This is a genomic window from Rathayibacter sp. PhB1 (genome assembly GCF_004362935.1).
Lineage (GTDB): Bacteria > Actinomycetota > Actinomycetes > Actinomycetales > Microbacteriaceae > Rathayibacter > Rathayibacter festucae.
Map to the genome: position 1 here is coordinate 1 of NZ_SNYD01000009.1, position 56926 is coordinate 56926.

The window sequence follows — 56926 nt, forward strand, 5'->3', positions numbered from 1 at the left end:
GCGAGGCGGTCCGTCGAGTAGAAGGTCAGACACCCTCCCGCACCACACCACCATTCTCAATGTCGAGTAGCCCCGCAGGGGCGTATCGAGACCCGCCGTCGTCAGCAGGGCGGGTCTGCAGACTCGCGTTCTGACGGTGGTGGATCTCGATACGCCCGCTCCGCGGGCTACTCGATCAGCATGGTTCTCCCATGCCTACTAGGTGATTTTTCTGAGGAGACCTGCACGCTGTTCGACGGGATCTCGAGACGCCCGCTGCTCGGGCTACTCGATCAGCGTGCAGCGGTCGAGGGCCAGCTGGGCGAGGGTCTCGGCGTGCAGGCCGAGCAGCGCGTCGTCGAAGACGGCGGACTCGGAGTGCATCGACGGCGCTCCCTCCGCCGGGACGCCGGGCGGGCGGGTGCCGAGGAAGAGGAGCGTGCCGGGGATCTCGTCGAGGACGTAGGCGAAGTCCTCCGACGCCATCGACGGCGCGGGGAGGCGGAGCACGCGGTCGGCGCCGTGGCGGGCGGTGAGCGCGGCGATCACGCGCTCGGTCTCCTCCGGGTCGTTGTGGGTGACGGGGTAGGAGTCGATGAACTCGGTCTCGACGCCGCAGCCGTGCGCCGCGGCGACGCCGGCGGCCAGCTCGGCGAGCGAGGAGCGGACGAGGGCGAAGGTGTCGCGGGAGAGCGTGCGGATGTTGAGCATCAGCTCGACCCGCGCCGCGAGGACGTTGGGCGCGGTCGAGTCACTGACGATGCTCACGACCGAGACGACGGCGGGGTCGGTCGCCGGCACGCGGCGGGCGACGAAGGTCTGCAGGGCCTGCACCAGCGCGGCGGCCGCGGGGATCGGGTCGACGGCGAGGTGCGGGAACGCGGCGTGCCCGCCGGTGCCGGTCACGGTGATCCGCATGCCGCTGGCGCTCGCCATCATCGGGCCGGAGCGGGTGACGAAGAGGCCGGAGTCGGTGGAGCAGTCGACGTGCATCGCGAAGGCGGCGACCGGGCGCTCGCCGGCGGCGTCGAGCACGCCCTCCTCGATCATCAGGCGGCCGCCGGCGAAGCCCTCCTCGCCGGGCTGGAGCATCAGCACGACGGTGCCGGCGAGCTCGTCGCGCCGGGCGGCGAGCAGGCGGGCCGCGCCGATCAGCCCGGCCATGTGCAGGTCGTGGCCGCAGGCGTGCATCGCTCCGTTGGTCGCGGCGAAGGGCAGGCCGGTCGCCTCGACGACGGGGAGCGCGTCCATGTCGGCGCGCAGCAGGACGACCGGTCCGGGGCGGCCGCCGCGGAGGACGGCGGTGATCGAGCCGAGGCCGCGGCCGGTCGTGATCTCGAGGTCGAGCGGCGCCAGCTCCTCGAGCAGCAGCGCCTGGGTGCGCGGGAGGGCGAGGCCGAGCTCGGGGTCGGCGTGCAGGCGACGGCGCAGGCGCACCAGATCGTCGTGGAGGCCGGGGATCACTGCGGGGTCTCCGGCCGCATCGAGGCGTGCACGCGGCGCATCCGCTCGGCGAGCGCGGGGTTCGAGTACGGCCCCGGCGCGTCGAGCGCCGTCGTGACCCGGTCGACGACCTCGACCGGCTTGTCCTGGCTCATCTTCTCCTTGGCCTCGAGCCGGGTGACCCGGAGCCGGAAGCCGACCGTGCCGTGCACGATCCGCTCGGCGTAGACCGCGTTCTCGGCGCTGATCCGCAGGCGGAACGGCTCGGGCAGCTCGTCCTCGAAGTGGTCGACGAGCCGCTCGAGCACGGCGAGGTTCTCCTCGTCGCCGAGCAGCTCGGGCACGCCCCAGACGTGCACGGCGGCGAAGTTCCAGGTCGGCACCGCCCGCGTGACGCCGTACCAGCTGGGCGAGACGTAGCCGTGCGGGCCCTGGAAGACCACGGCCAGCTCGGACTCGCCGAGCCGGTGGGCGCGCTCGTCGGGCCGGCCGACGTGGCTGACCAGGACGAGCTCGTCGGGATCGGCGCCGGGGAGCGGCTCCTCCAGCAGGAACGGGTAGTGCGAGACGACGACGCCGTCCTCGGTCGCGCTGACCATCGTCGCCCAGGGCGTCGCGCGGATCAGCGCGCGGATCTCGGCGGGGTCGGTCATCGCGTACTCGGTGCTCTCACGCATCGGCGGTCCTCTCGGCGCGGGCGGCGGTCCGAGCCAGGATCGCAGCGAATTCGGGCCAGAGCTCCACCGGGATGTCGTGACCCATCTCCTCGTAGAGGTGCAGCTCGGCCTGGGGCAGGATCCGCGCGGTCTCGAGCGCGGCGCTCCAGTGCAGGCTCTGGTCGCCGCGGCCGTGGATCACAGCGACCGGCACGGTGACCTTCGCCATCGCCTCCCGCCGCTCGAGCGGTCCGCGCAGCAGCGCGTTCCACTGCCGGATCAGCCCGGTCGGCGTGTAGGCGCGGTCGTAGTAGCGGGCGCCGAGGGCGGCGCTCGCCGCCTCGTCGAAGGGGAAGCCGGGCGACTGGTAGTGCCGCTGGCCGCCGACGAACATCGCGATGTAGGCGTCGCGGTCGAGCGACTCCGGGACCTCGCTGATCGGCTCGCCGGTGTGCTCGCCGACCAGGAACTCCGGCGCCGAGCTGAGCGAGGTCGACATCAGGCCGAGCGAGGCGACCCGCTCCGGGTGCAGGATCGCGACGAGCTGCGCGATGTAGCCGCCCATCGACATGCCGGTGAGGTGCGCGCGCGCGATCCCGAGCTCGTCGAGCACGGCGACGACGTCGAGCGCCATGTCGGCGAGGTCGTAGCCGGCCGTGGTGTCCTCGGGGCCGCCGGTCGCCTGGCTGAGGCCGACGTCGCGGTTGTCGGTGCGGACGACGAAGAAGCCGTGCTCGGCGAGCAGCTCGCAGAAGCGGTCGTCCCAGCCGATCAGCTGGGCGCCGCCGCCGTGCAGCAGGACGAGCGGGCGGCCGGAGGGGTCGCCCGTCGTCTCGTAGTGCACGGCGACGCCGGCCGGGGTGGTGATCAGGGGCATGGCGGGAGGGTCCTGTCGGGGAGGAGGGAGTGGCTGCGGAGAACGAGCGGCCTGCGCGGCTTGTGGAGGAGAGACGGCCTGTGGAGGAGACCGGTCCTGCACGGCCCTGTGGAGGAGAGTCCGTCAGAGCGCGGACCAGGTCGGCCGGCCGCTGAGGAGGGTCGCGGCGACGGGTGTCGTGCGCAGCTCCGCGTCGTCGGCGGTCGCCGGGTTGTGGTCGAGCAGCACGAGGTCGGCCGCGGCTCCCACGGCGACGGTCGCCCCGCGGGTGCTCGCCGCGAGCGCGACGTCGAACGGCAGCCGCTCGGCCGGGTGCCAGGCCTCGCGGCCGTCACGGCGGCGGCTCACCGCCGCGGCCAGCGAGATCCACGGGTCGAGCGGGGCGACGGGCGCGTCGGAGCCGAGGGCGAGGGTCGCTCCGGCCGCGTGCAGCGAGGCGAAGGCGAAGGAGCGGTCCGTGCGGCCGGCCCAGTGCCGGTCGGCGACGTCGCGGTCGTCCATCGCGTGCTCCGGCTGCACGCTCGCGACGAGCCCGAGGCGGCCGAAGCGGGCGAAGTCCTCGGCCGCGACGAGCTGGGCGTGCTCGATCGTGCCCGCGAGGCCGAGCCGCTCGAAGACGTCGAGCACCTCGGCGTTCGCGCGGTCGCCGATCGCGTGCACGGCCGGGAGGATGCCGGCGTCGCGGGCGCGGACCAGCAGGCCCTCCACCTCCTCGGGCGCGACGCTCAGCACGCCGCAGGGGTGCGGGTGGTCGGCGGCGATCCCGGGGTAGGGGTCGAAGCAGTAGGCGGTGCGGGTGTTCAGCGAGCCGTCGACGACGATCTTGAGGCGGCCCATCCGGGCGAGGCCGGCCGGATCGAGTGCGTCGCCGGTGCGCAGCCCGCGGGCGATCGCGTCGTCGAGCCGGTCGGGCCAGACCGAGGTCTCGACGCGCAGGGACGTGACGCCCTCCGCGATGCGGGCCGGCCAGGCGCGGGAGTTGTCGGCGTTCTCGAACTCGACGATGCCGACGACTCCGCGGGCCGCGGCGGCCTCGGCGGTCTCGCGGTAGGCGGCGACGGCGGGCAGGCCGACCGTGTCGATCAGGTCGAGCGTGCCGATCCACTCCGTCTCGCGCAGCACCCCGTCCTCCGGGATCGACAGGCCGAAGCGCCGACCGGCCGCGCTGTTGAGCCAGCCGCAGTGCAGGTCGCCGCTGATCAGGACGACCGGGCGGTCGGGCGCGATCGCGTCGAGTGCCGCGCGGGTGGGAGCGTCCGTCCAGAGGCCGTCGCGGAAGCCGTAGCCGATCAGCACGGCGTCCTCGCGGACCGGCAGCGCCGCGCGCATGATCGCCACGGCCTCGGCGGCGCTCGCCGCGGGCGCGAGGTCGACCCGCTGCCTCCGCACCACCCACTGGGTGAAGTGCACGTGCGCGTCCCAGAAGCCGGGCGCGAGGAAGCGGCCGTCGGCGTCGAGGGCCTCGGTGCTGCTCGGCAGCGTGCCGACCGGGGCGATCTCGGCGATCGCGCCGTCGCGCAGCAGCAGGTCGGCGGGGGCGTCCTGCCCCGCGAAGCGAGCGGAGCGGATCAGGAGCTCGGTCATGCGTCCTCCAGGTCGAGAGGCCGGCCCATCACGGGCACGGCCCGGAGCAGCTGCCTCGTGTACGGGTCGGCGGGATCGGACAGCACGGTGTCGGTCGTGCCGTGCTCGACGAGGCGCCCGCCGCGCATCACCGAGACCTCGTCGCTGACGTAGCGGACGACGGCGAGGTTGTGCGAGATGAAGAGCATCGTGAGGTCGAGTCTCTGCTGCAGCTCCCGGAGGAGGTTGAGCACCACGCCCTGCACCGAGACGTCGAGCGCCGAGGTGATCTCGTCGGCGATCAGCACCTGCGGCTCGGCGGCCAGCGCCCGAGCGATGGTGATCCGCTGGCGCTGCCCGCCGGAGAAGGCGGTCGGGCGGTCGTCGGCGCGCGCCGGGTCGATGTGCACCAGATCGAGCAGCTCGCGGACGCGGTCGTCGCGGGCGGCGGCGGAGTGGCGCCGGCCGGTCGCGAGGAGGCCCTCGGCGATCGAGGCGCCGACGCTCATCCGCGGGTCGAGTGCCGACAGCGGATCCTGGAACACCATCTGCACCCGGCGGCGCGCGGCCCGGGCCGACGGCTCGCGGCTGGTGATGTCGACGCCGTCGAGCAGGATCCGGCCGGAGTGCAGCGGGGTGAGGCCGACCGCGACCCGGGCGACCGTCGACTTGCCGGAGCCGGATTCGCCGACCAGTCCGTGGGTCGTGCCGGGCCGGACCGTCAGGTCCACGGCGTCGACGGCCGTGGTCGCGGAGCGGCCGTGGCCGAAGCGCACGGTCACCGCCTCGTAGCGCAGCTCGCTCATGCGGTCAGTGCCTCCTGGTCGTGGGCGGGCCGGTCGTGGGCGGGCTCGTCGTGGGCGGTCCGGTCCGCGGAAGGCGGCTCCTCGTCGATCGCCGCGATCACCGGGAGCAGCGCGCTCCGGTCGGTCGCCATGTCCGGCACGCAGGCGATCAGCCCGCGCGTGTAGGGGTGCCGCGCCTCGTCGAGGCGATCGGCCGCGATCTCCTCGACCACCCGGCCGTCGCGCATCACCACGATCCGGTCGCAGAAGCCGCTGACCAGCGCGATGTCGTGCGAGATGAAGAGGATCGCCGCTCCGGTCGCGGTCTGCGCCTCGCGCAGTGCCTGCATCACCTGCCGCTGCACCGTGACGTCGAGCGCGGTGGTCGGCTCGTCCGCGATCAGCAGCCGCGGCGTGCCCATCAGGCCCATCGCGATCATCGCCCGCTGCCGCATGCCGCCGGAGAACTCGTGCGGCAGCCGGCCGACGCGCTTCTCGGCGTCCGGGATGCGCACCAGGTTGAGCTTGTCGATCGCGCGGCGCAGCGATTCGGCGCGCGGGGTGCGGGCGTGCACCTCGCTCGCCTCGCGCAGCTGGCGGCCGATGGTGAGCGCCGGGTTGAGCGAGGTCAGCGGGTCCTGGAAGATCATCGCCTGCTCGAGACCGAGGCGGCGGCGCTCGGCGGCGTTGGGCACCGCGGTCATGTCGATGCCGCGGAAGACGAGCTGCTCGCTGGTGACCAGCGCGTCGGGGCCGAGCAGCCCGGCGACGGCGCTCGCCGTGACCGACTTGCCCGAGCCGCTCTCGCCGACGATGCCGACCGTCTCGCCGGGCAGGATCGTCAGGTCGACGCCGTGCACGCGCTCGGTCATCGCCCCGTCGCGGCCGGGGAACGCCACGCGCAGCCCGGACACCTCGACGACGGGCATGCCGTCGGTGACCGGCGCGACGACCTCGTCCGAGCGCCGGCGCTTCACGGCCTTGGCCGGGCGGCGGCGCGAGGACGACTCGCTGAAGACCTCGCCGAGCAGCGCGAAGACGACGCCGACCAGCACCACGGCGATGCCGGGGCCGATCGCGGCCATCGGGTCGACGTAGATCCGCTTGGCGCCCTCGTTGAGCAGCCGGCCCCAGTCGTACTCGGGCGCCTGGACGCCGAGGCCCAGGAAGGACAGCGCGGCGAAGGAGAGCAGCGTGACGGAGGCGTGCGCGGCCGAGTTGACCAGCAGCGGCGGCAGGATGTTCGGCACCACGTGCCGGACGGTCGTGCGCAGCGGGCGGCTGCCGAGCATCCCGGCGGCGCGCACGTAGTCGCTGGACGACACCGAGGCCGCGAGCGTGCTGGTGAGCCGCGCGAAGACCGGGATGCCGGCGAAGCCGACGGCGAGCATCGCGCCGACCGCGGTCGTGCCCCAGATCACCGAGAAGAACAGCGCGAGCAGCAGCCAGGGGAAGGACAGCAGGATGTCGATGAGGCCGGCGATCAGCCGCTGCAGCAGGCGGGGCAGCAGCACCGCGACGACGCCGAGCAGCACGCCGCCGACGACCGAGATGCCGGTCGCGCCGAGGGTGAGCAGCACCGAGACCCGGGTGGCGACGACGACGCGGGCGAGGAGGTCGCGGCCGAGGTCGTCGGTGCCGAAGGGGTGCGCGAGGCTCGCGCCCTGCTGGCGGTCGGCGATCGAGCGCTCGGTGGCGAGGTCGCCGAAGAGGATCGGGCCGAGGACGGTCGCGAGGATCACCAGGACGAGGCCGACGGCGGCGGCGACGCCCTGCGGGGTGCGCAGCGACTCCGGGAGCCGGTGGGCCAGGGACGGGCGGGCGGAACGGGATGCAGTGCTCATGGCTCAGGCCTCCGCGATGGCCGACCGCGGGTCGAGCGCGGCGAGCAGCAGGTCGATGACGAGGTTGGCGGCGAGGACCAGGACGGCGTACATCAGCACGATGCCCTGGATCAGCGGGTAGTCCTTGGTGGTGATCGACGAGACGATCGTCGATCCGATGCCCGGGATGACGAAGACCGTCTCGATCAGCACCGTGCCGGCGACGAGGCCGGTGAGCACGACTCCGCCCGCGGTCAGCGTCGCCGTGACGATGTTGGGCAGCGCGTGCCGGAGGTAGAGCAGGTGCCCCGGCAGCCGCTTGCTGCGCGCGGTGGTGAGGTACGGCGCCTCGAGCACCCGCACCATCTCGACGTGCACGATGCGCGCGAGGTAGGCGAGCGGGCCGATGGCGAGCGCGAGCACCGGCAGCACCGCGTACTCCGGGCCGCCCCAGCCCGCGGACGGCGCGAGCGGCACGACGATGCTGAACAGCCAGATCAGCACGACCGCCAGCAGGAAGTTCGGGATCGCGATCACGACGCCGAGCAGGCCCGAGACGCCGAGGTCGAGCGTGCGGTGCTTGCCGGCGCGGGCCGAGACGGCCGTCGCGACGCCGATCGGGAACGCGCCGAGCGCGGCGACCGCGAAGGCGACGACCGAGAGCATCAGCGTGGCGGGCAGCCGCTCGGCCAGCGTGCTGCCGACCGGGCGCTGCGTGCTGATCGAGGTGCCGAGGTCGCCGCGCAGCAGCCCGCCGAGGTAGTTCGCGAACTGCTGGCCGATCGGCAGGTCGAGGCCGAGGGTGCTCCGCAGCACCGCCACGGTCTCGGCCGGCGCCGTCGGGCCGAGGGCCGCGCGCACCGGGTCGCCGGGCACGAAGTGGACCATGAAGAAGGAGGCGATCAGGACGATCACCAGCGAGACCGCCGCGCGGGCGAACCGCTTGAGCAGGAAGGCGAGGCGCGGGGATCCGACCACGCCGAGCAGACGATCCCCCCGGCGCGGACCGGCCGCGGGCGCGCTCGGCGGGGAGGCCGGTGACAGCGGGGCCGTGGGTCGCACCGAGGGGATCGTCATGGTCAGCCCTGCATCCGGATCGTGGTGGGAGCGACGGTGCCGGGACGCTCGAGGGTCGCGCCCTTGACGTACATCGGCGACTCCGTCTCGGCGAGCGGGAAGACGTCGACCCGCTCGATCAGCTCGGCCTCGGCCTGCTTCCAGACGCCGCAGGCCTCGTCGGCGCTGCCGGCGCTGAGCGCCTGCGTCGCGAGGGCGTTGTACTCCGGGTTCGAGACGCCCATGAAGTTGTAGCCGCCGTTCTCGCTCGTCTCACCGAGGAAGAACAGGCTCAGCACCACGGGGCTCGAAGGGGCGAGCTGGATGAAGCCGGTGTCCCAGTCGTAGCTCTGGTAGAGGTCGGTCGACCAGCCGGCCGAGTCCTCGGCGACCAGGTCGGTCGTGATGCCGAGCTCGTTCCACTCCTGCTGGACCTCCTCGGCGGCGGCGCCGTGCGAGGGCGTTCCGGCGTCGTAGAGGAAGCGGATGGTCAGCGGCTCGCCGTCCTTCGCGCGCAGTCCATCGGAGCCGAGCGGGTAGCCGGCCTCGTCGAGCAGCTCGCCGGCGGCCTCCACGTCGGTGTCGGGCAGCGTCCACTCCGGGCCGCCGGCGACGCAGGTCAGCGGGATCTGGTTGACCAGCGAGACCGAGTCGACGGCGTTGCCGTCGGTGACCAGCTCGCCCACGGCGTCGCGGTCGAGCGAGAGGGTCAGCGCCTGGCGGACGCGGACGTCGGCGGTGGGGCGGTCGGCGCGCTCGTTGAAGAGCATCTCGCCGATCGGGTTGAGCACGCCCTCGGTGTCCAGGCCCGCCGCGTCGAGGCGCTGGCGGTCGGCGCCGATGACGGAGGCGGCGTTGAGCTCGCCCGAGATCAGCAGGTTCGCGGCGGTCGCCTCGTCGGTGATCACCCGCGCCTCGATCTCGTCGGGCAGGCCCTCGGTGTCGCTGGTGACGTCGTCCGGGCCCCAGGTGTAGCCGTCGCGCTTCGTGTAGGTGTAGTCGGAGCCGGGGCTCGAGGCGGTCAGCGCGTAGAGCGCGGTGCCGTTGGTGGTGTCGGTCAGGGTCGACGGGTCGTCGAGGCCGGCCTGGCAGACCATCTCGATGCTGCCGGTGCCCTGGAGCAGGAACGGGTTGTTCGCCGTCGAGGTGACCGTGACGACGTTCCCGTCCGCGGTCGCCGTCATGTCGGCGGTGACGTTCGAGCCGAACCAGAACGTGCCGTTGTCGGCGTTCGCCTGGTAGGCGAAGTTCGCCGCGGCCGTCTCGGCGGTGAAGGGGGTGCCGTCGGCGCAGGTGATGCCGTCCTTCAGCGTGTACGAGATCGAGGTGGGCGTGCTCTCCCAGCTCTCGGCGAGGAAGGGCACGACCTCGCCCTCGGGGGTCGTGTAGGCCAGCGAGTCGTAGCCGAAGGTGACCATCGCGCGCTGCACGAGCGAGACGCCGGTGAACGGGTTGAGGCTGCCCGGGTCGTCGTTGATCGCGAGGGAGAAGGTGCCGCCCGAGACGGGGTCGGCGCCGGCCGCGGAGCCGCCGGCGGGGGCCGAGCAGGCGCTCAGGGCGAGCAGCGCCACCAGCGAGCCCGCGGCGACGGCCGGGACTCGGAGCGCTGTGGTGCGGGGAGAACGGGTCATGATGCGTCCTTCGGGGAATGCAGGGCGAGTGGTGCAGGACTCCCGATCAGGGCCAGCGGGCCCGCGGCCTTCACGGAGACTTTGAGCGACGCGCTGGCCGAGTACGACAGCGGCGTCTCGAGCACGTCGACGATCTCGACGAGCCGCGGATCGGCGCCGGCCTGGATCGCGCGCTCGATCGCGATCCGGCCGGCGGCCTCGATCGCGGCTGCGCGGTCGACGTGGTCGCACAGCTGGTCGGCGCGGCCGCCGGCCAGGGCGATCGCGGCGCCGACGGCGTTGGCCACGTTGCCGCGGTCGGGGCGGAGCACCTCGCTCGCGCCGTGCACGTGGTCCGGGACCAGGAAGCCGCCGCCGCCGACGACCACGAGCGGCAGGCCGACGCGGCCGAGCGACATCCGCTCGACGGCCGACTCGATCCGGTCCTGCGCGACGGCGAGGGCGTTGCCGAGGGTGGAGCGGGTGGCGCGGTCGAGCGCGGGGAGGCTCCGGCCGGGGATCATCCCGGGCAGCTGCATCGCGGCGGCGTCGGTGAGGGTGGCGGTCGCGCCGCCGAAGAGCAGGCCCTCGCGGGCGATCCGGTAGCCGACCGAGTCGGTGGTCGGCACGCCGGTGGCCGTGTCGACGATCGTGCCGCCGCCGATCCCGACGCTGAGGATGTCGGGCATCCGGAAGTTGGTGCGGACGCCGCCGATCTCGCGCGGCAGGGTCGACTCGCGGGGGAAGCGGTCGACGAGCACGCCGAGGTCGCTGGTGGTGCCGCCGATGTCGATGATGATCGCGTCGTCGGCGCCGGAGAGGAACGCGGCGCCGCGGATCGAGTTGGCGGGCCCGGAGCCGATGGTGAGCACCGGGTAGCGGGCCGCGTACTCGACGGCCATCAGCGTGCCGTCGTTCTGGGCGAAGAAGGTGGCGGCGTCGAGGCGCTCCTCGTCGACGACGGTGAGCAGGCCCTGGGTGACGTCGCGGGCGATGCCGTGCAGCGCGGCGTTGAGCACGGTCGCGTTCTCGCGCTCGAGCAGGCCGAGGGCGCCGATCTCGTGGCTGAGCGAGACGGGCAGGTCGACGCCGACGTGGTCGGCGACCAGCGCGGCGACCTCGAGCTCCTGCTCCGGGAAGGAGGGGCTGAAGATCCCGCAGACGGCGACCGCGTCGAAGCGGCCCTCGAGCGAGTCGAGGAAGCGGCGGACGCCGTCGACGTCGAGCGGCGAGATCGGGTAGCCGTCGATCAGGTGGCCGCCGCCGGCGAGCAGGCTGCCGGCGAGCACGGTGTCGCGGAGGTCGGCGGGCCAGCCGGAGAGCGAGGGGAACTCGGTCGAGGCGGGGGCGCCGAGGCGGATCACCGCGACGCGGCCGAGGTCGCGGCGGCGGACGATCGCGTTGGTGGCGTGGGTGGTGCCGAGCATGACGCGGGAGACGCGGTCGCGGTCGGCGCCCAGCTCGCCGAGCACCGCGGAGAGCGCGGCGCGGATGCCGCCGGTGACGTCCTCGGTGGTGGCCTGCTTGGTCCAGGCGGTCACGGCGCCGTCGGCGTCGAGCACGACGGCGTCGGTGTTGGTGCCGCCGACGTCGATGCCGACGGAGAGGTCGCGGAGTGCGGCGCTCATCGGGCCACCTCCGCCACGGCGCCGTCGAACGGCACGTAGTCGAAGTCGAAGTCGAAGGCGGCGGGGCCCGCCAGCTCGATCCCGCGCGGGGTCCGCCAGAGCGGATCGCAGGCCCAGGCGAGCACGCTGACCCGCTGACCGAAGCGGAGCATCTCGGTCGAGATCGCCTCGCCGGTCTCGGAGTCGAGGATCGAGACGAGGTCGGGGACGCTGACGACCACGCCGCCGTCCTCGATCACCACGAGGTTCTCGTTCTGGATCTCGACCCGCACCATCCGGCTGCGGTCGGCGCCGACGCCGTCGATCGTGACGGAGCCGCGGGTGAAGCCGCCCTCGGTGCTGCGGTCGATGTCGATCACCTTGCCGCCGATCAGCACGGCCGCGCCGAGCTCCTCGGCGATGTCGGTCACCGGGTCGGCGGAGGCGAGCAGGCGGCGGCCGACCTGGATCGCGCGGCTGACGGTGCCCTCGATCACGGCGCCCGGGGCGGTCTCGTGGGTGAGCAGGTAGTGCGCGCCGAGGGCGATGCCGCCGGCCGCGACCGTGAAGGCGCGGGCGTGGCGCTCCAGCCAGGCGATGTCGACGGTGCGGAGGACGGTGACGTTGCCGACCACGTCGCTCATCACCGCGAACTCGCTCGGCAGCCCGGCGACGTTCATCGAGATCATCGTGGCCTTCGGGAACGCGCGGCCCATGCCGTCCGCGTCGAGCACCGCGAGCCCGAGCTCCGCGGCCCAGCCGACCGGCGCGACGCCGTTACTGCCGCCGATCTCGGCCGCCATCACGGTGGTGACCGGGCGGCCGATCAGGCGCTCGACCTCGCGCAGCAGCGTGTGCGCCTGGCTGCTCGAGCCGAGCATCTCGATGCCGACCGAGGGGGCGCCCATCCCGGACATGATGATGACTGCGTCGTCCGGACCGAGGTCCGCGACGCCGACGACGCGCACCGGGCCGTTCGCCTCGATCGCGTTCTCGACCGAGAGCTGGGCGCCGTGCACCGAGCCGCCTCCGCCGGTGCCGAAGACCGCGCAGCCGGCGGCCAGGGGAGCGACGTCGTCGCGGGTGATCAGGCGGACGGGGCTCGGTCCGGCCGGGGGCGTGAAGCTCATGCTCCGAGGCTAGCCAGGGGTGCAAGCGGGCGGAATGTGCCGTCACCATGAGGAAACGGCGATGATTGTGCTCATGGCACAGACGTCCCTCCTCCACGTCCTCGAGCACGGCGAGCAGTTCGGCATGGTCTGCCGCGCGGGCGACCCGGCGGGCGTCTCGCTCGGCGGAGTGGAAATGCTCGCGCTGGAGGACGTGGGGCAGGCGCTGCCCGGGCACCTGGTGATCGTGCTGCACGGCGCGGAGCAGCCGCGGGCGTACCAGATCGACATCGTCATCCGGCGGGCGATCGCGGCCGAGGTCGCCGCGCTGCTCTTCGTCGGCGAGCTGGCGCTGGCCGAGACCTCGCGCTCGCTGGCCGACCGCGGGGCGCTGCCGGTGCTGACCGCGAGCGCGCCGCCGTCCGAGCTGGCCGTCTCGATCGACCGGCTGCTGCGCGGCGGGGCGGCCGAGGCGCTCGGCCGGGCCGAGCTGGCGATCGCCGCCGCCCGGGCCGCCTGCGACGGCGACCCGCTCGATGCGCGCTCGGCCGTGCTCGACGCGGCGACGGCGGCGCTCGGGATCGAGCTGCGGATGATCGAGGACCCGGCCGTCACCTGGAGCGACCCCGACGCGGTCTGCATCGGCGAGGTCGCGGTCGGGCGGCTGGTCGCCGAGCAGCCGGAGACCGCGGCGGTGATCGCGCTGCCCGTGATCGCCGCCCTGCTGTCGCGGGCGCTGCAGCGCGAGTCGCAGGTGCGCTTCGGCCCGGCGCGCTCCCGGGCCGACCTCGTGGTCGAGCTGCTGCTGGCGGAGTCCTCGCGCATCGACGCCCTCGCGGTGGACGCCGCGCGGGCCGGGCTGCCGGTCGCCTCCGCGCACGCCGCCGCCTGGATCACCCCGCGCCACCGCGAGGACGCCGAGCGCCGGCTCCCCGCCGCGCTGGTCGCGGCGATCGAGCTGAACGCCTTCCAGCTGACCGACGGCCGCGACGAGGTCTGGCACCTGGCGGTCTTCCACGACGACCTGGTGGTGGTGGCCTCGGAGGAGTCGGGGGCGCCGGACCACCAGCGGCGGGTGCGGGACGTGGCGGAGCGGCTGATCGCGTACGGCGGCGCGGTCGCGGGGGAGGGCTGGACGTTCACGGTCGGGCTCGGCACGCCGCAGTCGGGCGCCTCGGGGCTCCGGCAGTCGGCGACGGAGGCGCGGATCACCGCCGGCTCGGCTGTCGCGGCCGGTCGTCTCGGGGCCGTGGAGGTCACCGACGTGACCGGCCTGCGCCGGGTGCTGCTCGACTTCTACGCGTCGCCGCTCAGCCGCGCCCTGCTCGACGATGTGCTCGCGCCGCTGGACGCCCTCGGCGCCGAGCGCTCCGCCATCTCGGTCCGCACGCTGCTGGCGTACCTCAGCAACCGCAACTCCCTCGCCCGGGCCGGCGAGGTGCTGCTGCTGCACCCGAACGCCGTGAACTACCGCGTGCGCCGCATCGAGCAGGCGCTGGCCCTGGACCTCGAGGACCCGGACACCCGCTTCGCCCTGGAGCTGGCCTGCCGCCTGCGCGTGATGGCGACGACGCGCTGACGCGTCGGTGAGGGAAAGGACGCGGCTGCGCCGCGTCATGCTGGTCGAGCAGCCCCGCAGGGGCGTATCGAGACCCGCCGTCGTCGGCAGGGCAGTCTGCAGACTCGACTTCTGACGCTGATGGATCTCGATACGCCCGCTCCGCGGGCTACTCGATCAGCATGGGCTTCGCCCACTGACGAGGTGATCGCTCCGATGAGCGGCGGCGCCCCGTTCATGCTGGTCGAGTAGCCCCGGAGGGGCGTATCGAGACCCGCCGTCCTCAGCACGGCCGGTCTGCAGACTCCAGCGGAGCTCTCAGCGCGCCTTCCCGGCCGCGAACCCTGACGCCGACGCGTGCTGCGCCGCGTCGACTGGACGCGGAGCGGGGGCTCCGAGAGCGCCGGAGCCCGGTACGGGTCCATTCGTGCGGATCCGGGGCCCTGTCAACACCTCGAAGTCTGAAGGGTTGTTCAGATAGCGTCGTCGACGAGCGGATCCGGAGTCGGCCGTCGTCGCATCCCCCCGCGGCCCCACGAGAGGGCGCCCGCCCGCGGACGCCGACCCAGGGCCGTGGCGACGAGGGCACCGTTCGCCCGCCGCAGGAGAGCCCCCACTCCCTCGCGACCGGTCGGACGCACGTCGCCGGGCCCCGCCGCTCCCCGCCCCCGACTGCGCGCCGAAGGATCTCGATGACGACTCTGCTGGACCCCCGACCCCCCGAAGACCGACGCATCGCCGGCGAACGGCCGTGACCGTGACCGGCCTCGACGACACCCGCACCCCGCCACTCGAGAACGCGCGCGAGCTGGTCCTCCACGCCTGCCGCGTCGGGGACGCCGAACTGCAGTCCCACATCGACGACCTCTGGGCCGCCAAGGCCGACCCCGAGCGGACGCGCGGACTGCTCACCCGGTACCGGCGCGAGGTCGAGGACGCCCGCACCCTCCTCACCGCAGCCGCCGACCCGCAGTGGTGGCGGTCCGCGACCGCCGAGCGGATCGAGGAGAGCTGCCGGGCCGCGAGGATCTGGGCCGAGGGCGACCCGGTCTGCGCCGACCTCGAGCGGGCGTTCGCCGCGCAGCTCCGGAGCGTCCTCGGCATCGACCTCGCGCAGATCCCGCGTCAGGAGCGGAGCCGCTGACCGGCGGAGCGATGTGCGCTCCCTCGCGTCGGGAGCCGCTCCCACTCGCCCGGCGACGACGCGCTCCTGCGTGCGAGCCCACGCCGAGTCGGCCTCCCTTCGTGCCGGTCGAGCAGCCCCGCGGGGGCGCCTCGGGATGGTGAAGCCGCTTCGCGTCTCAGTGGTGAGGGAAAGGGCGCGGCTGCGCCGCGTCATGGTGGTCGAGTAGCCCCGCAGGGGCGTAGCGAGACCCGCCCACCGCGAGGACGTCGGTCTCCTCCCAGCCCTTCGCCGGCGCCCGAGGCGCTCCCTCCGCTCGAGACGCCCGCTGCGCGGGTCAGTCGATCAGCAGGGACATCGCCTTCTGTACAGGGAGGTCCGTGCTCCCCCAGAGGACCGGTGCGTGCACAACTGAGGCTGGAAGGCGCGATCGGTCGAGAATTCGCGGTTCTCCGGGCTTCCAGCCTGAGTTGTGCACGCCCGCACGCGGACACCGTCAGTGCAGGACCGCCGACACCGCCTCCGCCAGCCGGATCGCCGCCCGCTCGAGCTCACGTGAGCGCGCGGTGACGTCGTCGGTCATCCCGACCAGGCAGGCCGCCGCCACGACGGCGCCGCTCGCGTCGCGGATCGGGGCCGAGATCGAGACCATGCCGGCGTCGTCGTAGGCCTGCATCGAGAGGACGCCGTCGCGGCGGACGGTCTGCATCCGGCGGAGGAACCGGGCCAGCTCGCGCGGGGTGTGCCGGGCCGGGAACAGCTGCGTCAGCTCGTCCGGCTCGAGGTCCATCAGCATGGTCGGGCCGCCGTCCGAGCCGACGATCGGGTGGGCGCGGCCGAGCCAGGGGATCATCGCGAGTCCGTCGCCGGCCAGCTCGAGTTCTTCCACGAGCGTGAGGCTGCGCATCCCCGCGAGCACGGTGACGAACGCGCAGGCGCGCAGACTCCGCGCCGCCTCGGCGACCAGCGGTCCGCCGCGCGACACGATCAGCGGAGCGGCCGCCGCCCGGAACCAGCCGTGGACGACCCAGGCGATCCGGAGCTCCCCGTCACCGCCGCGCTCGACCACGCCCGCCGCGACGCAGGCCTCGAGCAGCCGGCCGGTGCGGTCGCGGCGCAGTCCGGTCGCGCGTGCGGCACCGGCCGCGGTGTCCGGTCCGTCGGCGAGGTGCTGGAGGAGAGGGAGCACCGCGTGGAGGGTGGAGCCGCCGGCGGAAGGGGCGGTGGAGATCGGCGGATCGTCGCCGTCGGCCGTGTCATTCCGTACGCCGGCCTCCCGCGAGCCGCTCAGCCCCGCCTCGATGCTCCGCCGCGCGACGGCCAGCGCCCGCCGGATCCGCGGCCCGTTCTCGCGCAGCCGGACCGCCGGCAGTCGCACCGCCAGCACCGCCGCGCACTCGCCCGCGGGCGTCAGCAGCGGCGTCGCGATCTCCACACGCAGCCCCTCGGCCGTCTCCGCGACCGCGTCGTCGCCGAGGGCCAGCGGATCCGCCGCCCGTGCGATCGCGCTCCCCGCGTCGTCGATCCGCTCGCCGACCGCGGCGGGGGAGTGCAGGGTCCACGACGAGAGCACGCTGCCGATCACCCGCATCGCCCCGGGCGCCCCGGCCGCCAGCACGACGGTCTCGCCGGTCTGCTGCGCGGCGAGCGTCAGAGCGAAGCGGAGCGACCGCGCGACCGGCGCCGCGGCCCGCCCCGAGAGCCGCACGGCGACCGCGCCCAGGCGGTAGCTGCCGTAGTCCGCGCCGCGCTCGATCAGCCCCGTCCGCTCCAGCTCCGCGCACAGCCGCGACACCGAGCTGAGCGGCGCGCCGAGCTCGGCGGCGAGAGCGCCGACCCCGAGCGGCGCCGTCGGATCCGGCCGCTCGCCGAGCAGCCGCACCACCCGCAGGCCCGTCGTCACGCGTCCGCTCATGAGCCGCCCCTCCTGCAGAACTGCAATCCGCAGCGCAGACTATTGCGTCCTGCGGGTCTCCGCGAGGGGCGGGACCGACGCCGTTCCTAGGGTGGACCCGCGTCCGCGCCATCCGCATCCCCGTCGAGGAGCCGCCATGAACCCGTCCGCCGCCGAGGACACCGCCGCCCAGGAGTCCACCCCCGAGAAGTTCGACGTCGCCGTCGTCGGAATGGGCGCTCTCGGCAGCGCCGCCGCCTACCACCTGGCCCGCCGCGGCGCCCGGGTCGTCGCGTTCGAGCAGTTCGAGCTCGGCCACGTGCGCGGCGCCTCGCACGACACCTCGCGCATCCTGCGCACCTCCTACGGCGCCCCCGAGTACGTCCGGCTCGCGCAGTCGGCGTACCTCGACTGGGCCGACCTCGAGGCGGAGTCGGGCGAATCGCTCGTCACGATCACCGGCGGGCTGGTGTTCTTCCCGGCCGGCAGCCCCTACTCCGCCGAGGCGTTCCGGTCGAGCCTCACCGAGAGCGGAGTCCCGTTCGAGCTGCTCACGCCGGCCGAGGTCACCGCGCGCTGGCCGCAGTTCTCGCTGCCCGAGGGCACGCAGACGGTGTACACCGCCGACTCCGGCATCGTGCACGCCGCCCGCACGGTCGCCGTGCTGCAGCTGCGGGCCCGGCAGCACGGCGCCGTGATCCGCGACCGCACGCCGGTCGAGGCGCTGCTCCCCGGCGAGGACGGGGTCGTCCTGCGCACCGCGGGCGGCGACGTGCTCGCGGGCAAGGTGATCCTCGCCGCGGACGCCTGGACGAACGAGCTGCTCGCGCCGCTGGGCGCCGAGATCCCGCTCATCACGATGCAGGAGCAGGTCAGCTACTTCGCGCCGGCCGAGCCGAGCACCTTCGACCGCGAGCGCTTCCCGGTCTGGATCTGGGAGGACGAGCACTGCTTCTACGGCTTCCCGACCTACGGCGAGCCGACGATCAAGGCCGCGCGCGACGTCTCCGACAACCTGATGGCGCCGCGCGAGCGCACCTTCGTCCCCTCGGCCGAGCTGCTGGAGGAGTTGACCGGCTTCGTCGGCGCCGTGGTGCCCACCGCCGGCGAGGTGCTGCGCACCGTCACCTGCCAGTACGCGCTGACGCCGGACCGCCGCTTCGTCCTCGGGCCGCTCGACGAGCACTCCGACATCCTGGTCGGGCTCGGCGCCGGGCACGCCTTCAAGTTCACGCCCACCATCGGCCGCGTGCTCGCCGAGCTCGCCCTCGACGGCGCGACCAGCGAGGACGTGTCGGCCTTCGGAGTGACACCGCCGGTCGCGGCGCCGCTCCTGGGCTGAGCGCCGTGCGTCCGGCAGGCTGATGAGGACCGACTTCGGAGGAGGACCCCGTGCAGATCCAGAGACTCGGTGAGGATGCGCGCCGCCGCCCGCTCTACGGCGGCTCGGGCGTGCTCGACCTGGAGTACTACTTCCGCTCGACCACGGCGCTGGCCGCCTCGGTCATGCGCTTCCACCTCGAGCCGGGCACCTCCGAGGGCGAGCACGTGCACCTCTCCGGCGACCCCGGCAGCTGCTCGCCCGACAGCTCCGACGAGCTCTACGTGGTCGTGCTCGGCGAGGTCGTGATGACCGTCGACGGCGAGAGCGCCGTGCTGCGCGCGGGCGACGCCCTCTACGCCCCGGCCGGCAGCCACCACGGAGTCGCCAACGAGTCGGACGCCCCCGCCGAGCTGATCCTCGTCTTCGGCCCGCCGACCCGCGCGAGGAGCTGACGCGCTCACGTCTCCGGCCATGCGACCCGTGCAGCCACGTCGCGTTCATGCTGGTCGAGCAACCGCGCAGCGGCGTCCTTCATGCTGGTCGAGCAACCGCGCAGCGGCGCCCTTCATGCTGGTCGAGTAGCCGCGCAGCGGCGTATCGAGACCCGCCCTCGTCAGCACATCGGTTCTGCAGACCCGCCTCTCGACGCCGGTGGATCTCGAGACGCCCGCTCCGCGGCCTACTCGATCAGCATGGGCTGCCCCCCCCCATCCATGCCCCCGCACCCCACGTCCCGCCGCGGCCTGCCATCCTGACCTCGCACGCCCCCGACCCCGTGCGAGGAGGCGCGGATGTCCGACGACGGGATGGCCGAGTCCGGCTACCGGCAGACCCTCACCCGCGGCATCGGCCGCTTCGGCAGCTTCGCCGCGGGGGTCAGCTACATCTCGATCCTGACCGGCACCTTCCAGCTCTTCTCCTTCGGCTACGCGAACGGCGGCCCCGCCTACTGGTGGTCCTGGCCGATGGTCTTCGCCGGCCAGCTCGCCGTGGCACTCTGCTTCGCCGAGCTGGCCGCGCGCTACCCCGTCGCCGGCTCCGTCTACAACTGGAGCAAGCGCCTCGCCGGCCCGACGGTGAGCTGGCTCGCCGGCTGGATCATGGCGCTCGCCTCCGTCGTCTCGCTCGCCGCCGTGGTGCTCGCCTACCAGACCACGCTCCCGCAGATCTGGCGCGGCTTCCAGCTCGTCGGCGACGGCACCGGCACGAGCGCCGGCGTCAGCGCCGTGCTCTGGGGCGCGATCCTGGTGGCGTTCACGACCGGCGTCAACGCGATCGGCGTGCGGCTGATGGCCCGCATCAACAGCGTCGGCGTGCTGATCGAGCTGGTCGCCGCCGTCCTGCTCGTCGTCGTCCTCGCGGCCAACGCGGTGAATCCGCCGAGCGTCGTCCTCGAGACGGCCGGCCGCGGCGAGGGCGTCCCCGGCGGCTACCTCGGCGCCTTCCTCATCGCCGCGATCGCCTCCGCCTACGTCATGTACGGCTTCGACACCGCCGGCTCGCTCGGCGAGGAGACCGTCGACCCCCGGCGCACCGCCCCGACCGCGATCCTCCGCGCGATCACCGCCTCGTTCGTTCTCGGCGGCCTGATCATCCTCTTCGGCCTCCTCGCCGCCCCCGATCTCGCCGACCCGGCGCTCGGCTCCCCGTCCGGCGGCCTGCAGCTGGTGGTCCTGCAGGTGCTCGGCGGCCCGCTCGGCTCGGTGTTCCTCGGCTGCATCGTCGTCGCTATCACCGTCTGCGCGCTCGCCGTGCACACCGCGGGTATCCGCCTGGTCTTCGCGATGGCCCGCGACAACGCCCTGCCCGGCAGCACCCTGCTCGCCCGCGTCGACCCGCGCCGCCGCACCCCGGTCGCCCCGGCCGTGCTGATCGGCGTGCTGGCCGTCCTGATCCTCGTCGTCAACATCGGCACCCCCGAGATCTTCACCGCCGTGACGAGCGTCGCCGTCATCCTGATCTACCTCGCCTACCTCCTGGTCACCGTGCCCCTGCTGCTGCGCCGCCTGCGCGGCCGCTGGCCCACCGCCGACGCGCCCGCCGGCTACTTCTCGCTCGGCCGCCTGGGCCTGCCGATCAACATCGTCGCCGTGCTCTGGGGCGCCGCGATGGCCGTGAACCTCGCCTGGCCCCGCACCGAGGTCTACGGCGACGGCCCCCTCCGCTGGATCGCCCTCATCGTCGTCGGCGCGGTCGTCACCGTCGGCCTGGCGTGGTTCCGCCTGCGCGGCCGCCACCACCTGGGCGTCCTGCCGGAGCACGCCCAGCCGCTCCCGGAGCCGCTCGACCGCTGACCCGCCGACGTCCGCGCTCCTGCCCGCCCCTCCGTGTCCCCCGATCCGTCACCAACGGCTGCTTCCCCGCCGCCGAAGGAGCCGTTCCTGCCGGATCACCGCTCCTCTGCCTGACACGGAGCCCCGCACCCGCTGAGTCGCCCGAGAAGGCTCGTTTTGCGGCCCGGGAACGAGCTTTCTCGGGCGACTCGGCGCTCGGGTCGCTGCGCGTCGAGTGCGGCCAGCGGAGCCTCACCGCACAGCCCGCTTCTCGCGCGCTGAGTCGCCCGAGAAGGTCCGTTCCCGCGCCCAAGAACGAGCCTTCTCGGGCGACTCAGTCCAACGGGCTTCTCGCTCACCGCATCGGGGCCGTCGATCGTGTGCGCGGGCTCCCGTGCGGCGGTGCGCCAGGATGGACGGCGGGCGATCGCCCGCCGAGGGAGGGAGCGCCGTGCCGGACCGCCAGGCTCTCTCGACCGGCGCGCTGCTGACGCACGCGGTGCTCATCCAGGCCGTCGCCTTCCTGCTGCGGCCGGCCGCCGTCTACCAGGCGATCCAGCTCGACGTGCCGGCCTGGGCGCTCGGGGCGCTCGGCGCCTCGTTCGCGGTGGTGCCGCTGCTGATCGCGCTGCCCGTCGGCGGCCTCGTCGACCGGGTCGGCGCCCGCTTCGTGATGGCCTGCGGCTCTCTGCTGACGATCGCCGCCGCCGGCCTGCTGCTGCTCGCGGGCGGCGGCCTCGTCGGCCTGCTCTGCGGCACCGCCCTGCTCGGCGCCGGCCACCTCGGCTGCGTCGTCGGCCAGCAGGCGGTGGTCGCCGGGGGAGCGGCCGGCACCCGCCTCGACAGCCGCTTCGGCTACTACACCTTCGCCGCGTCGCTCGGTCAGGCGATCGGCCCCGCCTTCATCCCCGTCTTCGCCGGCAGCGCCGTCCGCCCCGACCCGGCCCCGCTGTTCCTCGTCGGAGGCGCGCTCGCCGTCCTCCTCCTCGCCGTCACCACCGCGATCGCCCGGCCCGCACCCCGCGCCACCGCTGAGGCCCCGTCCGAGGGCTCGACATTCGGCCTGCTGCGGATCCCCGGCCTCGCCCGCGCCCTGCTCACCAGCGCGACCGTCGTCGCCGCCGTCGACCTGACCGTCGTCTACCTCCCCGCCCTCGGCGCGGAACGCGGCCTCCCCGCGGGCGTGGTCGGCGCCCTGCTGACCGTCCGCGCCCTCGCCTCGATGGCCTCCCGTCTCCTGCTCGGCGCGACCACCTCCCGCTTCGGCCGCACCCGCGTGATGGTCGCCGGCATCGTCGTCTCCGCCGTCTGCCTGATCCTCACCGCCCTGCCCGCGCCCACGGCGCTGCTCTTCGTCGCCGTCGCCCTGCTGGGCCTCGGCCTCGGCATCGGCCAGCCGATCACCATGTCCTGGCTGATCGAGCGCACCCCCGCCGACCGCCACGGTCGCGCCCTCTCCCTCCGCCTCGCCGGCAACCGCATGGGCCTGATCGCCCTGCCCACCCTCCTCGGCACCATCGCCGCCGCGGCCGGCGCCGGCGGCGTCCTCATCGGCACCGGCGTCGCCGTCGGCTCCACCCTCGTCCTCCTCCGCGGCGTCCGCCTCGACTGACCCGCGCCGCCTCCGAGCCGCCCGCCCACGCCCCGAGTCGCCCGAGAAGGCTCGAATCCGGCCGCGATCCGCGCCTTCTCGGGCGACTCACCCGCTCACTCCAGGCGCACCTCCGCGGCGGACTTGTCGGCGCGCCAGCCGCGCCAGACGGGCTGGCGGAGGGTGCCGCCGGAGGTGCGCTCGCGGTAGCGGACCTCGCCGACGAGGACGGGCTCGACCCAGTGCACGCCGCGGGACTCGGCGGGCGGGACGGACACTGCGGGCTCGTCGGTGGCGTGCTCGGCGAGGCGGTCGACGAGGCCGCGGCGCTCGCGGTCGCTGAAGCCGCTGCCCACCCGGCCGGAGTAGGCCAGGCCGTCATCGCCGGGGAGCGCGGTCAGCAGCGAGCCGACCGAGCCCACCAGGCCGCCCTCGCCCTCGCGCCAGCCGACGATCACCACCTCCTGCACGCGGTGGTGGGTGAGCTTCACCCAGTCGCCGGAGCGGACGCCCGGCCGGTACGCCGCGTCCCGGCGCTTGGCGACCACGCCCTCCAGGCCGAGCGCGAGGCTCGTCGACATCGCCTCCTCCAGGTCGCCGTCGAAGACCGACGGCACGTGCACGCGCTCGTTCTCGGTCGCCAGCTGCTCCAGGGCCGCGCGGCGCTCGTCGTAGGGGCGGCCGATCGCGTCGGTGCCGTCGATCGCCAGCAGGTCGAACAGCATCAGGTGCACCGGAGTCGCGCGCGCCGCCGCCTCGATCTCGCGCGGCTTGGTCAGCCCGCCGCGGGTCTGCAGCCGGCCGAAGTCGGGCCGGCCGCGGTCGTCGAGCGCGACGATCTCACCGTCCAGGACGCAGTCGACCGCCGCCGCCTCGGCGATCGGACCGAGCAGATCGGGGAACGCGGCCGTCAGGTCGTTGCCGTTCCGGCTGGTCAGGGTCACTGCTCCGCCCGCCACCCGCACCAGGGCGCGGTAGCCGTCCCACTTCATCTCGATCGCGGAATCCCCGGGGATGTCCGCCGCGCGGCCGGCGGTGGCGAGCATCGGCCGAAAGGCGGCGGCCGCCGTGATCGGCGCGGCCGCGGAGGACCCCGACGCTCCTGAATCGGTCGGCGCGAAAGCGGACGGCGCCGGCGCGCCGGACCCCGACGACCCCGACGCCCCGGAGGACCCCCCGCCCTTCCGCACCCCGACACCGCGCCCATGCGCCTTCTCCCCGTGCGCCGCGGCCCCCGGCGCCATCAGGTGCAGCAGCCAGTTCTTCTCGTCCCCCTTGCCGCCCTTCGCCCCGGTGTGCAGCAGCGCGTACCGCCGCGGCTCGCCGCCGAGCCCGCCGTCCGGCCGACCGGTCAGAACGGCGATCACCTCCTCGCCCTCGCGCCACTTCTCCAGGGCGTAGGTGCCCTCGTCCCAGATCCGCACCTCCCCGCCGCCGTACTCGCCCGCGGGGATCGTGCCCTCGAAGGTCGCGTACTCGAGCGGGTGGTCCTCCGTCTGGACCGCCAGCCGGTTCGGGTCGCCGTCCAGCGGCGGCCCCTTCGGCACGGCCCAGCTGACCAGGACGCCGTCGTGCTCCAGCCGGAAGTCGTAGTGCAGCCGTCGCGCGTGGTGCTCCTGCACGACGAAGGTGTCGCCCGACGTCGCGATCCCCGCCCCCGGCGAGGGCACCGGCTCCGGAGTCTTCGAGGCGTCGCGCATGCTGCGGTAGGCGGCCAGCCGGTCGGCGGAGGCGTCGGTCGCCGCGAAACCCGCCATCCGCTCCGGCGACGGCTCGAGCCCCGCACCGCGCGCGGCCAGCACCGGTCGCAGCAGGTCGCCGTCGTTCCGCAGCCGCTCGACCACCTCGTCCGGGGCGAGGTGCCGCAGGTCCGCCGCGCCGATCTCCTCCCAGGTGCGCGGCGCGGCGACCCGCGGCAGCAGCCGTCCCCGCAGCGAGTACGGCGCGATCGTCGTCTTCGCGGCGCTGTTCTGGCTCCAGTCGACGAGCACCTTGCCCTCGCGCAGGGTCTTCTTCATGTCGGAGACGACCAGATCGCGGTGGTCGGCCTCGAGCACCTTCGCCAGCTCGTGCGCGACCGAGGAGATCTGATCGCTCGAGGCGGAGGCGTCCAGCGGGCAGTACAGGTGGATGCCCTTGCTGCCGCTGGTCACCGGGAACGGCTCGAGCCCCATCCCCTCCAGCAGGTCCCGCGCCAGGAACGCCACCTCGGCGCACTCGGCCAGCCCCGCCCCCTCACCGGGGTCGAGGTCGAGCACGAGCCGGTCCGGCGGCCGCCGCTCGCCGTCCGAGCCGACCCGCCACTGCGGCACGTGCAGCTCGAGCGCGGCCTGCTGGGCCAGCCAGGTCAGCCCGGCGACGTCGTCGACGAGCGGGTACTCGACGTCGCGCGAGGAGTGCGCGAGCTTCGTCCGGCTGAGCCAGTAGGGCGCGGAGGAGGGCAGGTTCTTCTCGAAGAAGACCTCGCCGGGCTCCTCCGCCGTGCCGACCCCGTCGACCCAGCGCTTGCGGGTGACCGGCCGGCGGGCGAGGTGCGGCAGCATCGCGGAGGCGACCGACGCGTAGTAGGAGAGGACGTCGGCCTTGGTGAACCCCGCCTCCGGATAGACCACCTTGTCGAGGTTGGTCAGCCGCAGACGCCGCCCACCCACCGACACGAGCTGCTGCGAGGAGGGGGTCATGACTCCATGGTGGCGTCGCCCGTCCGCCGCCGGGGAGGGAGTTGCGCCGACGGGGGAGGATCACGGCGAGGGCGACGGTGTGGAGGAGTGTCTCGCGGCCCGCGCACGGCTGCACTGGATAGCCTGACGATCACCCCCACTTCCTCGACAAGGAGCCCCCGTGCCCGAGACGATCACCGACATCCCGCTCACCACGATCGACGGATCCTCGTCGACGCTCGCCGACTACGCGCCGGTGAAGCTCATCGTCAACGTCGCCTCCCGCTGCGGCCTCGCCCCTCAGTACGAGAAGCTCGAGGCGCTGCAGAAGCAGTACGGCGACCGCGGCTTCACGGTGCTCGGCTTCCCGAGCAACCAGTTCCTGCAGGAGCTCAGCGACTCCGACAAGATCAAGGAGTACTGCTCCACCACCTGGGGCGTCACCTTCCCGATGTTCGAGAAGGTCAAGGTCAACGGCCGCTCGGCGCACCCGCTCTACGCGGAGCTGACCAAGACCGAGGACGAGGCGGGCAAGGCCGGCAAGGTGAAGTGGAACTTCGAGAAGTTCCTGATCACCGCGGACGGCACCGTGCACCGCTTCCGCCCGACGGTCGAGCCCGACGACCCGCGGATCGTCCAGCTGATCGAGGCGTCGCTCCCCGCCTGATCGAGGCGGCTGCGGATCCGATCCAACGGCGGCGCGGGATCGACCCCGCCGCGGCGGTCCTAGCGGGCGCGCAGTCCCTCGGCGATCCGCGCCTCCGCGGGCTCGACGCCCTCGGGGCAGACGATGTCCGAGACCTCGAACGGCGTCGCGCGGGTGAAGGGGATCATCTCGATCCCGTCGACGTGGCGCAGAAGGACGAGCGCACTGTCGCCGTCGCGGAGGGTGCGGCGGACCTGCCGCAGGAAGACGCCGGCCATCTCGAGCTCGACCGTGAAGATCCGGCCGCTCACGTCGATCCGGCAGCCGAGCACCGGCTGCGAGTCGGTCGAGGCGGAGTCGGGAGCGTGGCGGACGGCGATCGGCTCGTCCTTGCGCAGGGAGCCTCCCGTCCCGGTCAGGGTGGGTGCTGCGACTGCTCGCGCGGTATCGGTCATCGTCGTCTCCGTCCGTGGTCGCGACCGACGGAGAACCGCCCGGTCACTGTCCTCAGACGCTACGTCGTGACCCTGTGATGGGGGGTGGGGTTGACGGATCCGGTCACGGGGGAGAAGGCGGCGGGCTCAGGAGCCCTGGCGCGTCTCCTCGGGCTCCGGGAGGACGGACAGCTCGCCGTGCATGCTCGCGACGCTCAGCATCTGCTCGATCCACGCGCGGTTGAGCTTGGGCTGGTGCGTCTCGGCGAAGCGGAAGTGCAGCGGCACCGACGGGTGCAGCCAGACCGAGCTGCGGCCGTGGCCGGTGGAGGCGTCCTCGGTCCAGGAGAGCGAGAAGGCCTCGTTGCGCCGCAGCTTCGACAGCACGGCGACCTTGAGGTGGGCGAGGACCCGCTCCTCGAACTCGATCTCGAGATTCTGCGGTCCATAGGTCAGCGTGGCCACGGGCGCCCTTCGTCAGTGCGAGCCGCCCACGGCGGACAGCTCCTCGGGGACGGTAACCGGTGGAGCCCCTCCACGCGGAATCGGCGGACAGACACGCCGATGCCCCATTGACAGCCCGGGCCGCGCCCCCTAGTCGAGGGCCGCTTCACCCGCTTGCTGGTCGAGCAGCCCCGGAGGGGCGTATCGAGACCCACCGTCCCCAGCATGGCGGGTCTGCAGACTCGTCCTTCTGGCGCTGGTGGATCTCGATACGCCCGCTCCGCGCGCTACTCGATCAGCATGGGCAGGCCACTCGCCAGTGCGTCGAAGAAGCGTGATCCCACAGACACATGCTGGTCGAGTAGCCCCGAAGGGGTGTATCGAGACCCACCGTCCCCAGCAGGGCGGGTCTGCAGACTCGTCCTTCTGGCGCTGGTGGATCTCGATACGCCCGCTCCGCGGGCTACTCGATCAGCATGGGCAGGCCACTCGCCAGTGCGTCGAAGAAGCGTGATCCCACAGACCCATGCTGGTCGAGTAGCCCCGAAGGGGCGTATCGAGACCCGCCGTCATCAGCAGGGCGGGTCTGCAGACTCGTCCTCTCGAGGCGGGTGGATCTCGATACGCCCGCTGCGCGGGCTACTCGATCAGCATGGGGTTCCCCACTGACGAGGTGACCTTTCCCGCATCCCGGACGCACTCCGCTCGGACGTTCGGCTCGCGCTTCCGCTCTGGGCTCGCGATCTCGGCGCATTTCAGCGTGCCGGAGGTGTTTCCGCGTGCCGGAGCTCGCGCGTCGAAACGTCCGGCTCGTGCTTCCACCCCGGGCTCGCGGTTCCGGCGCATTCCAGCGTGCCGGAACCGATTCCGCGTGCCGGAGGTCCGGCACAGCCTGGACCCGCGCCCGGCCGCCGTCCGGCGCGACCGGGTAGCATCGCAGGGCCTGTTCCGGCGGACGAAAGCGACGAGGCCATGAAAACGCGAGTCATCTTCTACCTCATCGGCGGCGTCCTGCTCCTCGGCGCCGGCATCAGCTCGCTCGGCGACGGGGCGTCCGTGCCGGACATCATCACCATCCTGTGCGGCGTGCTGATCCTCGCCCTCGCCGGCTGGCAGTACCGCCGCTCGCACGGCCCCGACGAGCGCACGCCCGGCGACGACGTCGAGCGCCCCCACCGCTAGTTCGCGCTCCGCCGACCGGCGGGCACGACCCGCTCCCGCTCCGCCGCCGGCCCCGGGGCAGCGATCCACCCACGCGTGAGCCCGGCCGCGAGCAGCCCGCAGCCCGCGCGTGACCCCGGCCGCGCGCAGCCCGCAGCGCGCCCTACCCGCGCGCCAGCAGCAGCCGGTACGGCGCCGCCCGCTCCACGCGCCAGCCCTCCGGCGCCAGCACGCGCAGCTCCGGAGCCGTGTAGCTCCGCCGCACCGACAGCGACCCGTCGTAGTGCAGGAACGACCCCGCCGCGATCGGCCGGGTCGCCGCCGCGTACGCGGTGTACGCCAGCCGCGAGCGCTCGATGTCGTTGTGCAGGGCGCGCGGAGCGAGTCGCTCGCTGTCCTCGAGCAGCGCGCGGAGAGCCTCCGCCGGCAGGTGGTGCAGCAGGTGGTTCGACGTCACGATGTCGTACTGCGCGCCCTCGGCCACCAGCTCGGCGCTGCTCGCCCGCCGGAACTCGAGCCCGGCCGGCGCCGGTGTCGACGTCGCGAACGCGAACGCCCGCTCGTCCGGATCGATCGCGGTGATCGCGAGCCGCAGCCCGTCCGCGTGCGCCCAGTCGGCCAGCGAGCGCGCGATGTCGCCGCCGCCCGAGCCGATGTCGAGCAGCCGCAGGGGCTCCTCGCTCCGGAACAGCGGGCGCAGCCGGGTCCGGTAGAGCCGCCGCCAGCCGGAGACGAGCCGGTTCACCGTGCCGAACCGCGCGTAGGTCGCGTCGAGCAGCGCGCGGTCGCAGGACGGATCGTCCATCAGCTCCTGCGCGTCCGTCTCCCGGTGCCGGAGATCGGGGACGAGCGGCGCGTGGGCGCTCACGCCCCGCCGCGCTTGGTCAGCAGCGCCATCTCGACGGTCAGCCCCGGCCCGAACGCCATCGCGCCGATCCGCTCGCCGTCGGCCGCCTCGCCGTGCAGAAGGCGGCGCAGGATGAACAGCACGGTCGCGCTCGACATGTTCCCGACCGTCCGCAGCACCTCGCGCGAGGGCCGCATCTGCTCGTCCGAGAGGCCGATCGCCGACTGCACGCGGTCGAGGATGCTCCGGCCGCCGGGGTGCACGGCCCAGCGCTGCACGTCCGCGGCGCCGACTCCGCCGAGGCCGAGCATCGGCTCGAGCGCGGCCGTGATGTTCGTGCCGATGATGGACGGCACGTAGGTGCTCAGCCGCATGGTGAAGCCGTGGTCGCCGATCGTCCAGGCCATCTCGTCCTCGCCCTCGGGGGTGAGGGTCGTGTCGAGCTCGTCGATGTCGAGCACCGCGGTGCCCGGCTCCGGCGCGCGGGCGGTGACGACCGCGGCGGCGGCCCCGTCGGCGAAGACGGAGGTGGCGACGATCTGCTCCGCGTCGCTCGAGCTGGTCAGGTGGATGCTGCAGAGCTCCGCCGCGACGACCAGCACGACGGCTGACGGGTCCGCCTCGCAGAACGCGCGGGCGGCGCGGAGCCCGGGGAAGGCGCCGTAGCAGCCCATGAAGCCGAGGTGGAAGCGCTGCGTCGAGACCCGCAGCCCGAGCGCGCGGACCAGCTGGTAGTCGGGCCCGGGCGCGTAGAAGCCGGTGCAGGAGACGGTGACCACGTGCGTGACCTCGTCCGGCGCGAAGCCGGCCGCCTCGAGCGCGCGCCGGGCCGCCTGCGCGAACAGCTCCGGAGCGCGGGCCGTGTAGACGGCGTTGCGCGCGGCCGTGCCCGGGTCGAGCAGGAGGCCGGAGCGGGCGTCGTAGAAGGTGCTCTCGCCCTCGCGCTCCTCGCCGTCCAGCTCGTCGACGACCGTGTGCCGGGTGTCGATCCCCGAGGCGTTGAAGGCCGCGCCGATCAGCCGCGACCCGAGGCGGGTGACGGCGGGCTGCGCGGCGAAGAGGTCGCGGAGCGCCGGCTGGTGCAGGACCGTGGGCGGGACGGCCGTCTCGATGCTGCGGATGTGGACGCTCACCCGCGGGAACCTACCGCACGTTCCTGCGGGTGAGCGGCGCTCCGGAGGCTCCGCGCGGCGGTGCTCAGAGGATCGGCTTCCCGCCGGTGACGGCGATCGTCGAGCCGCTCATGTAGCTGGCGTCGTCCGAGGCGAGCAGCACGTAGGCGTGCGCGACCTCGGCGGGCTGGCCGGGGCGGCCGAGCGGGACCTGCTCGCCGAACGAGGCGACGGCCTCCGGCGGCATGGTCGCCGGGATCAGCGGGGTCCAGATCGGGCCCGGGGCGACCGCGTTCGCGCGGATCCCCTTCTCGCCGAGGGCCTGCGCGAGCGAGGCGGTCATGCTGAGCATCGCGGCCTTCGTCGCCGCGTAGGGCAGCAGCTGGTACGACGGCTGATCCGACTGGACCGAGCTCGTCGCGATGATCGAGGCGCCGCTCGTCAGGTGCGGCAGCGCGGACTTGACCAGGTGGAAGTAGGCGCTGATGTTCGTCGCGATCGTGCGGTTCCACTCCTCGTCGGGGATGTCGGTGACCTCCTCGCGGCTCATCTGGAACGCCGCGTTGCTGACGAGCACCTCGAGGTGGCCGAGCTTCTCGACGGTCTCGGCGACGACGGAGCGGCAGTGCGCCGGGTCCTGCAGATCGCCGGGGAGGAGCAGCGCCTCGCGGCCCGCCTCGCGCACCCACTTCGCGGTGTCCTCGGCGTCCTCGTGCTCGTTCAGGTAGGAGATCGCGACGTCGGCGCCCTCGCGGGCGAACGCGATCGCGACGGCCTTGCCGATGCCGCTGTCGGCGCCGGTGACCAGCGCGACCTTGCCGCGCAGGCGGTCGGAGCCGCGGTAGCTGGTCTCGCCGTGGTCGGCCTTCGGCGTCAGCTCGGCCTCGGTACCGGGCGGGGTCTGCTCAGGGGATTCCGGAGTCATGATGCTCCCTCTCGTCGTGGGTCGGTCCCTCCATGCAAGCCGCTCGCGCCGCGCGGTGAAACGGGGTTGACGCCCGTCCCCGCCGCTCCGCCCGCGGCCGAGCGCGAGCATGCTGGTCGAGCAGCCCCGCAGGGCCCCCATGCTGGTCGAGTAGCCCCGCAGGGCCCCCATGCTGGTCGAGTAGCCCCGAAGGGGCCCCATGCTGGTCGAGTAGCCCCGAAGGGGCGTATCGAGACCCACCGTCATCAGCACGCTGATTCTGCAGACCCCACTTGCTGACCACGGCGGATCCACTGGAGAGAGCCGCCCGCAGACATGCTGGTCGAGTAGCCCCGCAGGGGCGTATCGAGACCCACCCACCGCCAGCGGTCGGGCCCTGCAGACCCACCTTCTGACCACGGTGGATCTCGATACGCCCGCTGCGCGGGCTACTCGATCAGCATGATTCGTCGCCGTCCGTCGACCGCAGGAATGCTCCCCGCCCGTCGATCCGCGCCGTCAAGCCCGAGACACCGGGAGCCGCCGGGGAGTTGACTGAGCCGACGCTCCGCACCGGGGCGCACGAGGAGGCCGACATGAGCACGCCCACCGATCGGGGCCCCGGCTCCGACAGCAGCGACCCGACCCGCAGCGACCGCGACGCGACCGCCCGCTTCGACACGACGAGCACCGCCTCGAGCACCCCCGGCACGGGAGCGACCGCCACGGGCGCCACCGCGACCACCGCCCCCGACGACCAGCCCGCCGCGCACCGCGCCCCCGTCGACTCCGCCGAGGCCGCGAAGGCCCGCACCGCCGCCCGCAAGGACATCCACCAGCGCGAGAAGGACCGCTTCGGCGGCCTCAAGATCGGCTGCGCCTTCTTCGGCTGGCTCGCCGCGACCGGCCTCGCGGTCATCCTCACCGCCCTGGTCACCGCGATCGGCGCGGCCGTCGTCGGCACGCAGGACGTCACGGCCGACCTGGCCGCGGACCCCGCCGCCTTCGGCTGGGTCGGCGCGATCGCGCTGCTCGTGATCCTCCTCGTGGCCTACTACTCCGGCGGCTACGTCGCCGGCCGGATGGCCCGCTTCAGCGGCGCCAAGCAGGGCGTCGCAGTCTGGGCCTGGGCCGTCGTCGTCGCGATCGTCGTCGGCATCGTCTCCGCGCTCACCGGAGGCAGCCAGATCCTCTCCGCCGTCAGCGGCTTCCCGCAGATCCCGCTCGACGCGGGCGACGCCACCGTCACCGCGATCGTCACGGTGCTCGCCGCCCTGGTCGTCTCCCTGATCGGCGCCGTCCTCGGCGGCCTCGCCGGCATGCGGTTCCACCGCCGCGTCGACCGCGAGGGCCTCTCGGGCCTGGCCGTCTGACCCCGGCCCTCCCCGCGAGATGCCACTTGGGTACGCCTCACTCGGCGTGTCGCGTACCGAACCGGCATCTCGCGGACTGCCGCCGGGGCTCGGACCCCCGGCCGTCTCCGCGAGATGCCACTTATGAGCTCCTGCCTCGGCGTGTCGCCCTCATAAGTGGCATCTCGCGGACAGCCGCCGCACGCGCGCCCCTGCCCTCCCCGCGAGATGCCACTTGCGTACGCCTCTCTCGGCGTGTCGCGTACCGAACTGGCATCTCGCGGACTGCCGCCGGAGCTCGCACCCCCGGCCGTCTCCGCGAGATGCCACTTGTGAGCTCGTGCCTCGGCGTGTCGCCCTCATAAGTGGCATCTCGCGGGAGGGGGCTCTCGCCTACGCTCGTGCGGGTGGAGAACGCGCGCGCCGGCAGGCTGAGCAGTGAGCTGGCGGGGTGGGCGGCGCCCGCGGCGCTCGCCGGGCTCCGGGACGAGTACCTCGCCTTCCTCGCGGCGCGCGGCGACGCGGCCCTCGAGCGCGACGGCGGTCCCGAGCACGTCACCGCGAGCTGCTTCGTGCTCTCGCCCGCACTCGACCGCGTGCTGCTCTGCTACCACCGCAAGGGCCGCTTCTGGGTGCAGCTCGGCGGGCACGTCGAGTCGGCCGACGCCTCCGTCCCCGCCGCCGCCGAGCGCGAGGCCCGGGAGGAGAGCGGTCTGCCGGCCCTCACCCTGCTCGGCGACGTCCCGCTCGACCTCGACCGGCACGGCCTCGGCGGCGGCTTCGGCCGCTGCAGCACTCACTGGGACATCGGCTACGGCGCGATCGCCGACCCCGCGCAGCCCTTCGCCGTCAGCGACGAGAGCGACGCCCTGGCCTGGTGGCCGGTCGACGCCCTGCCCGAGGACGTCCCGCCCGGCTTCCCGGAGCGCCTCGCCGGCGCGCTGGCGGCGGCCCGCCGGCTCTGACGCCCCAGCGACGCACCCTCGACCGCCCCCGATGCGGCACGATGAACGCATGCCCGACCCCGCGCGCCCCGTCGTCGTCCTCGCCGGAGCGAGCGGCTTCCTCGGCACCGACCTCGCCCGCCGCTTCGAGGCCGACGGCTGGTCCGTCCGCCGGATCGGCCGCTCCGGCCCCGACGCCCGCTGGGGCGACACGGCCGCGATCACCCGGGCCCTCGACGGCGCCCGCCTCCTCGTCAACCTCGCGGGCAAGAGCGTCGACTGCCGCTACACCGCCGCCAACCGCGCCGAGATCCTGCGCTCCCGGATCGACACCACGCAGGAGCTGCACCGGGCCGTCGCGGCCGCCGCGACCCCGCCGCCGGTCTGGATGAACGCGAGCACGGCCACGATCTACCGCCACGAGGAGGAGCGCGCCAACACCGAGCGGGACGGCGTGCTCGGCGAGGGCTTCTCGGTCGACGTCGCACGCGCCTGGGAGGAGGCCTTCTTCGCCGGCGAGACCCCCGGCGTCCGCCGCCTCGCCCTCCGCATGACGATCGTGCTCGGCGACGGCCCGGCCACCGGCATCCTGCTGAAGCTCGCCCGGCTCGGCCTCGGCGGCCCGCAGTTCGACGGCCGCTGGCCCGCCACCCGCGCCCGGCGCGCGGCCGGCGTGCACCACGAGTACCGCCCCACCCACGGCCGCCAGCACTTCAGCTGGATCCACGTCGAGGACGTGTACCGCTCGATCCGCTTCTTGGAGGAGCAGCCCCTGGACGGCCCCGTGAACCTCGCCGCGCCGAACCCCAGCGACAACACCGAGCTCTCCCGCCTGCTGCGCGCCGCGGTCGGCCGACGGATCGGCCTGCCCGCTCCGCGCTTCGTCCTCGAGCCGGCGACCTTCGCCCTGCGCACCGAGTCCGAGCTGCTGCTGAAGAGCCGCTGGGTGGTCCCCGGCCGCCTCGAGGAGGCCGGCTTCACCTTCGCCCACCCCGACCTCGGCGAGGCCCTCCGCGACATCGTCGCGACCGCGCGCTGACCCCGGGCCGGGACCGCCCGCCCTCCCGACACCGCCCTCCCGACACCGGCGCCCCGCCCCCGCCGCGCCCCTACCCGATCCCCCCGGGTACTCATCGCACGCGCTCGGATGCTAACGTCACCATGCCTGCAACGGCCCGGATCACCGTGTCGCGGCACGAGGCGGCCCTGCGCTCCGTGAACGGTCACGGATCGTCGCGGCGCCGCCGACTCCGCCGGGCACCGCCGACGAAGGAAGCAGCGCACCGTGGGATCCAGCGACAGCACGGCCCGGCGAACCGCGGCCGGAAGCGTCGAGGTCCGTGCCCGGCGCGTCGACGGGACGACCGTCGGATTCCGCGCCGTGCTGATCGCGACCGGCGACGGCCGCCTCGTCGTCGCGGACAGCACTCCCGTCCCGACGGGCTGGCGGTTCACCGGCGCCGCGGACGAGCTGCTCGAGGTCCGCCTCCCCGCCCGCCCCGAGCTGCGCGACGTGAGCGTCGTCTACACGACGACCCTCGACAACCTCGACCACGTCGTCGTCCCGGACACCGGCCGCTGGCACATGAACAGCAGCCACCCGATCTCCGCCTGGCGCTTCAGCGGCGACCTGCAGGTGCGCGCGAACTCGCTGAAGACGCCGGTCTACGTCTTCGAGCGGCTCGGCGGCGGCGTCCACGGCGTGGGCGTGATCGCCGCGCCCACGGAGATGGACATCACCCTGCACGAGCCCGCCTCGAACCGGGCGCTGAACGTGCACTTCCGCCGGCTGCGGGTGGAGTTCACGCTGCTCCACCTCGCCGACACCGCGGAGGCCGGTGACGACGGCGAGGCCGTGCACCGGTTCTGGATCGCCGTCCTCCCCGCGTCGCAGCACGCCGACTGGCGCTCGGTGCTGCGGCGGTTCTCCGCCTGCGAGCGGCTGGCCCTGGACGTGCGCTACTCCACCCGCCCCGAGGCACTCGAGCCGTACTGGTGCACCTGGGTCGACTGGAGCTCCGAGCACGTCACGCAGGAGCTCGTCCTGCGGAACGCCCGCCTCGCCGCGGAGCTGGGGATCCCGAACATCGTCATCGACGACGGCTGGTTCGGCCGCGGACTGGACTCGAGCTACGACGTGCCGATGGACATCGGCGACTGGACCCCCGATCCGGTCAAGTACCCGGACCTGCCGTGGCTGATCGAGTCGATCCACGCGCTCGGCAGCCGGGTGATCATCTGGTGCGCCCCGCACGCCGTCGGTCCCGCCTCCGCGGCGTTCGGGCGGGTCGGCGACCTCCTCGTCCAGGACGCTCTCGGTGCCCCGATCCTGAACCCGACGATGTTCTACTCGCTGTGCTTCCGCAGCGAGCGCGCCCGGCGGGTCATGGTCGACGTCGTGCGGGACCTCTTCCGGCGCCACCCTTTCGACGGCGTCAAGTACGACCTCTTCAACTGGCTGCCGTCCGAGGAGTGCGAGTCCCCCGAGCACGCGCACGACCTCGGCTCGACGATCGTCGGACTGCACCGCGTCCTCGCCGAGTGCGCGGCGATCACCGAGGCGCAGCCGCGGCCGGTCGTCGTCGAGATGAAGCAGGACTACGCCACCGCCGCCATCGCCGGGCTCGGCTCGGTCGTGCGCGGCGGCGACTCCCCGTACGCGTCGCGGACCAACCTCGTGCGGATGGACTACATCCAGGCCCGGGGGATGCCGGGGCTGAACGACTACCAGACCTTCCCCCGCTCGGCGTCGCCCGCCGAGGTGTGCGTCATCGCCCTGCGGATGGTCGCCGGGGGAGTCCCCGCCTGGGGACGCGACCTCACCGCGCTCGATCCGGGCCAGCGCGTCTGCCTCCTCCGCGTGCACCGCTGGTACCGCGCGCTCCTGCACCACGGCGCCGGCGCCCACCGCGAGAGCGACCGGGACGGCGTGCTCCTGCTCCGCACGGACGTCGGCGTCGTCCTGATCTGCACCGAGCCGGGCCGCGTCGTGACCGTGCCGGCCGACTGCTGCCAGATCGTGAACGCGACCCTCTCGACCGAGCTGGTCCTGCGCTCGGAGCAGAAGCGGACCGTCCTCGGCACGCGCTCGATCCTCGCCGAGGTCTGCGTCCCCCGGCTGCGCTCCCTCCCGAGCGGCGTCCACCGCCTGGACCTCGGCACCGGGACCGTGCTCACGCTCGCCGTCGAGCTCCGGCCGCACCCCACCGACGCCGACGGAGGCACCCGATGACCGCCCGCACCCGCACCGCGCCCACCGCCCGCACCCTCCGCACCGCCCGGCCCTCCCCGCGCCGGCTCCGCCGCGCCCTCGGCGTCGCCTCCGTCCTCACCGCCGTCCTCCTCGCCACCGCCTGCACGGCGCCGGGCGAGGAGACCGTCGACGTCGTCATCGGCTACCAGTCCAGGACCATCAACACCGTGACGGCCGGCACGCTGCTCCGCGAGCGCGGCTTCTTCGAGAAGGGCCTCGAGGAGCTCGGCGGCGGCGGCGTGCGCTACCGCGTGACCTGGCAGGACTACGACACCGGCGCCCCGATCACCGCGCAGATGCTCGCGGAGAAGGTCGACCTCGGCTCGATGGGCGACTTCCCCCTCGTCGTCAACGCATCGACGACGAGGCCGCACGAGCGGGCGCGGACCGAGCTGATCGCGGTCACGGCCTACAGCATCGACGGCGGCCTGAACGGGATCGTCGTCCCCGCCTCCTCCGACGCCGACGGCATCGAGGACCTCCGCGGCGCCTCGATCTCCACGAGCACGGGCTCCGCCGGCGACGGCCTCCTCTCGCGCGTCCTGCGTGGCGCCGGCCTCGCCGCGTCGGACGTCACCCGGGTGAACCAGGCGCCGAGCGTCGGTGCCTCCGCACTGACGGCCGGATCCGTCGACGCCGTCTCCCAGTTCACCTCCTGGCCCGGGCTGATGGTCCACGACGGCGGCGCCCGCCTCCTCGTCGACGGCGCCGCCACCCGCGCGCCCACCTTCCACGGAGTCGTCGTGCGCAGCGCCTTCGCCGAGGAGCGGCCGGAGGTCGTCGACGCCTTCCTCTCCGCGATGATCGAGGCGACCGGCTTCCTGCACGCCGATCCGCTCCGGGCGTCGACGATCGTCGCGGAGGAGACCGGCCTGCCGGTCGAGGTCGTGCACCTCTACAACGGGGCCGGCGGCATCGCCACCTTCGATCCGACGCTGAAGCAGCCGCTCCTGGACGCGCTCGCGGAGGACGCCGAGTACCTCGACGCGTCGGGCGTCCCGGTCGACTTCGACGCCGGGTCCTTCGCGGACGACTCCGCCCTCCGCGCCGCGTGGGGCGACGGCTACGACGCGGCGGCCGAGTCGCTCGAGAACCCGGCGGTCCAGCTCGTCCGCGACGAGGACTGCCCGGTGACCGAGTGGGCCGCCGCGACCGCGTCCGAGGCGTGGCCGGCCGGCGAGGAGCGGACCGTGTTCCACGCGACCCCGGAGTGCCTCCTCGCGGCGCTCGCCTCCTCGCCCCTCCCGCCGCGGGCGGCCTACGTGCCCGACCACAGCACGGGCACGCGCTGGTTCGCCGACCGGTCGGAGTGGGTCCACGTCCCCGGCGCGGAGGCGGGCCACCGCCTGCTGCCGTTCGCCACGCGCTCCGCGGCGCAGGAGTTCCTCGACGCGGAGCCCGGCGGCGAGCGTGTGACGTTCGAGGAAGCGCTGGACCGTGCGCGTGCGCTCTGAGACGGCCGACGCGACCGCGAGCGTCACCGCGCCCGCGTCGGCACCGCACCGGACCACGGCCCTGAGGATCGCCACGCGTCTGGGCACCGTCGCGCTCGCGCTCCTGCTGTGGCAGCTGCTGACCACCGGCGGTGCGCGGCTCTGGCTGTCCTTCGACACGCTGCCGCCGCCGACCGAGGTGCTCGCCGCGCTGCAGGCCCAGATCGCGACCGGCGCGCTCCACCAGGACGTGCTGGCGAGTCTCGGCCGGATCGGCGCCGGCGTCGTCCTCGCCGGCGTCCTCGGCACGGTCGTCGGCGTCGCGGTCGCCCGGAGCGGCTTCGCCGACGCCAGCATCGGCACCCTCGTGGCGATCGCCCGTCCGATCCCGGCCATCGCGCTGGTTCCGATCGCGATCCTGCTCTTCCCGACCAGCGAGCAGGGCATCGTGGCGATCACGTTCGCGGCCGCGTTCTTCCCGGTCGCGGTGAGCACCCGGCACGCGGTCCGCGCCCTGCCCGCGTCGTGGGAGGACGCCGTGCGCACGATGGGCGGCGGTCGCCTCCAGGTGCTGGCCCGCGTCGTCCTGCCCGGCGCGCTGCCCGGGATCGTCGCGGGCCTCTCGGTCGGCGTCGGCGTCGCCTGGGTCTGCGTCGTCTCCGCGGAGATGATCTCCGGGCAGTTCGGCATCGGCTACCGGACCTGGCAGTCCTACACCGTCGTGGACTACCCGGCGGTCGTCGCCGGGATGACGGTGATCGGGGTGCTGGGCTGGCTGACCTCCGCGGCCGTCGAGCGGCTCGGCCGGCGCGCGACCTCCTGGCTGCCGCGGGGCGACGCATGAGCGGCGGCGAGGAGCTCCGGATGGAGGAGCTCACCGTCACCCTGGCGGGCCGGCCCGTCCTCGCGGACCTCTCCTTCTCGGTCGGCGCCGGCGAGATCGTCACGGTCCTCGGTCCCTCCGGCTGCGGCAAGTCGACGCTCCTGCGCGTCCTCGCCGGGCTGCAGCCGGCCTCGGGCGGAGTCGTCCGGGCCGGCGGCGCGGTCGTCACCGGACCGCACGCGAGCCGGGCGATGGCCTTCCAGGACGACGCCCTCCTCCCGTGGCGGACCGTGCGCCGCAACGTCGAGCTGCCGCTGCTGCTCCAGGGCGTCGGGCGCGCCGAGCGGCGGACCCGGGTGGACGAGCTGCTGGCGAGCGTGGGCATGGCCGACTCCGCGCACCTGCTGCCCAAGCAGCTGTCAGGAGGCATGCGCCAGCGCGCGCAGATCGCCCGGACGCTCGTGGCCGATCCACGCGTCGTCCTCCTGGACGAGCCGTTCAGCGCCCTCGATCTGCACAGCCGCCGGATCGCCCAGGACGTGCTCCTGCGGCAGTGGAGCCGCTGCACCCCGACGATCGTCTTCGTCACGCACGACGTCGACGAGGCGGTCCGCCTCGGGCAGCGCACCCTCGTGCTGTCCGCGCGGCCCGCGACGATCGCCCTCGAGCGCCGGCGACCCGAGGCGGCGCCGGGCGACGGCGACGAGCGGCTCCGCGAGCACGCCGCGAGACTGACCCGGGCGCTGGCCGCCGGGCCCGCCGCCCCCGGCCTGCGCTTCGACCCCGCCGAGTCCCCCGCCTCCGCAGTGCCCGCCTCCGCAGTCCCGCACCCGCGACCCCCGCACCCTCCGAGAAGAGCTGACCTCCCGTGCCGCAGAATCTGAGCATCGTCGTCCCCGCCTACAACGTCGAGGCCTACCTCCCCGAGTGCCTCGCCTCCCTGGCGGACCGGGACGACGTGGGCGAGGTCGTCGTGGTCGACGACGGCTCGACCGACGGCACCCTCGCTCTGGCCCGCGCCTTCGCGGCGTCGCAGCCGCGCGTCACGGTCCTCAGCGAGGAGCACCGCGGCCTGAGCGCCACCCGCAACACCGGGGTCGCCGCCGCGCAGGGCGAGTTCCTCGCCTTCTGCGACGCCGACGACCGGGTGCCGGCCGGCGCCTACGACCACCTCCTCCGCGCCCTCGGCGCGAGCGGATCCGACTTCGCGTCCGGCGACGTGCGGCGCTTCGACTCCGCCCGGGTCTGGGCGCACCCGCGCTACCGCGACGTCTTCGCCGCGACCCGGCTCGGGACGCACCTCACCCGCGATCCCGCGCTGATCCTCGACCGGATGTCCTGGAACAAGGTGTTCCGCCGCTCGTTCTGGGACCGCTCCGGGCTGGCGTTCCAGCTGGCGGAGTACGAGGACGGCCCGGTCATGATCGAGGCGCACCTGCGCGCCGCCTCGGTCGACGTCGTCTCGGAGGTGGTCTACCACTGGCGGGTGCGCGAGTCCGGCCCGCACTCGATCACGCAGCGCCTGCACGAGCCGGCGAACGCGGCGGCCCGGATGACGATGGCGGTCGAGACCGCGCTCGTCCTGCAGCGCCTCGCGCCGGAGCTCCTGCCGGAGCTGGCGCTGGACATCGTGCACGGCGACATGCGGGTCGTCGCGAACGCCGTGCAGCGCGGCACCGGCGACGCGATCGGGGTCGCCGTCGCGCGGGCCTGCGACTTCCTCGACCTCCTGCCCCCGGGGCTGCTCGAGGAGCTCTCGGAGGAGGACGCGCTGATGGTCGCGCGGTTCCGACGGAGCGACCTCGCGGCGATCCGCAGCGACGCCCCCGGCCACGACCCGACCGGACGGACCCCGCCGCGATGACGGCCGCGCGCGAGAGCGTCCGGCGGATCCTGCGGGCGAACCCGGACTACCGCCGCGTCTTCCTCGCCCAGATCGTCAGCCAGGGCGGCGACTGGTTCACGATGATCCCGCTGATCGTCCTGCTCCAGCGCCTCACCGGCGACGGCGCCCTCGGCGCGCTGCTGCTCGCGGCCGAGACCGCGGTCATCGCCGTGCTCTCGCTCTGGGCCGGCGGGCTCGTCGACCGCACGTCGCGCCGGACGGTGCTGGTCGTCACGCAGGCGGGGTCGGCGCTCGCCGTGCTGCCGCTGTTCCTGCTGCAGTCGGCGGCGACCGCGTGGCTCGCGGTGCTCACCTTCGCGCTGCTCGCGGCGGGCAAGGCGTTCTTCACCCCGGCCGTGAACGCGATCGTGCCGCAGATCGTGCCGAGGGAGAGCCTGCTCGTCGCGAGCACCGGGCTGAACTCGGTCTGGGGAGTGATGCTCGCGCTCGGCGCCTCCCTGGGCGGCATCGCCTCCGCGCTCGTCTCGCCGTACTTCTGCTTCGCGATCACCGCGGTCGCCTACGGGTTCTCCGCGCTGCTCCTGCTCGGCCTGCCCGCGGCGCGCGGCGCCGAGCGCGGGGCGGGGCAGGGGGCCGAGCGCGAGGCCGGGCGCCGCGGAGGAGCGGCCCGCTTCGCCCGCGACGTCCGCGAGGTCGCCGCCTTCTGCCGCTCCGACCGGCGGATCCCGGCCCTGCTGCTGGCGAAGCCCGGCAGCCACCTCGGCAACGGCGCCATCGCGCTCTTCCCGGCGCTGGCTCTGACGATGGCGGCGGATCCCGCCGTCGCCGCGAGCCTCCTCTTCGCCGCGCGCGGCGTCGGCGCCGTGATCGGGCCCCGCGTCGCGCGGTTCGCGGCGGAGCGCTCGCCCGACCTGCGCGGCGGGATCGTCGCGGCCGTGCTCCTCTTCGGCCTCGGCTACGCCCTGACGTCGATCAGCACCTCGGTCGTCCTCGCGATCGCCCTCGTCCTGCTGGCCCACATCGGCGGCAGCATGAACGCGAGTGTCAGCGGCTACGGCCTGCAGTCGATCACCGCGAACGACCTGCGCGGCCGCGTCTTCGCCGTCGACAACATGATCGCCATGCTCGCGATCGCCCTCAGCCAGGCCCTGGTCTCGCTCGGGATCCTGCTCCTCGAGCCGCGCACCGTCATGGCCCTGTGCAGCGTTGTCGTCCTCGGCTGCGCGGCGCTCTGGTGGTCCGCGACCCGCCGCACGCCCCTCCGCACCGCCTGACCCCTGCTGCCCCGCTCCACTCTCCAAGAGTTGTCGTACCGGCGCCTCCGCTGCGACGACTCGTGAGGAGCCGTCCGCCGACGCCGCGCCGACTCTCCAGGAGTCGTCGTACCCGTGCGGCGGGTACGACGACTCTTGAGGAGCGAGCGGGCGGGCGCGGGGCGTCAGCGCCCGGCGACCCGCAGCGCGATGTCGCGGCGGTACTGGCCGCCGTCGAGGGTGATCAGGTCGAGGGCGCGGTAGGCCCGCTCGCGCGCCTCGGCGAAGTCGGCGCCGCGGGCGACGACGTTCAGCACCCGGCCGCCAGTGGCGACGAAGCGGCCGTCGACCAGCTGGGTCGCGGCGTGCGCGAGGGTGACGCCGGGGACCTCGGCCGCCGCCTCCAGGCCGCCGAGGACGCGCCCGGTGGCGGCGTTCTCGGGGTAGCCCTCGCTGGCGAGCACGACCGTCACGGCGACGTCCTCCGAGAAGGCCGGCCACGGCACGGACGCGAGCGCACCGGTCGCCGCCGCGAAGAGCAGCGCCGAGAGCGGGGAGACCAGGCGCGGCAGCACGACCTGGGTCTCCGGGTCGCCGAAGCGCGCGTTGAACTCGATCACGCGGATGCCGGCGTCGGTGACGATGAGGCCGCAGTAGAGGAGTCCGACGAACGGGGTGCGCTCGCGCTCGAGCTGGCGGATGGTCGGGATGGCGACGGTGTCGATGACCTCGTCGACGAACGCGCGATCGCTCTCCCAGCGGTCGGCGAGCCAGGGGAGCGGGGAGTAGGCGCCCATGCCGCCGGTGTTCGGGCCCTCGTCGCCGTCGGCGAGGCGCTTGTAGTCCTGGGCGGGCGAGAGCGGGACGACGTCGTGGCCGTCGGAGAGGAGGAAGAGCGAGACCTCCTGGCCGGCCAGGAACTCCTCGATCAGCACGTCGCCCGACTGCAGCCAGAACTCGGCGTGCGCGACGGCGGCGGTGCGCGACTCGGTCACCAGCACGCCCTTGCCTGCGGCGAGGCCGTCGGCCTTGACGACGTAGGGGGCGCCGAACTCGTCGATGACGCGCGTCGCGTCGACGAGCGTCGAGACGCGGGTCGCCCGGCCGGTGGGGACGCGCGCCATGTCCATCACGCGCTTGGCGAAGGTCTTCGAGCCCTCGAGGGCGGCGGCCGCACGGTCGGGGCCGAAGGTGGGGATGCGGCGGCGGCGCAGGGCGTCGGCGACTCCCGCGACGAGGGGCGCCTCCGGCCCGATGACGACGAGCTCGATGCCCTGCTCGACCGCGAAGTCGCTGACCAGACGCGGGCTGTTGGTGTCGAAGTGGATGACCTCCACGTCGCGCGCGATCCCCGCGTTGCCGGGGGCGGCGATGATCTCGTGCGCCTCCTCCTCCGCGAGCAGGGCGGTGATGATGGCGTGCTCACGGGCACCCGAGCCGAGGACGAGGATCTTCACCCTGACAGGATAGGCCCGCCCCGGAGCGCCCCCGCCCGCCGCGCGCCCCGTCGCCGCGCGCCCCCTCCCTCCTCCGCGAGATGCCACTTGTGCGCACCTTCTGCGGCGTGTCGCGTGCACAAGTGGCATCTCGCGGAGCCGGCGGGCACCGGGCGGCACGGCAGACTGGACGCATGGCCAAGGGGAAGATCGACGAGGCGACCGGGCAGGACGCCGTGCGGGCGGCGCTCGCCGGCGGGGCCGACCGCAACACGACGGCGACCGCCGTGCGCTTCCTCCTGCAGATCATCGAGACGAACGTCCCGGGCCGCAGCGTCGAGGTCCGCGTGCCGCCGTTCGGTGCCGCCCAGTGCGTCGAGGGCCCGGGCCACACCCGCGGCACTCCGCCGAACGTGATCGAGATGGACGCCGCCACCTGGCTGCCGCTCGCGACCGGCTCCCTGCCCTGGAGCGAGGGCCTCGCGAGCGGCCGGATCCACGCCTCGGGCGTGCGCGCCGACCTCTCGCCGTTCCTGCCATTGCTGCACGTCCGCCGACCGTCGGCGAATTAACATCTCGTAAACGCACCGCCGCCGCCCCGATCGACGTTTGACGGGCAGGCCCGCGTCGGGTTGTCTGGGAAAGTTCCCCCACTGCGGCAGGAGTTCTCTCCGAATCGCCGCTCGATGCTTGGAGATCTCCCACAGATGCGAAGCACTACCTCCGGCCGACGCGGCCTGACCAGACTCCTCTCCGTCACCGCCGTGAGCGCGGTGGCCGGAGCGGCCCTCCTCGGAGCGGCTCCCGCGAGCGCCGCCGAGGGCGATGTCGCGATCGACATCCTCTCGATCAACGACTTCCACGGCCGGATCGAGGCTGACGGCACGACCGCCGGCGCCGCCGTCCTCGCCGGCGCGGTCGACTCCTACCGTGCCGCCAACCCGAACACGCTGTTCGTCTCGGCGGGCGACAACATCGGCGCCTCCACCTTCACCTCCAAGGTGCAGGACGACCAGCCGACCCTCGACGTGCTCAACGAGATGGGGCTGGACGTCAGCACGCTCGGCAACCACGAGTTCGACAAGGGCCGCGCCGACGTCGACGGCCGCGTGACCGACGAGTCCGACTTCCCGTACGTCAACGCGAACCTCTTCGACACGACGACCGGCGAGCGCGCCTACGACCCGTACTTCATCGCGGATCAGGGCGGCGTCTCGGTCGCCTTCATCGGCGCGATCACCGAGGACCTCCCGACGCTGGTCAGCCCGGGCGGCATCTCGACTCTCTCGGTCGAGCCGATCATCGACAACGTGAACGAGGTCGCGACCGAGCTCCAGGACGGCGACGCCGCGAACGGCGAGGCGGACGTCATCGTCCTCCTGCTGCACGAGGGCGCCGACGCCGACTCCGCGAAGACCAACACTCCTGAGGCCGACCCCGGATTCGGCCCGATCGTCACGGCTGTCGCTCCGAACGTGGACGCGATCATCTCGGGGCACAGCCACGAGGAGTACAGCACCTCGGTCAAGGCAGGCCGCGCGCAGCCGACGATCATCTCCCAGACCGGCAGCTACGCCGAGAACCTGGGACACATGACGGTGACCGTCGACCCGTCCACCAAGGAGATCACCGGTCTCACGAACGAGAACGTCGTGCTCACGCAGGTCGTCCCCGACCCGACGGACGCCACCAAGACCACCATCGTCGGTGCCTTCCCGGCCGACCCCGAGGTCGCTGCCATCGTCGACGAAGCGGTCGAGTTCGCGATCGTTCCCGGCAGCGTCCAGGTCGGCACCATCACCGACGACATCTCCCGCGCCTACCGCGAGGACGGCACCACGACGAACCGCGGCTCCGAGTCGACGCTGGGCAACCTCGTCGCCGACGCGCAGCTCTGGGCCACCCGTGAGCTCGGCACCCAGATCGCCTTCACCAACGCCGGCGGCCTGCGCGACGACCTCGACTTCGCCGCCAGTGCTGAGACCCCGGGCGACGCCGACGGCGTCGTCACCTACGCGGAGGCCTCCGACGCGCAGCCGTTCGCGAACACCCTCGTGACGCTCCAGCTCACCGGTACCCAGATCAAGGACCTGCTCGAGGAGCAGTGGGTCGGCAGCTCGGCTCACCCGCAGCTCAAGCTCGCGACCTCGGCCGCGCTGACCTACGTCTTCGACCCGGCCGCTCCTTTCGGCTCGCGCATCTCGGAGGTCTTCTTCGACAACCAGCCGATCGACCCGACGGCGACCTTCACGATCGTGACGAACAACTTCCTCTCGACCGGTGGCGACGGCTTCAGCACCTTCACCGAGGGTGTCGGCACGGCCGATTCCGGACGCATCGACCTCGACGCGTTCGTGGCCTACATCCAGGACCTCGGGACGGTCAGCCCGGACCCGGTCCAGCGCTCGGTCGGCCTCACCGCCAACCTGCCCGAGTCCGGTGAGTACGCGGTCGGCGACACGATGACCGTCGACCTCTCCTCCCTGCTGTTCAGCACCGGAGCGCCCACCGACACTGTCGTGACCGTCTCGGTCGACGACGCGGTCGTCACCACCGCCGAGATCGACCCGACGCGGGCCGTGACCGACGACTCGACGGGTCGCGCCTCCGTCGCCGTGCCGATCGGCGAGAGCCTCGCCGGTGCCACGCACACCGCGAGCTTCGCCCTGGGCGACGCGACCGGCACGACGATCAGCCTCGACTTCGCAGTCGCGGCCGTCGCCACCACGCCCACCCCGACCCCGGAGCCCACCGAGACCGTCATCCCGACGACCCCGGCGACGACGGCCCCCGCCGTCCCGGGCGCTTCGGGCGGCTCGACCGGTCACCTCGCCGCGACCGGCGTCGACGCGACGCCGGCCTTCGCGGCCGGGATCGCGGCCCTGCTGCTCGGACTCGGCATGACCGTGGCGCGCCTGCGCCGCCGCACCGCCGCGAAGTAGCACTCGCACAGGAGAGGCCCCGCGGTTCGCGCCGCGGGGCCTCTTCCGCGTTCACGGGTGCGGTGATCGCAGGGACCCCTGGAAACGCGAGAACGCCGCCTCCCCGGAGGGGGAGACGGCGTCGGAACGCGATGAGGTGCTGTCGCGGAGCGCGGGGCTCAGTGGCGGACGGGGACCTGACGGTATCCGTCGCGGCTGGCGACGAGCACCGTCGACACCGTGCCCCATGCGGCGACGGCACCGAGGACGACGAGGATTGCGATGCTCATGAGTGTTCTGCCTTTCGTTGCTCCGACGTGTCTGCCAGGTTTGGCGATCCATCCGCCGGGATGCTCTGTACAACGTCCACTCTCGGGCTTTCTGTTCCTTAGGACAATCGCACTGTTCTTGGCCTGACGTGTAGCGTTCCTACATGGACGTCCGACGGCTGGAACTGCTCCGGGAGCTCTCGATGCGGCGCTCGATCACCGCGGTGGCGGCGGCGACGCACCGCACTCCCTCGGCGGTGTCGCAGCAGCTCAAGGTGCTCGAGCGCGAGGCGGGAGTGCCGCTGATCGAGCGCTCGGGACGCGGCGTCGTCCTCACCGCGGCCGGCCGCGAGCTGGCCCGCAGTGCCACCGAGATCGCGACCGCTCTCGAGCGCGCCGATGCGGTGTGGCAGACCTTCAAGAACAACCCGATCGGCGAGGTGACGATCGCGACCTTCCCGACGGCCGGGCAGATGCTGCTGCCGGACGCCCTGGTCGCGCTGCGCAGCGTCGAGGGGCTCGTGGTGCACTGCGAGGACGCGGATCCCGGGACCGACGAGTTCCTCGATCTCACCGCCGACTTCGACATCGTCCTCGCGCACTCGCCCACCGGCCGCAGCGCCTGGGCCGGGCACGGCCTCGCGATGGCGGAGCTGATGGTCGAGCCGCTCGACATCGCATTGCCACTCGGCCACCGGCTCGCCGACCGCGCGACCGTCACGGCGGGCGACCTCGTCGGCGAGACCTGGATCGGCGTGCCCGACGGCTTCCCGTTCGAGCGGATCATGCAGGAGATCGAGACGACCTCGGGCGAGCCGGTCCGCGTCGAGCAGCGCTTCGCCTCGACCCGCGTGACGGAGGCGTTCGTCGCGGCCGGCCTCGGCATCGCCGTGGTCCCGCGCTACACCGCGGGCACGGCCGGCATCGTCGTGAAGCCCCTGCGCGGCGTGAACTCTGTGCGCCACATCGTCGCGCTGATGCGCCCCGACCGCGCGGAGCGGCTCTCCGTGCGGACCGTCGTCCGCGAGCTCCGCGCCCAGGCGGGCCGCCTCCTCCACTCCATGTGACCGCGCCCGGGGAGCCGCGATGCGGCACCCCCTCATGACTGACCGCGGAGCCGCGAGGCGGCGCCCCCTCATGGCCGGCGTCGGAGCCGCGAAGCGGCGCCCCCCTCATGGCCGGCGTCGGAGCCGCGAAGCGGCGCCCCTCTCATGACCGGCGTCGGAGCCGCGATGCGGCGCCCCTCTCATGCTGGTCGAGTAGCCGCGCAGCGGCGTATCGAGACCCGACGTCCTCCAGAGCGGGAGCCTGCAGACCGCCGTTCCGACGGTGGTGGATCTCGATACGCCGACTTCGTCGGTTACTCGATCAACATGATGCAGACCACCGTGCTGACCATGGCGGATCTCGATACGCCGGCTCCGCCGGCTACTCGATCAACATGGTGCAGACCACCGTTCCGACGGTGGTGGATCTCGATACGCCGGCTCCGCCGGCTACTCGATCAGCATGCTGCGCCCCCCTGCATGCTGGTCGAGTAGCCGCGCAGCGGCGTATCGAGACCCGCCGGCTCTCAGGCGCGCTACCCGATCCGCCGCCGCCTCGCCACTCGGCCCGCGCCCGGCCGGGCACAGGGGACAATGGAGGCATGACCGATCCGCTCGACTCCTCGCCGCGCCCCGACGACGTCGAGATCACCCGCGAGGAGGTCGACGTCCGCCGCTCGCCGCGGGTCTGGCGCATCCTCGCGCTCGGCGCGGGCCTCGGCGCGATCGTCGCCTTCGTGCTCACCTTCGCGCTGCCCGAGACCGAGGGCTTCAGCCAGGCGCAGGTCTTCGGCTTCAGTCTGCTGCTGTTCGTGACGATCTTCGGCGGTCTCGCCGCGCTCGTCGTCGTGATCCTCGACCGGGTCGTCGGCCGCCGCGTCGTCCGCACCACCGCCGAGCGCACGGTCGCCCGCGAGGCGGACCGCGACGACGAGCCGACGGACGAGCTAGACGAGCCGGACGATGCCCCGGACGAGAACGAGGCGCCCGGCACGGAGCCGGACGCCTCGACGCGCTAGAGACGGCGCTCTACACGCGCAGCGGTCAGCGGCGCTTGCGGCTGCTGCGGCTCGTCGAGCGCGCGGCGTTCTGCGTGGCGCGCTTGGCCTTCTGCGACTTCTTCAGGCGACCCGCGATGAACGTCAGGAGCAGGGGCAGCAGGCGGTAGATCACGGGGACTCCTCGTCTCGGGCGCACGGAGCGGCGCTCCACGATCATGGACGATCCGTCGCCGCACGGCACCCCGTTGCGCGCACCCGGGCGCTGTGCCTGCCGGATGCGCGCTCTCCCAGCGTCAGCTCAGCTGCGTGCGCTCCACCCAGTCGAGGTACTCCGGCGTGACGGTGCCGGTGACGTACTCGCCGGTGAAGCAGCTGGTCTCGAGGTCGGTGACGTCCGAGCCCTCCAGGATCGCCGCCTTCATGTCGGCGACCTCCTGGTAGATCAGGTAGTCGGCGCCGATCGCCTCCGAGATCTCGGGGATCCGGCGGTTGTGCGCGACGAGCTCCTGCCGAGACGGCATGTTGATGCCGTACACGTGCGGGTAGCGCACCGGCGGCGCCGCGGAGGCGAAGGTGACGCTGTTCGCGCCGGCCGTGCGAGCCATGTCGACGATCTCCTTCGAGGTCGTGCCGCGCACGATCGAGTCGTCGACGATCAGCACGTTCTTGCCCTTGAACTCGCTCGACATCGCGTTCAGCTTCTGCCGCACCGACTTCTTGCGTACCGCCTGCCCGGGCATGATGAACGTCCGGCCGACGTAGCGGTTCTTGTAGAAGCCCTCGCGGTACGGGATGCCCAGCTTCTGCGCGACCTGCATCGCGGCGGGGCGCGAGGAGTCCGGGATCGGCATGACCACGTCGATCGCGCCGCCCGGCGTGTACTCGGCGATGGTGTCGGCCAGCCGGTCGCCGAGGCGCAGCCGTGCCTCGTAGACCGAGATCCCCGAGAGGATCGAGTCGGGCCGCGCGAGGTACACGTACTCGAAGGAGCACGGGATGAGGCGCGGGTTCTTCGCGCACTGACGGCTGGTCATCCGCCCGTCGGGGGTGATGAAGATCGCCTCGCCGGGAGCGACGTCCCGGACGATCTCGAAGCCCTGCGCCTCGAGGACGAGCGACTCGGAGGCGACCACCCAGTCGTCCGGTCCGTTCACGTTGAAGCGGCGGCCGACGATCAGCGGCCGGATGCCGAACGGGTCGCGGAACGCGAGCAACCCGTGGCCGGCGATCAGCGCGATGGTGGCGTAGGAGCCCTCGACCCGCTCGTGCACGCGGGCGACCGCGTCGAACACCTCGTCCGCGTCGAGGTCGCGGCCCGAGATCGAGGCCTGCAGCTCGTTCGCGAGCACGTTGACCAGCAGCTCGGTGTCGGAGGTGGTGTTGAGGTGGCGGCGATCGACGGTGAAGAGCTCCTCGGTGAGCTCGCGCGTGTTCGTCAGGTTGCCGTTGTGGATGAGGATGATGCCGTAGGGCGCGTTGACGTAGAACGGCTGCGCCTCCTCCTCGCGCTCCGCGTTGCCCTTGGTGGCGTAGCGGACGTGCCCGAGGCCCATCGTGCCGAGCAGCGAGCGCATATCGCGGGTGCGGAACGCCTCGCGGACCTGCCCCGCCGCCTTCTTGATGTGCAGCGTGCTGCCGTCCGCGGTCGCGATGCCGGTCGAGTCCTGGCCGCGGTGCTGCAGGAGGGAGAGGCTGTCGTAGATGGACTGGTTGACCGGCCCGGAGGACACGATCCCAACGATTCCGCACATGCCGGAGGGGCTCCCAAGGGGATAGCAGGGGGGATTGACGGTCCATCCTGGCACGCGGAGGACGCATCCCCTAACGGTTCGCTCCCGGCGGATCCGCCCGGGCGACGGCGCTCGCGGGTCGCGGCTCGGGCGGATCGGTCGGTCGGCGGTCCGGCTCACCGGACGCGCGCTCGGCCGCAGCCAGCTGCTCGACGGCCGGATCGGGCCGGCCGAAGATCTCGGCGATCGCGGCGCTCACCTCGGCGGCGGTGAAGCCCGTCGTGAAGTGCAGCTCCGGCCAGCGGTGATGGAGGACCGTCGCGCGGAGCAGTGGGCGGACGATTGTCGCGTCAGCCAGGGGCAGCGTTGTGCGGAGACGGCGTCCACCGTGACGATCCTGTTGGATCTCCACCGGCGTGCTCGGCTCGCTGGGTCCGTCGGTGATCGTCACTTCGACGACGTCGTGGTTCTCGAAATACGCCTGTTCGCTTCGCGTCAGCATCATCAGCGCGAGCAGTGAGCGCTTCCTCTCGCCGGAGAACTGCAGCTCGTCACGTCGCCACGCGGGCAAGCGCGTCGCTTGGAGGACGATGCCGGCCGCGACGTCGAACGTCTTCCACGAGACGACGACGGTCCGTCCGGTCGTGCAGTCAGCCTCAGTCATCGGGTCCTTCTCTGTGTGCGAAGAGTCATCCCGAAGGCTCGCTGGAGTCCGAAGGCGGATCGGCAGAATCGGCCGACGAATAGTCGCGTCTACCTTCGCTGGTCAGGTTCACCCCATGATCGCGCGCGATTGCGAAGGAATGGACGATCTCGTTGCTCATGTTCGCACCTCTATTCCTTTTTTTCTGTCGAACGATGCCCTGCTCCGAATGCGCGTTATGCCCCACGATGCCCTGGCTTCAGCAGTGGGTTCAGCTCAACGCTCGAGCAGGACGGTGGTGAAGCTGTACGACCTCACCGGAGAGTTCTCCCAGGCCTGCCCGATCATGCTCGATGTTCGTCGGAACGTCTCGCGTTCTCCCGGGTCGTCCGCCAACAGCTCGCCCGATCCGCGAACGAGAATCAGAAAAGAGAAAGCCTGGTACCAGGACAGGTCTCTCATCTGCTCCGCGAACGAGGGCCAGTTCTCGACCTTCCACGGGAATTCCAGCGCACGTCCGTAGCAGTCCCAGAGCTGCTCGACGGTCCGCATCCCGCTCGCGTGAAGTTCGATCAGCCCGCCGTCGGTCTCTGTGACGTCGATCAGGTCTGTCAACTGCAGATCCTCGGTCTTGACGTCGAACAGCCACGGCCTTCCCGTGTAGGGTCTCGGCTTCCTTGCTCCACTGGATGCACGTTCTCCGGCGACCATCATGTCCATCGACCCATCGCTCGGAGCCACGTTGCTCGTGCCTCCCGGGGAGTTCGATGGCAAAGCCTGGTGCTCGATGTCATCCGTGAACGTGTCAGAGTTCCAAGAATGTCGGCTCCTCTTTTCCGAAGATCTCGAGGAATGCCCGCGATATTTCGTCGGGGTAAGCGCCTGTTGTGTACCACAGTTCAGGCCAGCGGTGGTAGATAACGGTGGAGTACAGCAAGTCGTAGATTTTCGGAGCGAGACTCGCGGGGATCTGCACCCCAAGCGTCGCGGCCGCGGGTTCCTCCTTGTGTTCGCTTGTAGTTTCCCAGATTTCCTCGCGTCGAGTAAGGATATCTGCTGCCGACGCCTTCGTGATGCAGACGAGCACCCTGGAGACGTTTCCCACCTCGTCGGCGTAATCCCGCGCTCGTCTTGCCAAACTGTAGAAGTATTTGACCTCTTCCTCTTCAATTCCAATTCTCTCTTGCGTGGCATGAGGAAGCTGCCTTGAATCGGCAAAAAGACTCAATGCTAGGTCGAAGGATTCGTATGATATAGATTTCATGTCGCCAGCCTTTGCGTCACCGCAAGCCGTTTCTGATTGACCGCGCCTTCGTGTCTGCGAGCCAGGTGCCGCCTCGACTCACATCCAGTCCGTGTCGGATGCCGAAGTCGTAGATGTACTCGACCTCCGGCAGCGTGAGTTCGGCATCCCGCTCATACCCCTGCGTGATCACTCCTTCGTAGGCCAGTTCGAATTCTCCTGCTCTGACGAGAGATTGAGCTATCTCCATCTCCTCGGCAGTGAGCAGCCCGGGAATCGCGATGATCTGCATCAGTTGCTTCTTCACGTGGTTCTCCCCCTCTCGGCACCGGTGCTGAAGGCGCGCGTCTCGAGAACCGTCCCTCGCCGACGTCGATAGGTGAGCAGATCTCATCGCGTTGCGAATTGAAAGCATGGCAGCCGCGGCGGGCATCTCCCCTGAGGATCTTCGAAGCCGATCGGATCGAGAGCCGAGCGGCTCACTGCTGAAGGGGCTCGGGAGAGCGCGCTACGCCAGTGCGGGAGCGGGCTCGGTCTCTGAGCGGAGCGCTTCCGACCAGCGCGGCGCCCGCCGAAGCTGGCGCGTCGTGCGGGCCGCCGATGGCGCGTCCTGCGTCAGCAGCCGATCGAGGAGATGACGTACCCGCCGCCCACGTAGGACGGCCCGTGGAAGCCCCAGGCGTTGAGGTCGGTGGCGTTCGTGACGCCGGCGACGAGGGCGGGCTGCGAGCGGCCGGAGTTGTCGAGGTTGCCGCCCCAGGCGTAGACGGTCGCGTTCGAGGCGAGCGCCAGGTAGGTGCCGTCCGTGCTGAACACCTTCGTCAGGGTGATGCCCGCGGGGATCGTCCTCGCCTCCGTGCGGTAGGCGTTGCCGGCGGGCTGCGCGGCGAAGAACTGGGCCACCGCTCCCGCCGTGGTCACGTACACGCCGCCGGTGTAGCCGTCGACGGACCAGGCGTGGGACGTCGTGACGTTCTCGGCGCGCAGGATCCAGCCCGCGCCGCCGGGCGACGAGGTGAACGCGGCGCCCTGCGTCCACAGCTCGCCGGATCCGGTGAGGGCGTAGACGGACAGCTGGCCGGTCTCGAGTTCGACGATGTCCGCCGGCGCGCCGACCAGGGCGGTGAGGGCGTGGCTGCCGTTCCAGACGCTGACGCCGCCGTCGGCGAGGAGGATCCCGCCGCCGAAGATCAGGACGCCGTTGGCTCGGCGGTAGCTCCAGGTGCTGATCGCCGATGCGCCGGCCGTTCCCGCGATGAGCGTGGCGGCGACCTGCTCGCCCGAGGTCGCGTTCGCCCACCAGTGCAGGCCGGTGCTGGTGAGGGCGTAGCTGTAGCCGTCGTTCGACTCCGCGGCGAGGACCGTGCCGGTGATGCCGGTCACCGCCACGACGGTGAGCGGCCCGGTGCCGGTCCCCGTGCGGTACCACTGGCGGACGGAGTCCGCTCCGGCTCCCGCGGCGATGCCGCCGGCGGAGGTGTTGCCGGCCTGGACGCAGGTCCAGGTGTCGATGAACACCATGCCCGTCGCCGCGGCCCCGGCGAACGTCAGGGTTCCGGGAGCCGTCACCGGGGCGCCGAGGTTCGCGCCCCAGTAGCGGACCCGGCCGTCGGCGGTCAGCACGGCGGCGTTCCGGCCGGCGCTGGCGGCGAGCTCGTCACCGGAGATCGCGCCGTGGACGCCGTCGACGAGCCCGGGCACGGGGGCGGTGGAGAACGTCGGCCGCTGGTTCGCTCCGCCGGGGGAGCGGGTGAGCTCCAGCACCTGGCCCGGGCTCGCCCGCACCGTGCCCTGCGCGAAGGCGATCGCCGTCCCGTACGTGGCCGTGATCGTGTAGGAGCCCGCGGAGCCGGAGGCCGTGAACGCCGGTACGGCGACGGCGCCCTCCGTGCCGACGGTCACCACGGCGGAGGCGCCGCCGGCGGAGAAGCCCAGTCCGGGCGGGAGCACGACCGTCACCGAGCCGCCCTTCGCCGCGGGCGACGTTCCGTCGAGGGCGCGGAAGAGGACCGTGCCGGCCGGCACGACGTCGCAGCGGACGCTCTCGAAGCCGGTGACGTCGAGCAGGTCGGGCGGCCCGACGGGCTCGGTCGGGGACGAGGCGGAGGCCAGGGGCGCCGAGACGACCGCGGCGACCGTGGGGATCGTCCAGGCGGCGGCCGCCACGATCGAGCGGCGGCGGAGCGGCGAGCCGGACGGAGAGGCGGAGTCGGGCATCAGGATTCCTCGAGGGGCGCGGAGGACGGCGTGGAGCGCGCTGCCGTCCTGGATGAAGAGGGGACGCGCCGATCATGGCAACGCAACCATCGCCGTGTCTGCCGTGCTTCTCAGATCAACCCCTGAAGGGGGTGCGGTCCGACCGCGCCTCGGAATCGGCCCTCAGCAGCGGCCGGCCTCGCCGCGCGCGGGCGGCTCCGGCTCGGCGAGAGGACGATCGCGCAGTGACCGCCGCCAGGCGACCTCGTTCTCGAGCTGTCCCGACCTCGTGAAGAGAACCACCTGGTGAGCATCGGGCAGGGCGTTCGCGAGCGCCGTGCGATCGGCGGGGGTGAAGCCGAGTGTCTGCCAGAAGGCGCCCGAGCGGCGCGAGAACAGCCAGGCCTCCCTCGCCCCGCTCTCCGCGGCTGCTCTCAGCGCGTAGCGCGCGAGGGACGTCCCGGCTCCCGTCCGCCGGCGATCGGCCGCGACCGCGACACTGCGGATCAGCGCGTAAGCACCGTCTCCGCTGAGCTCGAAACCGGTGCTGCCGCAGATCGTCCCGTCCTCGCGACGGTCGATCCAAAGGCGGACCGAGCGGTCCTCCAGGCCCGCGAGGGTGAGATCCGCTTCCGAGAGGAAGGCGCGGAGTGCAGCGAGGTCGTCGGGCAGGGCGGGAGCGAGCAGCACGAAGACGATCCTGGCGAAGACGGGGATCGCGGGTCGTCCCCGGCGGATCGCAGCGTCTGCGTGGCGCGGCCCTTCGGTAGGGTCGTCGCGTGAGCAACGAGACGAGCAGCTACGCCCGCGCGGGAGTCGACACGGCGGCCGGGGACCTCGCCGTCGAGCTGATGAAGGCGGCGGTGTCCGCGACCCACGACCGCAACGTGCTCGGGGGAGTGGGCGGGTTCGCCGGCCTCTACGACGTCTCGTTCCTCAAGGACTTCCGGGCGCCGCTGCTCGCGACCTCGACCGACGGCGTCGGCACGAAGGTCGCCATCGCGCAGGCGATCGACAAGCACGACACCATCGGTCAGGACCTCGTCGGCATGGTCGTCGACGACATCGTCGTGGTCGGCGCCCGCCCGCTCTTCATGACCGACTACATCGCCTGCGGCAAGGTCGTCCCCGCGCGGATCGCGGACATCGTCGCGGGGATCGCCCGCGCCTGCTCGGCCACCGGGACCGCGCTCGTCGGCGGCGAGACGGCGGAGCACCCCGGGCTGCTCGGGCCGGACGACTACGACGTGGCCGGAGCGGCCGTCGGCGCGGTCGAGGCGGACGCGGTGCGCGGCGCGGACCGGGTGCGAGACGGCGACCTGGTGATCGCGATGGCGTCCTCCGGGCTGCACTCCAACGGCTACTCGCTCGTGCGCCACATCCTCGCCGAGAAGAAGGTCCGCTTCACCGACACCTCCGCCGAGCTCGGGGGAGTCGTGGGCGAGGTGCTGCTCGAGCCGACCCGCCTGTACACGGCGCCGCTGCTCCGGGTGCTCGAGGACGACGCGCTCGGCGCGGGCGTGCACTCGATCAGCCATGTGACCGGCGGCGGGATCGCGGCGAACCTGGCGCGGGTGCTGCCGCGCGGCTCCTGGGTCGAGGTCGAGCGCTCCAGCTGGAGCCCTGCCGACGTGTTCCGGGCGCTGGCCGCGATGTCGGGGGCGACGCTGGAGAGCACCGAGGGCACCTGGAACCTCGGCATCGGGATGTTCGCCGTCGTCGACGCCGACGCGGCGCCGGCGGTGATCGCGGCGCTCGAGGCGTCGGGCGTGCCGTCCTGGGTCGCGGGCCGGGTGTCGCTGAGCGAGCGCTCGCTCGACGGCTTCGAGCAGGGCGCCAAGGGCGTGGACGGCGGCGCGGTGCGCCTGGTCGGCTCGTACGCGGGCTGACCGCGGGGCGGTCCGGCTCGACCTTCGGCACGTGGGACGGGCCTCGGCACGTCGGAATCGGCTGATCGGGCGTGCCAGAGGTGGTTTCGCGTGCCGGAGGTTGCGGCGGTGGAGCTTCGGCACGTGGAACGGGCCTCGGCTCGTCAAAATCGGCTGATGTGGCGTGCCGGAGTTGGACCCGCGAGCCGGGGGTTCCGGCGGAGGAGCTTCGGCACGTGGAGCGCGCCTGGGCACGCGGGAATCGGCTGATTGGGCGTGCCGGAGGTGGTTTGGCGTGCCGGAGGTTGCGGCGGTGGAGCTTCGGCACGTGGAACGGGCCTCGGCTCGTCAAAATCGGCTGATGTGGCGTGCCGGAGTTGGACCCGCGAGCCGGGGGTTCCGGCGGAGGAGCTTCGGCACGTGGAGCGCGCCTGGGCACGCGGGAATCGGGTGATTCGGCGTGCCGGAGCTGGATCGGCGTGCCGGAGGTTGCGGCGGTGGAGCTTGGGCTCGTCGAACGTGCCTGGGCACGCTGGAATTGGCTGATTCGACGTGCCTGAGCTGAACCTGCGTGCCGGAGGTTCCGGCGGTGGACTCTCGGCACGTGGGACGGGCTTCGGCTCGTGAGAATCGGCTGGTTCGGCGTGCCGGAGGTGGTTTCGCGTGCCGGAGGTTCCGGCGGTGGACTCTCGGCACGTGGGACGGGCTTCGGCTCGTGGGAATCGGCTGATTCGGCGCGCCGGGGGTGGTTCCGCGTGCCGGAGGTCTGGCCGGAGGGGTGAGCCCGCGTCAGGCCGGGCGGTGGCGGCTCGCCGGCGATGGAGCCCCCGGGGCGGCGGGCTGCGCGGGAGGGCGCCGGCGCTCGGGGGCGTGCGCCCGCTCCCAGGAGTGCTCGCGGCGGGTCAGCAGCCAGGAGCCCCAGGCGCAGAGCAGGAAGGCGGCCGCCGTCGCGAGCAGCGCGGTGATCCAGGTGGCGGCGTCGCGGCTGACGAGGAGGTTCGCGGCGAGGATCAGCACGCCGAACGCGGCGCCGACGCTCGTCCCGGCGATGAAGGCGCCGCTCCGGCGGCTCATCGCGCGGACGGTGACCATGCCGGCGATCGCGCCGAGGCCTCCCACCGCGCCGAGGCCGGCGCCGGAGGCGACGCCCATCAGCATCCCGAAGCCGACCAGCGCGGAGGGGTCGAGCG

At 73.0% G+C, this 56926-nt stretch carries 50 protein-coding genes (1 of these 50 cut by a window edge); 22 read left to right on the plus strand and 28 right to left on the minus strand.

Annotated features, from left to right (window positions below):
- Positions 1–264: 264 nt before the first annotated feature.
- The 10 genes from EDF17_RS18035 to EDF17_RS18080 form a co-directional block, all read right to left on the minus strand.
- Complete coding sequence (locus EDF17_RS18035; RefSeq protein WP_208110647.1) at positions 265–1443, minus strand: M20 family metallopeptidase; 1179 nt, start codon at positions 1441–1443, stop codon at positions 265–267.
- Complete coding sequence (locus tag EDF17_RS18040; protein ID WP_123448026.1) at positions 1440–2099, minus strand: FMN-binding negative transcriptional regulator; 660 nt, start codon at positions 2097–2099, stop codon at positions 1440–1442. Before EDF17_RS18040 ends, EDF17_RS18035 begins: the two co-directional genes overlap by 4 nt.
- Positions 2092–2955 carry an alpha/beta hydrolase gene (locus EDF17_RS18045; protein WP_123448027.1) on the minus strand — a complete coding sequence of 288 codons (864 nt, stop codon included), beginning with the start codon at positions 2953–2955 and terminating at the stop codon, positions 2092–2094. Before EDF17_RS18045 ends, EDF17_RS18040 begins: the two co-directional genes overlap by 8 nt.
- Before the next feature lie 123 nt (positions 2956–3078).
- Positions 3079–4539, minus strand: a complete 1461-nt coding sequence (locus tag EDF17_RS18050; protein ID WP_123448028.1) for an amidohydrolase family protein — start codon at positions 4537–4539, stop codon at positions 3079–3081.
- Positions 4536–5324, minus strand: coding sequence for an ATP-binding cassette domain-containing protein (locus EDF17_RS18055; protein ID WP_123448029.1), 789 nt, complete (start codon positions 5322–5324; stop codon positions 4536–4538). Before EDF17_RS18055 ends, EDF17_RS18050 begins: the two co-directional genes overlap by 4 nt.
- On the minus strand, positions 5321–7147 hold the full coding sequence (locus EDF17_RS18060) for a dipeptide/oligopeptide/nickel ABC transporter permease/ATP-binding protein (RefSeq protein WP_123448030.1): 1827 nt from the start codon (positions 7145–7147) through the stop codon (positions 5321–5323). The genes EDF17_RS18055 and EDF17_RS18060 overlap by 4 nt, the downstream gene beginning before the upstream one ends.
- 3 nt (positions 7148–7150) lie before the next feature.
- On the minus strand, positions 7151–8104 hold the full coding sequence (locus EDF17_RS18065; RefSeq protein WP_208110648.1) for an ABC transporter permease: 954 nt from the start codon (positions 8102–8104) through the stop codon (positions 7151–7153).
- Positions 8105–8205: 101 nt separating this feature from the next.
- Positions 8206–9813, minus strand: coding sequence for an ABC transporter substrate-binding protein (locus EDF17_RS18070; RefSeq protein WP_123448032.1), 1608 nt, complete (start codon positions 9811–9813; stop codon positions 8206–8208).
- On the minus strand, positions 9810–11420 hold the full coding sequence (locus EDF17_RS18075) for a hydantoinase/oxoprolinase family protein (protein WP_123448033.1): 1611 nt from the start codon (positions 11418–11420) through the stop codon (positions 9810–9812). The genes EDF17_RS18070 and EDF17_RS18075 overlap by 4 nt, the downstream gene beginning before the upstream one ends.
- On the minus strand, positions 11417–12529 hold the full coding sequence (locus tag EDF17_RS18080) for a DUF917 domain-containing protein (protein WP_208110649.1): 1113 nt from the start codon (positions 12527–12529) through the stop codon (positions 11417–11419). Before EDF17_RS18080 ends, EDF17_RS18075 begins: the two co-directional genes overlap by 4 nt.
- Before the next feature lie 73 nt (positions 12530–12602).
- On the opposite strand from EDF17_RS18080, the gene EDF17_RS18085 reads away from it, so the two are divergent.
- Together EDF17_RS18085 and EDF17_RS18090 are read left to right on the plus strand one after the other, a co-directional pair.
- Entirely contained in the window at positions 12603–14087 is a 1485-nt protein-coding gene (locus EDF17_RS18085; RefSeq protein ID WP_208110650.1) for a PucR family transcriptional regulator, read from the plus strand.
- A gap of 730 nt (positions 14088–14817) precedes the next feature.
- On the plus strand, positions 14818–15210 hold the full coding sequence (locus EDF17_RS18090; RefSeq protein WP_123448034.1) for a hypothetical protein: 393 nt from the start codon (positions 14818–14820) through the stop codon (positions 15208–15210).
- 475 nt (positions 15211–15685) lie between these two features.
- Here EDF17_RS18090 and EDF17_RS18095 read toward each other — a convergent pair whose 3' ends face one another.
- Positions 15686–17104, minus strand: a complete 1419-nt coding sequence (locus tag EDF17_RS18095; RefSeq protein WP_123448035.1) for a helix-turn-helix domain-containing protein — start codon at positions 17102–17104, stop codon at positions 15686–15688.
- Positions 17105–17240: 136 nt separating this feature from the next.
- Between EDF17_RS18095 and solA the strand changes: the two genes are divergently transcribed.
- The 4 genes from solA to EDF17_RS18115 all read left to right on the plus strand — a co-directional run bounded on the left by solA (position 17241) and on the right by EDF17_RS18115 (position 22292).
- Positions 17241–18425 (plus strand): N-methyl-L-tryptophan oxidase, encoded by a 1185-nt coding sequence (gene solA / locus EDF17_RS18100; RefSeq protein WP_166649738.1) that lies wholly within the window; start codon positions 17241–17243, stop codon positions 18423–18425.
- 50 nt (positions 18426–18475) lie between these two features.
- Complete coding sequence (locus tag EDF17_RS18105; RefSeq protein ID WP_123448037.1) at positions 18476–18859, plus strand: cupin domain-containing protein; 384 nt, start codon at positions 18476–18478, stop codon at positions 18857–18859.
- Between the two features lie 339 nt (positions 18860–19198).
- Entirely contained in the window at positions 19199–20701 is a 1503-nt protein-coding gene (locus tag EDF17_RS18110; protein ID WP_123448038.1) for an amino acid permease, read from the plus strand.
- Positions 20702–21131: 430 nt separating this feature from the next.
- Positions 21132–22292: an MFS transporter gene (locus tag EDF17_RS18115; RefSeq protein WP_243732964.1), complete on the plus strand. Its 1161-nt coding sequence runs from the start codon at positions 21132–21134 to the stop codon at positions 22290–22292.
- Positions 22293–22387: 95 nt separating this feature from the next.
- On the opposite strand, the gene EDF17_RS18120 is transcribed toward EDF17_RS18115, so the two are convergent.
- The gene (locus EDF17_RS18120; RefSeq protein ID WP_123448040.1) at positions 22388–24952 is read right to left on the minus strand and encodes an ATP-dependent DNA ligase; all 2565 of its coding nucleotides are present in this window, start codon (positions 24950–24952) and stop codon (positions 22388–22390) included.
- A 160-nt stretch (positions 24953–25112) separates the two neighbouring features.
- On the opposite strand from EDF17_RS18120, the gene EDF17_RS18125 reads away from it, so the two are divergent.
- Positions 25113–25598 carry a glutathione peroxidase gene (locus EDF17_RS18125; RefSeq protein WP_123448041.1) on the plus strand — a complete coding sequence of 162 codons (486 nt, stop codon included), beginning with the start codon at positions 25113–25115 and terminating at the stop codon, positions 25596–25598.
- Positions 25599–25657: 59 nt separating this feature from the next.
- Here the strand turns inward: EDF17_RS18125 and EDF17_RS18130 are convergent, their stop codons facing one another.
- Together EDF17_RS18130 and EDF17_RS18135 are read right to left on the minus strand one after the other, a co-directional pair.
- Positions 25658–26032 carry a hypothetical protein gene (locus tag EDF17_RS18130; protein WP_123448042.1) on the minus strand — a complete coding sequence of 125 codons (375 nt, stop codon included), beginning with the start codon at positions 26030–26032 and terminating at the stop codon, positions 25658–25660.
- Positions 26033–26158: 126 nt separating this feature from the next.
- Positions 26159–26476: a hypothetical protein gene (locus tag EDF17_RS18135; RefSeq protein ID WP_123448043.1), complete on the minus strand. Its 318-nt coding sequence runs from the start codon at positions 26474–26476 to the stop codon at positions 26159–26161.
- A gap of 951 nt (positions 26477–27427) precedes the next feature.
- Between EDF17_RS18135 and EDF17_RS18140 the strand changes: the two genes are divergently transcribed.
- Positions 27428–27637: a hypothetical protein gene (locus EDF17_RS18140; RefSeq protein WP_123448044.1), complete on the plus strand. Its 210-nt coding sequence runs from the start codon at positions 27428–27430 to the stop codon at positions 27635–27637.
- A 142-nt stretch (positions 27638–27779) separates the two neighbouring features.
- On the opposite strand, the gene EDF17_RS18145 is transcribed toward EDF17_RS18140, so the two are convergent.
- From EDF17_RS18145 to EDF17_RS18155, 3 genes are all read right to left on the minus strand, one after another.
- Positions 27780–28484 carry a methyltransferase domain-containing protein gene (locus EDF17_RS18145; protein ID WP_243732965.1) on the minus strand — a complete coding sequence of 235 codons (705 nt, stop codon included), beginning with the start codon at positions 28482–28484 and terminating at the stop codon, positions 27780–27782.
- Positions 28481–29596: a 3-oxoacyl-[acyl-carrier-protein] synthase III C-terminal domain-containing protein gene (locus EDF17_RS18150; RefSeq protein WP_123448045.1), complete on the minus strand. Its 1116-nt coding sequence runs from the start codon at positions 29594–29596 to the stop codon at positions 28481–28483. The genes EDF17_RS18145 and EDF17_RS18150 overlap by 4 nt, the downstream gene beginning before the upstream one ends.
- Before the next feature lie 64 nt (positions 29597–29660).
- Entirely contained in the window at positions 29661–30500 is an 840-nt protein-coding gene (locus EDF17_RS18155) for an SDR family oxidoreductase (protein ID WP_123448046.1), read from the minus strand.
- Between the two features lie 575 nt (positions 30501–31075).
- On the opposite strand from EDF17_RS18155, the gene EDF17_RS18160 reads away from it, so the two are divergent.
- The 9 genes from EDF17_RS18160 to EDF17_RS18200 all read left to right on the plus strand — a co-directional run bounded on the left by EDF17_RS18160 (position 31076) and on the right by EDF17_RS18200 (position 41404).
- A complete protein-coding gene (locus EDF17_RS18160) occupies positions 31076–31852 on the plus strand; it encodes a hypothetical protein (protein ID WP_123448047.1) in 777 nt (258 codons plus the stop codon).
- Between the two features lie 386 nt (positions 31853–32238).
- The gene (locus EDF17_RS18165; RefSeq protein ID WP_123448048.1) at positions 32239–32796 is read left to right on the plus strand and encodes an NUDIX domain-containing protein; all 558 of its coding nucleotides are present in this window, start codon (positions 32239–32241) and stop codon (positions 32794–32796) included.
- Between the two features lie 49 nt (positions 32797–32845).
- Positions 32846–33814, plus strand: a complete 969-nt coding sequence (locus EDF17_RS18170; RefSeq protein WP_123448049.1) for a DUF1731 domain-containing protein — start codon at positions 32846–32848, stop codon at positions 33812–33814.
- A gap of 246 nt (positions 33815–34060) precedes the next feature.
- Entirely contained in the window at positions 34061–36007 is a 1947-nt protein-coding gene (locus EDF17_RS18175) for an alpha-galactosidase (protein WP_123448050.1), read from the plus strand.
- Entirely contained in the window at positions 36004–37482 is a 1479-nt protein-coding gene (locus EDF17_RS18180) for an ABC transporter substrate-binding protein (protein ID WP_123448051.1), read from the plus strand. Before EDF17_RS18175 ends, EDF17_RS18180 begins: the two co-directional genes overlap by 4 nt.
- Positions 37472–38305, plus strand: coding sequence for an ABC transporter permease (locus EDF17_RS18185; RefSeq protein WP_185020018.1), 834 nt, complete (start codon positions 37472–37474; stop codon positions 38303–38305). The genes EDF17_RS18180 and EDF17_RS18185 overlap by 11 nt, the downstream gene beginning before the upstream one ends.
- Positions 38306–38325: 20 nt before the next feature.
- Entirely contained in the window at positions 38326–39168 is an 843-nt protein-coding gene (locus EDF17_RS18190; RefSeq protein ID WP_208110651.1) for an ABC transporter ATP-binding protein, read from the plus strand.
- Complete coding sequence (locus tag EDF17_RS18195; RefSeq protein ID WP_123448053.1) at positions 39153–40148, plus strand: glycosyltransferase family 2 protein; 996 nt, start codon at positions 39153–39155, stop codon at positions 40146–40148. The genes EDF17_RS18190 and EDF17_RS18195 overlap by 16 nt, the downstream gene beginning before the upstream one ends.
- Entirely contained in the window at positions 40145–41404 is a 1260-nt protein-coding gene (locus EDF17_RS18200; RefSeq protein WP_123448054.1) for an MFS transporter, read from the plus strand. Before EDF17_RS18195 ends, EDF17_RS18200 begins: the two co-directional genes overlap by 4 nt.
- A gap of 164 nt (positions 41405–41568) precedes the next feature.
- Here EDF17_RS18200 and purD read toward each other — a convergent pair whose 3' ends face one another.
- Positions 41569–42840: a phosphoribosylamine--glycine ligase gene (purD, locus tag EDF17_RS18205; protein WP_123448055.1), complete on the minus strand. Its 1272-nt coding sequence runs from the start codon at positions 42838–42840 to the stop codon at positions 41569–41571.
- A 173-nt stretch (positions 42841–43013) separates the two neighbouring features.
- Here purD and EDF17_RS18210 point away from each other — a divergent pair, with 173 nt between their 5' ends.
- From EDF17_RS18210 to EDF17_RS18225, 4 genes are all read left to right on the plus strand, one after another.
- Positions 43014–43391, plus strand: coding sequence for a sterol carrier family protein (locus EDF17_RS18210; protein WP_123448056.1), 378 nt, complete (start codon positions 43014–43016; stop codon positions 43389–43391).
- 135 nt (positions 43392–43526) lie between these two features.
- On the plus strand, positions 43527–45761 hold the full coding sequence (locus tag EDF17_RS18215; RefSeq protein ID WP_123448057.1) for a bifunctional UDP-sugar hydrolase/5'-nucleotidase: 2235 nt from the start codon (positions 43527–43529) through the stop codon (positions 45759–45761).
- A 412-nt stretch (positions 45762–46173) separates the two neighbouring features.
- A complete protein-coding gene (locus EDF17_RS18220; protein ID WP_123448058.1) occupies positions 46174–47076 on the plus strand; it encodes a LysR family transcriptional regulator in 903 nt (300 codons plus the stop codon).
- 581 nt (positions 47077–47657) lie between these two features.
- The gene (locus EDF17_RS18225; RefSeq protein WP_123448059.1) at positions 47658–48074 is read left to right on the plus strand and encodes a hypothetical protein; all 417 of its coding nucleotides are present in this window, start codon (positions 47658–47660) and stop codon (positions 48072–48074) included.
- Between the two features lie 25 nt (positions 48075–48099).
- Here the strand turns inward: EDF17_RS18225 and EDF17_RS20515 are convergent, their stop codons facing one another.
- The 9 genes from EDF17_RS20515 to EDF17_RS18255 form a co-directional block, all read right to left on the minus strand.
- Positions 48100–48228, minus strand: a complete 129-nt coding sequence (locus EDF17_RS20515; RefSeq protein WP_260303555.1) for a hypothetical protein — start codon at positions 48226–48228, stop codon at positions 48100–48102.
- Between the two features lie 121 nt (positions 48229–48349).
- A complete protein-coding gene (gene purF, locus EDF17_RS18230; RefSeq protein WP_123448060.1) occupies positions 48350–49807 on the minus strand; it encodes an amidophosphoribosyltransferase in 1458 nt (485 codons plus the stop codon).
- Positions 49808–49877: 70 nt separating this feature from the next.
- Positions 49878–50450: a hypothetical protein gene (locus EDF17_RS18235; protein ID WP_123448061.1), complete on the minus strand. Its 573-nt coding sequence runs from the start codon at positions 50448–50450 to the stop codon at positions 49878–49880.
- 25 nt (positions 50451–50475) lie between these two features.
- Positions 50476–50610 carry a hypothetical protein gene (locus EDF17_RS20520; protein ID WP_260321757.1) on the minus strand — a complete coding sequence of 45 codons (135 nt, stop codon included), beginning with the start codon at positions 50608–50610 and terminating at the stop codon, positions 50476–50478.
- A gap of 95 nt (positions 50611–50705) precedes the next feature.
- A complete protein-coding gene (locus tag EDF17_RS20015) occupies positions 50706–51149 on the minus strand; it encodes a barstar family protein (protein ID WP_166649739.1) in 444 nt (147 codons plus the stop codon).
- A gap of 85 nt (positions 51150–51234) precedes the next feature.
- The gene (locus EDF17_RS20020) at positions 51235–51693 is read right to left on the minus strand and encodes a hypothetical protein (protein ID WP_166649740.1); all 459 of its coding nucleotides are present in this window, start codon (positions 51691–51693) and stop codon (positions 51235–51237) included.
- 16 nt (positions 51694–51709) lie between these two features.
- Entirely contained in the window at positions 51710–51979 is a 270-nt protein-coding gene (locus EDF17_RS18245; RefSeq protein WP_123448063.1) for a hypothetical protein, read from the minus strand.
- A gap of 308 nt (positions 51980–52287) precedes the next feature.
- Positions 52288–53889, minus strand: a complete 1602-nt coding sequence (locus tag EDF17_RS18250; RefSeq protein WP_123448064.1) for a hypothetical protein — start codon at positions 53887–53889, stop codon at positions 52288–52290.
- A gap of 162 nt (positions 53890–54051) precedes the next feature.
- A complete protein-coding gene (locus EDF17_RS18255) occupies positions 54052–54558 on the minus strand; it encodes a GNAT family N-acetyltransferase (RefSeq protein WP_123448065.1) in 507 nt (168 codons plus the stop codon).
- Positions 54559–54647: 89 nt separating this feature from the next.
- Between EDF17_RS18255 and purM the strand changes: the two genes are divergently transcribed.
- The gene (gene purM, locus EDF17_RS18260; RefSeq protein WP_123448066.1) at positions 54648–55757 is read left to right on the plus strand and encodes a phosphoribosylformylglycinamidine cyclo-ligase; all 1110 of its coding nucleotides are present in this window, start codon (positions 54648–54650) and stop codon (positions 55755–55757) included.
- A 768-nt stretch (positions 55758–56525) separates the two neighbouring features.
- On the opposite strand, the gene EDF17_RS18265 is transcribed toward purM, so the two are convergent.
- Positions 56526–56926, minus strand: partial view of a hypothetical protein gene (locus EDF17_RS18265; RefSeq protein ID WP_123448067.1) — the 3' portion only. It continues 148 nt past the right edge of the window; only the last 401 of its 549 coding nucleotides appear in the window; the start codon falls outside the window, past its right edge; it ends in the stop codon at positions 56526–56528.

Excerpts from the sequence above, each read along its gene's own strand:
- EDF17_RS18040 (WP_123448026.1), bottom strand. The coding sequence starts at position 2,099 with ATGCGTGAGAGCACCGAGTACGCGATGACCGACCCCGCCGAGATCCGC.
- EDF17_RS18045 (WP_123448027.1), bottom strand. The coding sequence starts at position 2,955 with ATGCCCCTGATCACCACCCCGGCCGGCGTCGCCGTGCACTACGAGACG.
- EDF17_RS18050 (WP_123448028.1), bottom strand. The coding sequence starts at position 4,539 with ATGACCGAGCTCCTGATCCGCTCCGCTCGCTTCGCGGGGCAGGACGCC.
- EDF17_RS18055 (WP_123448029.1), bottom strand. The coding sequence starts at position 5,324 with ATGAGCGAGCTGCGCTACGAGGCGGTGACCGTGCGCTTCGGCCACGGC.
- EDF17_RS18060 (WP_123448030.1), bottom strand. The coding sequence starts at position 7,147 with ATGAGCACTGCATCCCGTTCCGCCCGCCCGTCCCTGGCCCACCGGCTC.
- EDF17_RS18070 (WP_123448032.1), bottom strand. The coding sequence starts at position 9,813 with ATGACCCGTTCTCCCCGCACCACAGCGCTCCGAGTCCCGGCCGTCGCC.
- EDF17_RS18075 (WP_123448033.1), bottom strand. The coding sequence starts at position 11,420 with ATGAGCGCCGCACTCCGCGACCTCTCCGTCGGCATCGACGTCGGCGGC.
- EDF17_RS18080 (WP_208110649.1), bottom strand. The coding sequence starts at position 12,529 with ATGAGCTTCACGCCCCCGGCCGGACCGAGCCCCGTCCGCCTGATCACC.
- EDF17_RS18085 (WP_208110650.1), top strand. The coding sequence starts at position 12,603 with ATGGCACAGACGTCCCTCCTCCACGTCCTCGAGCACGGCGAGCAGTTC.
- EDF17_RS18095 (WP_123448035.1), bottom strand. The coding sequence starts at position 17,104 with ATGAGCGGACGCGTGACGACGGGCCTGCGGGTGGTGCGGCTGCTCGGC.
- solA (WP_166649738.1), top strand. The coding sequence starts at position 17,241 with ATGAACCCGTCCGCCGCCGAGGACACCGCCGCCCAGGAGTCCACCCCC.
- EDF17_RS18110 (WP_123448038.1), top strand. The coding sequence starts at position 19,199 with ATGTCCGACGACGGGATGGCCGAGTCCGGCTACCGGCAGACCCTCACC.
- EDF17_RS18120 (WP_123448040.1), bottom strand. The coding sequence starts at position 24,952 with ATGACCCCCTCCTCGCAGCAGCTCGTGTCGGTGGGTGGGCGGCGTCTG.
- EDF17_RS18130 (WP_123448042.1), bottom strand. The coding sequence starts at position 26,032 with ATGACCGATACCGCGCGAGCAGTCGCAGCACCCACCCTGACCGGGACG.
- EDF17_RS18140 (WP_123448044.1), top strand. The coding sequence starts at position 27,428 with ATGAAAACGCGAGTCATCTTCTACCTCATCGGCGGCGTCCTGCTCCTC.
- EDF17_RS18155 (WP_123448046.1), bottom strand. The coding sequence starts at position 30,500 with ATGACTCCGGAATCCCCTGAGCAGACCCCGCCCGGTACCGAGGCCGAG.
- EDF17_RS18160 (WP_123448047.1), top strand. The coding sequence starts at position 31,076 with ATGAGCACGCCCACCGATCGGGGCCCCGGCTCCGACAGCAGCGACCCG.
- EDF17_RS18170 (WP_123448049.1), top strand. The coding sequence starts at position 32,846 with ATGCCCGACCCCGCGCGCCCCGTCGTCGTCCTCGCCGGAGCGAGCGGC.
- EDF17_RS18180 (WP_123448051.1), top strand. The coding sequence starts at position 36,004 with ATGACCGCCCGCACCCGCACCGCGCCCACCGCCCGCACCCTCCGCACC.
- EDF17_RS18190 (WP_208110651.1), top strand. The coding sequence starts at position 38,326 with ATGGAGGAGCTCACCGTCACCCTGGCGGGCCGGCCCGTCCTCGCGGAC.
- EDF17_RS18200 (WP_123448054.1), top strand. The coding sequence starts at position 40,145 with ATGACGGCCGCGCGCGAGAGCGTCCGGCGGATCCTGCGGGCGAACCCG.
- EDF17_RS18210 (WP_123448056.1), top strand. The coding sequence starts at position 43,014 with ATGGCCAAGGGGAAGATCGACGAGGCGACCGGGCAGGACGCCGTGCGG.
- EDF17_RS18215 (WP_123448057.1), top strand. The coding sequence starts at position 43,527 with ATGCGAAGCACTACCTCCGGCCGACGCGGCCTGACCAGACTCCTCTCC.
- EDF17_RS18220 (WP_123448058.1), top strand. The coding sequence starts at position 46,174 with ATGGACGTCCGACGGCTGGAACTGCTCCGGGAGCTCTCGATGCGGCGC.
- EDF17_RS18225 (WP_123448059.1), top strand. The coding sequence starts at position 47,658 with ATGACCGATCCGCTCGACTCCTCGCCGCGCCCCGACGACGTCGAGATC.
- purF (WP_123448060.1), bottom strand. The coding sequence starts at position 49,807 with ATGTGCGGAATCGTTGGGATCGTGTCCTCCGGGCCGGTCAACCAGTCC.
- EDF17_RS18235 (WP_123448061.1), bottom strand. The coding sequence starts at position 50,450 with ATGACTGAGGCTGACTGCACGACCGGACGGACCGTCGTCGTCTCGTGG.
- EDF17_RS20520 (WP_260321757.1), bottom strand. The coding sequence starts at position 50,610 with ATGAGCAACGAGATCGTCCATTCCTTCGCAATCGCGCGCGATCATGGG.
- EDF17_RS20015 (WP_166649739.1), bottom strand. The coding sequence starts at position 51,149 with ATGGACATGATGGTCGCCGGAGAACGTGCATCCAGTGGAGCAAGGAAG.
- EDF17_RS20020 (WP_166649740.1), bottom strand. The coding sequence starts at position 51,693 with ATGAAATCTATATCATACGAATCCTTCGACCTAGCATTGAGTCTTTTT.
- EDF17_RS18250 (WP_123448064.1), bottom strand. The coding sequence starts at position 53,889 with ATGCCCGACTCCGCCTCTCCGTCCGGCTCGCCGCTCCGCCGCCGCTCG.